The sequence below is a fragment of the Microbacterium sp. SORGH_AS_0454 genome (assembly GCF_031453395.1).
In the GTDB taxonomy this organism is placed as follows: domain Bacteria; phylum Actinomycetota; class Actinomycetes; order Actinomycetales; family Microbacteriaceae; genus Microbacterium.
On record NZ_JAVIYS010000001.1, the window covers coordinates 913,589 to 971,259 of the forward strand.

General features: G+C 71.3%; 46 protein-coding genes and 2 pseudogenes (2 of these 48 running past the window's edge). 19 read left to right on the top strand and 29 right to left on the bottom strand.

All coding sequences use genetic code 11. The features are described from left to right. The 3 genes in view from QE454_RS04215 to QE454_RS04225 are tightly spaced (at most 44 nt apart) and all read left to right on the top strand, a layout consistent with a single transcriptional unit that may run on beyond the window. Positions 1–138: the final stretch of a hypothetical protein gene (locus QE454_RS04215; RefSeq protein WP_307457805.1), read on the top strand. It extends 471 nt beyond the left edge of the window; 138 of the gene's 609 nt are visible here — the last part of the coding sequence; its start codon lies off the left edge, out of view; the stop codon is at positions 136–138. A gap of 44 nt (positions 139–182) precedes the next feature. Further along, a complete protein-coding gene (locus tag QE454_RS04220; RefSeq protein ID WP_309668536.1) occupies positions 183–1,154 on the top strand; it encodes a WxL protein peptidoglycan domain-containing protein in 972 nt (323 codons plus the stop codon). Then, positions 1,151–1,411, top strand: a complete 261-nt coding sequence (locus tag QE454_RS04225) for a hypothetical protein (protein ID WP_307457799.1) — start codon at positions 1,151–1,153, stop codon at positions 1,409–1,411. Before QE454_RS04220 ends, QE454_RS04225 begins: the two co-directional genes overlap by 4 nt. Here QE454_RS04225 and QE454_RS04230 read toward each other — a convergent pair. Next, entirely contained in the window at positions 1,359–2,336 is a 978-nt protein-coding gene (locus QE454_RS04230; RefSeq protein WP_307457796.1) for a DMT family transporter, read from the bottom strand. The genes QE454_RS04225 and QE454_RS04230 overlap by 53 nt on opposite strands. 71 nt (positions 2,337–2,407) lie before the next feature. Here QE454_RS04230 and QE454_RS04235 point away from each other — a divergent pair, with 71 nt between their 5' ends. Continuing rightward, positions 2,408–3,331: a LysR family transcriptional regulator gene (locus QE454_RS04235; protein ID WP_307457793.1), complete on the top strand. Its 924-nt coding sequence runs from the start codon at positions 2,408–2,410 to the stop codon at positions 3,329–3,331. Here the strand turns inward: QE454_RS04235 and tatA are convergent. Next, a complete protein-coding gene (tatA, locus tag QE454_RS04240; protein WP_307457789.1) occupies positions 3,244–3,504 on the bottom strand; it encodes a twin-arginine translocase TatA/TatE family subunit in 261 nt (86 codons plus the stop codon). The genes QE454_RS04235 and tatA overlap by 88 nt on opposite strands. Before the next feature lie 414 nt (positions 3,505–3,918). On the opposite strand from tatA, the gene QE454_RS04245 reads away from it, so the two are divergent. The 4 genes from QE454_RS04245 to QE454_RS04260 all read left to right on the top strand — a co-directional run bounded on the left by QE454_RS04245 (position 3,919) and on the right by QE454_RS04260 (position 11,265). Continuing rightward, a complete protein-coding gene (locus tag QE454_RS04245; RefSeq protein WP_307457786.1) occupies positions 3,919–7,452 on the top strand; it encodes a PQQ-dependent sugar dehydrogenase in 3,534 nt (1,177 codons plus the stop codon). A 134-nt stretch (positions 7,453–7,586) separates the two neighbouring features. Next, entirely contained in the window at positions 7,587–8,567 is a 981-nt protein-coding gene (locus tag QE454_RS04250) for a sugar phosphate isomerase/epimerase (RefSeq protein WP_307457783.1), read from the top strand. Between the two features lie 17 nt (positions 8,568–8,584). Continuing rightward, a complete protein-coding gene (locus QE454_RS04255; protein WP_210076143.1) occupies positions 8,585–9,856 on the top strand; it encodes a hypothetical protein in 1,272 nt (423 codons plus the stop codon). A 74-nt stretch (positions 9,857–9,930) separates the two neighbouring features. Beyond that, positions 9,931–11,265: a DUF916 domain-containing protein gene (locus tag QE454_RS04260; protein ID WP_307457777.1), complete on the top strand. Its 1,335-nt coding sequence runs from the start codon at positions 9,931–9,933 to the stop codon at positions 11,263–11,265. A gap of 952 nt (positions 11,266–12,217) precedes the next feature. Here the strand turns inward: QE454_RS04260 and QE454_RS04265 are convergent. From QE454_RS04265 to QE454_RS04275, 3 genes are all read right to left on the bottom strand, one after another. Continuing rightward, positions 12,218–13,399: an ROK family transcriptional regulator gene (locus QE454_RS04265; RefSeq protein WP_307457775.1), complete on the bottom strand. Its 1,182-nt coding sequence runs from the start codon at positions 13,397–13,399 to the stop codon at positions 12,218–12,220. Between the two features lie 100 nt (positions 13,400–13,499). Then, complete coding sequence (locus QE454_RS04270; protein ID WP_307457772.1) at positions 13,500–14,549, bottom strand: ABC transporter permease; 1,050 nt, start codon at positions 14,547–14,549, stop codon at positions 13,500–13,502. After that, the gene (locus tag QE454_RS04275; protein WP_210076136.1) at positions 14,546–16,021 is read right to left on the bottom strand and encodes a sugar ABC transporter ATP-binding protein; all 1,476 of its coding nucleotides are present in this window, start codon (positions 16,019–16,021) and stop codon (positions 14,546–14,548) included. Before QE454_RS04275 ends, QE454_RS04270 begins: the two co-directional genes overlap by 4 nt. A 299-nt stretch (positions 16,022–16,320) precedes the next feature. Here QE454_RS04275 and QE454_RS04280 point away from each other — a divergent pair, with 299 nt between their 5' ends. From QE454_RS04280 to QE454_RS04290, 3 genes and pseudogenes are all read left to right on the top strand, one after another. Further along, the gene (locus QE454_RS04280; RefSeq protein WP_210076134.1) at positions 16,321–17,370 is read left to right on the top strand and encodes a substrate-binding domain-containing protein; all 1,050 of its coding nucleotides are present in this window, start codon (positions 16,321–16,323) and stop codon (positions 17,368–17,370) included. 92 nt (positions 17,371–17,462) lie between these two features. Further along, entirely contained in the window at positions 17,463–18,653 is a 1,191-nt protein-coding gene (locus tag QE454_RS04285) for a Gfo/Idh/MocA family protein (protein ID WP_307461164.1), read from the top strand. A 38-nt stretch (positions 18,654–18,691) separates the two neighbouring features. Next, positions 18,692–19,697, top strand: a pseudogene (locus QE454_RS04290) (sugar phosphate isomerase/epimerase family protein). 288 nt (positions 19,698–19,985) lie between these two features. Here the strand turns inward: QE454_RS04290 and QE454_RS04295 are convergent. The 7 genes from QE454_RS04295 to QE454_RS04325 form a co-directional block, all read right to left on the bottom strand. Then, positions 19,986–21,368: a nucleotide pyrophosphatase/phosphodiesterase family protein gene (locus tag QE454_RS04295; RefSeq protein WP_307457766.1), complete on the bottom strand. Its 1,383-nt coding sequence runs from the start codon at positions 21,366–21,368 to the stop codon at positions 19,986–19,988. Beyond that, positions 21,365–22,528, bottom strand: a complete 1,164-nt coding sequence (gene eboE / locus QE454_RS04300) for a metabolite traffic protein EboE (protein ID WP_307457763.1) — start codon at positions 22,526–22,528, stop codon at positions 21,365–21,367. Before eboE ends, QE454_RS04295 begins: the two co-directional genes overlap by 4 nt. Before the next feature lie 2 nt (positions 22,529–22,530). Further along, a complete protein-coding gene (locus QE454_RS04305) occupies positions 22,531–23,421 on the bottom strand; it encodes a TatD family hydrolase (RefSeq protein ID WP_309668785.1) in 891 nt (296 codons plus the stop codon). Next, positions 23,418–24,929 carry an EboA domain-containing protein gene (locus QE454_RS04310; protein WP_307457756.1) on the bottom strand — a complete coding sequence of 504 codons (1,512 nt, stop codon included), beginning with the start codon at positions 24,927–24,929 and terminating at the stop codon, positions 23,418–23,420. Before QE454_RS04310 ends, QE454_RS04305 begins: the two co-directional genes overlap by 4 nt. Next, complete coding sequence (locus tag QE454_RS04315) at positions 24,926–25,792, bottom strand: SCO3242 family prenyltransferase (RefSeq protein WP_307457752.1); 867 nt, start codon at positions 25,790–25,792, stop codon at positions 24,926–24,928. Before QE454_RS04315 ends, QE454_RS04310 begins: the two co-directional genes overlap by 4 nt. Then, entirely contained in the window at positions 25,789–26,988 is a 1,200-nt protein-coding gene (locus QE454_RS04320) for an inositol-3-phosphate synthase (RefSeq protein WP_307457750.1), read from the bottom strand. The genes QE454_RS04315 and QE454_RS04320 overlap by 4 nt, the downstream gene beginning before the upstream one ends. Positions 26,989–27,303: 315 nt before the next feature. Next, positions 27,304–28,152: an alpha/beta fold hydrolase gene (locus QE454_RS04325; RefSeq protein WP_307457748.1), complete on the bottom strand. Its 849-nt coding sequence runs from the start codon at positions 28,150–28,152 to the stop codon at positions 27,304–27,306. An 88-nt stretch (positions 28,153–28,240) separates the two neighbouring features. Between QE454_RS04325 and QE454_RS04330 the strand changes: the two genes are divergently transcribed. From QE454_RS04330 to QE454_RS04350, 5 genes and pseudogenes are all read left to right on the top strand, one after another. Further along, positions 28,241–28,702 carry a MarR family winged helix-turn-helix transcriptional regulator gene (locus tag QE454_RS04330; RefSeq protein WP_210076118.1) on the top strand — a complete coding sequence of 154 codons (462 nt, stop codon included), beginning with the start codon at positions 28,241–28,243 and terminating at the stop codon, positions 28,700–28,702. Continuing rightward, positions 28,699–30,072 (top strand): MFS transporter, encoded by a 1,374-nt coding sequence (locus QE454_RS04335; RefSeq protein ID WP_307457746.1) that lies wholly within the window; start codon positions 28,699–28,701, stop codon positions 30,070–30,072. Before QE454_RS04330 ends, QE454_RS04335 begins: the two co-directional genes overlap by 4 nt. A 130-nt stretch (positions 30,073–30,202) precedes the next feature. Next, a pseudogene (locus QE454_RS04340) lies at positions 30,203–31,803 on the top strand (DHA2 family efflux MFS transporter permease subunit). Positions 31,804–31,934: 131 nt separating this feature from the next. Continuing rightward, on the top strand, positions 31,935–32,525 hold the full coding sequence (locus tag QE454_RS04345) for a hypothetical protein (protein ID WP_307457743.1): 591 nt from the start codon (positions 31,935–31,937) through the stop codon (positions 32,523–32,525). A 4-nt stretch (positions 32,526–32,529) separates the two neighbouring features. Beyond that, complete coding sequence (locus QE454_RS04350) at positions 32,530–33,525, top strand: hypothetical protein (RefSeq protein WP_307457741.1); 996 nt, start codon at positions 32,530–32,532, stop codon at positions 33,523–33,525. 700 nt (positions 33,526–34,225) lie between these two features. Here QE454_RS04350 and QE454_RS04355 read toward each other — a convergent pair. The 6 genes from QE454_RS04355 to QE454_RS04380 form a co-directional block, all read right to left on the bottom strand. Then, complete coding sequence (locus tag QE454_RS04355; protein WP_307457738.1) at positions 34,226–35,482, bottom strand: alpha-hydroxy acid oxidase; 1,257 nt, start codon at positions 35,480–35,482, stop codon at positions 34,226–34,228. A gap of 66 nt (positions 35,483–35,548) precedes the next feature. After that, positions 35,549–36,982: a rhamnulokinase family protein gene (locus tag QE454_RS04360; RefSeq protein WP_307457735.1), complete on the bottom strand. Its 1,434-nt coding sequence runs from the start codon at positions 36,980–36,982 to the stop codon at positions 35,549–35,551. Further along, entirely contained in the window at positions 36,979–39,027 is a 2,049-nt protein-coding gene (locus QE454_RS04365; protein WP_307457732.1) for a bifunctional aldolase/short-chain dehydrogenase, read from the bottom strand. Before QE454_RS04365 ends, QE454_RS04360 begins: the two co-directional genes overlap by 4 nt. Before the next feature lie 30 nt (positions 39,028–39,057). Further along, a complete protein-coding gene (locus QE454_RS04370) occupies positions 39,058–40,374 on the bottom strand; it encodes an MFS transporter (protein WP_210076104.1) in 1,317 nt (438 codons plus the stop codon). Between the two features lie 2 nt (positions 40,375–40,376). Further along, complete coding sequence (gene rhaI, locus QE454_RS04375) at positions 40,377–41,543, bottom strand: L-rhamnose isomerase (RefSeq protein ID WP_210076102.1); 1,167 nt, start codon at positions 41,541–41,543, stop codon at positions 40,377–40,379. Beyond that, complete coding sequence (locus QE454_RS04380; RefSeq protein ID WP_307457727.1) at positions 41,540–41,920, bottom strand: L-rhamnose mutarotase; 381 nt, start codon at positions 41,918–41,920, stop codon at positions 41,540–41,542. The genes rhaI and QE454_RS04380 overlap by 4 nt, the downstream gene beginning before the upstream one ends. 137 nt (positions 41,921–42,057) lie before the next feature. On the opposite strand from QE454_RS04380, the gene QE454_RS04385 reads away from it, so the two are divergent. Further along, positions 42,058–43,053: a LacI family DNA-binding transcriptional regulator gene (locus tag QE454_RS04385; protein WP_307457723.1), complete on the top strand. Its 996-nt coding sequence runs from the start codon at positions 42,058–42,060 to the stop codon at positions 43,051–43,053. 15 nt (positions 43,054–43,068) lie between these two features. Here QE454_RS04385 and QE454_RS04390 read toward each other — a convergent pair whose 3' ends face one another. Continuing rightward, a complete protein-coding gene (locus tag QE454_RS04390; protein WP_267788361.1) occupies positions 43,069–44,538 on the bottom strand; it encodes an MDR family MFS transporter in 1,470 nt (489 codons plus the stop codon). Between the two features lie 72 nt (positions 44,539–44,610). On the opposite strand from QE454_RS04390, the gene QE454_RS04395 reads away from it, so the two are divergent. Beyond that, positions 44,611–45,246, top strand: coding sequence for a TetR/AcrR family transcriptional regulator (locus tag QE454_RS04395; RefSeq protein WP_307457716.1), 636 nt, complete (start codon positions 44,611–44,613; stop codon positions 45,244–45,246). 134 nt (positions 45,247–45,380) lie between these two features. Here the strand turns inward: QE454_RS04395 and QE454_RS04400 are convergent, their stop codons facing one another. The 7 genes from QE454_RS04400 to QE454_RS04430 all read right to left on the bottom strand — a co-directional run bounded on the left by QE454_RS04400 (position 45,381) and on the right by QE454_RS04430 (position 53,387). Continuing rightward, complete coding sequence (locus QE454_RS04400; RefSeq protein WP_210076091.1) at positions 45,381–46,226, bottom strand: transglutaminase family protein; 846 nt, start codon at positions 46,224–46,226, stop codon at positions 45,381–45,383. Between the two features lie 46 nt (positions 46,227–46,272). Further along, positions 46,273–47,205, bottom strand: coding sequence for an alpha-E domain-containing protein (locus tag QE454_RS04405; RefSeq protein WP_115917012.1), 933 nt, complete (start codon positions 47,203–47,205; stop codon positions 46,273–46,275). Then, positions 47,199–48,926: a circularly permuted type 2 ATP-grasp protein gene (locus QE454_RS04410; protein ID WP_307457713.1), complete on the bottom strand. Its 1,728-nt coding sequence runs from the start codon at positions 48,924–48,926 to the stop codon at positions 47,199–47,201. The genes QE454_RS04405 and QE454_RS04410 overlap by 7 nt, the downstream gene beginning before the upstream one ends. 69 nt (positions 48,927–48,995) lie before the next feature. Further along, positions 48,996–50,177, bottom strand: coding sequence for a zinc-dependent alcohol dehydrogenase (locus QE454_RS04415; protein WP_307457710.1), 1,182 nt, complete (start codon positions 50,175–50,177; stop codon positions 48,996–48,998). A gap of 86 nt (positions 50,178–50,263) precedes the next feature. Beyond that, positions 50,264–50,974 carry a glycosyltransferase family 2 protein gene (locus QE454_RS04420; protein ID WP_307457707.1) on the bottom strand — a complete coding sequence of 237 codons (711 nt, stop codon included), beginning with the start codon at positions 50,972–50,974 and terminating at the stop codon, positions 50,264–50,266. Positions 50,975–50,979: 5 nt separating this feature from the next. Further along, the gene (locus QE454_RS04425; protein WP_307457703.1) at positions 50,980–52,347 is read right to left on the bottom strand and encodes a PIG-L family deacetylase; all 1,368 of its coding nucleotides are present in this window, start codon (positions 52,345–52,347) and stop codon (positions 50,980–50,982) included. Further along, on the bottom strand, positions 52,341–53,387 hold the full coding sequence (locus QE454_RS04430) for an acyl-CoA dehydrogenase (protein WP_307457700.1): 1,047 nt from the start codon (positions 53,385–53,387) through the stop codon (positions 52,341–52,343). Before QE454_RS04430 ends, QE454_RS04425 begins: the two co-directional genes overlap by 7 nt. A gap of 145 nt (positions 53,388–53,532) precedes the next feature. Here QE454_RS04430 and QE454_RS04435 point away from each other — a divergent pair, with 145 nt between their 5' ends. Then, the gene (locus QE454_RS04435) at positions 53,533–55,071 is read left to right on the top strand and encodes a molybdopterin-dependent oxidoreductase (protein ID WP_307457697.1); all 1,539 of its coding nucleotides are present in this window, start codon (positions 53,533–53,535) and stop codon (positions 55,069–55,071) included. 134 nt (positions 55,072–55,205) lie between these two features. On the opposite strand, the gene rocD is transcribed toward QE454_RS04435, so the two are convergent. The 3 genes from rocD to QE454_RS04450 all read right to left on the bottom strand — a co-directional run. Beyond that, complete coding sequence (gene rocD / locus QE454_RS04440) at positions 55,206–56,423, bottom strand: ornithine--oxo-acid transaminase (RefSeq protein WP_307457694.1); 1,218 nt, start codon at positions 56,421–56,423, stop codon at positions 55,206–55,208. Next, on the bottom strand, positions 56,420–57,304 hold the full coding sequence (gene ddaH, locus QE454_RS04445; protein WP_307457692.1) for a dimethylargininase: 885 nt from the start codon (positions 57,302–57,304) through the stop codon (positions 56,420–56,422). Before ddaH ends, rocD begins: the two co-directional genes overlap by 4 nt. 263 nt (positions 57,305–57,567) lie before the next feature. After that, a protein-coding gene (locus QE454_RS04450; RefSeq protein ID WP_307457689.1) for an alpha-N-arabinofuranosidase crosses the window boundary here: on the bottom strand, positions 57,568–57,671 show its end. The gene runs 1,411 nt beyond the window's last position; only the last 104 of its 1,515 coding nucleotides appear in the window; its start codon lies off the right edge, out of view; it ends in the stop codon at positions 57,568–57,570.

The following is a 57,671-nucleotide window of genomic DNA, read 5'->3' on the forward strand; positions in this document are numbered from 1 at the left end:
CTCGCCAACGCCGACAACTCCGCCGCCGCCACGGGTGGAGCGTACTCGGCCTCCGCCGGCCTCGTGCTGCAGACGCCGGCGACCGTCGCACCCGGCGCCTACTCGGCGACCATCACGCTGACCCTGCTCGAGGGGTGAGCGTCGCGATGAGGGCGGCGCTCTCACGCGGAGGGTCCGCCACGGTGGCCGGGCTCATCGTGGCCGCGGCCGCGATCGCCGCGGCGCCTCCCGTCCTGGCGGACGACACCGCCGACTCGGTCACCTGGTCGGTCACCCCGGCCTCGGCCGAGGGAGCGGACGGTCGACGGGTCATGCAGGTCGAGATCGATCCGGGCCAGCGCGTCACCGAGCATCTCGCCGTGAAGAACTTCAGCGAGAGCGAGGCGACCTTCGCCCTCGACGCGGCGGACGGCTACTACACCGAGACCGGGCGCTTCACGATGCTCCCGGCCGATCGCACCTCGGTCGATGCGGGCACCTGGATCACGATCGAACCGTCGGTCACGCTCGCTCCCCGCGAGACGCGCGTCATCTCGTTCGAGATCGCCGTGCCGCCCAACGCCACCCCGGGCGATCACGCGGCCGGGGTCTCGGCATCCGTTCGCTCCACCTCCGCGGGAGCGGACGGCACGAAAGTGGGAGTGGACAGCCGCGTCGGCTTCCGCGTCTCGACCCGGGTGACGGGCGAGCTCGCCCCCGCGGTGGGCGTCGGCGAGGTTCGCGCGGAGTACACGCCATCCTGGAACCTTTTCGCGCCGGGGTCGATCACCTACGCGTACACGGCGGAGAACACCGGGAACACCGCTCTCGCCGTGGCCGACGCGGTGGAGGCGACGACGACGGAACGCGGTGTGCTGCTGCCCGGCGAATCGCGGGACGTGCGAACCGAGCCCCAGCCCGCGTGGCCGCTGTTCCTGCTGACGAAGGGCGTGACGGTGGATGCCGCGGTGCCCGACTCGACGCTCGCCGCGACGCCCGTGACGCAGAGCGTCACCGTCTGGGCGGTGCCGTGGCTGCACCTCGCCGCCGCGGTCGGGCTCGCCCTCATCGTCGCAGCCGCCGCGTCCGGGCGTCGCCGTTCCCGCCGCCGTCTCGACGACCTCGTGGCGCGCGCCCGTGAAGAGGGTCGGCGCGAGGCGGTGGAGGTCTCATGAGCGACACGCTCTTGTTCCCCGCGGCCGTCGCCGACGACGGCGTCGGCATCACCGTCGAGATCACCCCCCTGCCGAGCGCCACCTGCACGGTCGACTGCTCCCCACCGCCCGGCGCGGGTCCCGGATCCCCCGGGGGCGGCCTGCCCCTGACCGGTGGCGAGATCGCATCGGTCCTCCTCGCGGTCGCACTGGTCGGAGCGGGTCTCACGGCGACGGTGTGGGCGCGGTGGCGCCGACCGAGACCCGAGCGGAGCTGATCGGCCCGACGACGGCACCACCCTTCGCCGCCTCGCGCGAGCGGCGGTGCCGTCGTTCGATCGCCTGTCCGGCGTAGGACGCGGCAATGATCAGCGCGGCACCGATCAGCCCGGGGGCGCCGACCGCCTCGCCGCCGATGGCGACGCCCACGGCGAGCGCCCACACGGGCTCGGTACCCATGAGGATGCTCGCGCGGGTCGCCGAGGTGCGCCGCACCGCCCACAGCTGCACCACGAAGGCGAACACCGAGCACAGCAGCCCGAGGAAGAGCACGTCGACCCATCCGGATGCCGAGAGCCCGGCGGCCGCACGCGGCAGGTCGGCACCGGCCACGGCCGACGAGGCGAGGGCGCACACGAGCAGCTGCACGAACACGACGGCGAGGGTGCTGTCGTGTCGGCCACGGGTGAGGTGCCCGCTGGCGGTGACGTGGACGGCGCGGACGACCGCCGCGGCGATGACCAGCACGTCGCCCAGGTTGGGCGCACGAAGGCCCCCTCCCGAGACGAGCAGGGCGACGCCGACCACCGCGGCGACCGCGGCGACGAAGTACGACCGCGGGAGCCACGAGCGTGCGGCGACGCTCTCGAGCACCGGGGTGAAGACGAGGGCGAGACTGATGAGGAGCCCGGCGTTGGTCGCCGAGGTCAGGTGCACGCCCGCGGTCTCGAGCCCGATGATCGCCGCCTGCGAGCACCCGAGCACAGCGGCGATCGCGAGACCTCGGCCGCGCGGCATCCGTTCGCGTCTCGCCAGACACAGGATGCCGAGGGCGATCGCGGCCACGAGAAAGCGAAGAGCCACGCCGGAGGCGACGCCGGTCTCGGACACCAACTCCTTCGCGGCGAGGAAGCTGGCGCCCCAGACCGCGGCGACCATGACGAGGAGGAGGTCGACGACGAGTTCGGGGACGCGGCGGGGCATGCCCCCACCGTGACGCGGGCGACGCGGAAGAACAATGGGCTCCTTCTTCACCGTGTCGTAAGTTCTTCCTTATGGATGTCGGTCATCTTCGCCTGCTGCGCGAGCTCCGAGACCGCGGAAGCGTGGCCGCCGTGGCGCAGCGCATGCACGTCTCGGCGTCGGCGGTGTCGCAGCAGCTGTCCGCGCTGCAGGCGCACGTGCCCGTTCCGCTGACCACCCGGCGCGGGCGCACCCTCGCCCTCACGCCCGCCGGAGAGGCCCTCGCCGCCGCCGGCGCGCGGGTCGACGAGGCTCTGGTCTCGGCACGGGAAGCCGTGGGCGCTTTCCTCGACGCCAGCGATCGCCCCGTGCGCGTCTCGGCCTTCCACAGCGCCGCGCTCGCGCTCTTCGGGCCCCTCTTGCGCGAACTCGACGGCACGCCGCCACTGCACCTCGCCGACGCCGATGTGGCGCACCGCGATTTTCCGGGGCTGACCGCCGACCACGATCTCGTCGTGGCGCACCGCCTCGCGCACGACGAGCCGTGGCCCGCGGACCGCGTGGTCACGGTGCCGTTGCTCGAAGAGCCGCTCGACATCGCCCTGCCGGCAGACCACCCGCTCGCCGGACGCGACGAGCTGCGTGCGGCCGACCTCGTCGCCGAGAGATGGGTGTCGGTGCACCCCGGATTCCCGCTCGCCGGCGTTCTCGACCATCTCGCCGCGCACGTGGGGCGTCCTCTCGACGTCGCCCACCGCATCAACGAGTTCTCGGTGACGGCCGAGGTCGTGCGCGCCGGCGCAGCGATCGCCGTCATGCCGCGCACCACGACAACACCCCTCGCCGTCGACGGGCTGGTGCTGCGACCGCTCGCCGACCTCGCCCTGGTGCGCCACGTGGACGCACTGGCGCGGCCCGACGCGCTCGCTTACGCCGGGGTGCGGCGTGTGCTGTCGGCGCTGCGCACCGTGTCGGCGAGGGCGTCGGGGGAAGCCTCGGGCGTCGAGGCCCCCTGACCGGAGGCGAGCGGCACCGCGTCGTCGTCCTTCATCGCCTTCAACTCGCCCTTGAACAGGCGGGCCGACCTGCCGACGCTCTGCGCCAGCGCCGGCAGCTTGGCAGCGCCGAACAACAGGACGATCACCGCGAGGACGATCAGCAAGTGCCATCCGGTCAGTCCATGAAGCATGGGGCCTCCTCGGCCGTGCCGGCCTCTTCGCCGACGAGTGGGGGCGGCGCGAGACGCACCGTGCGGCGATGGTAGCCCGCGACGAAAGCAAACCACAAGGCTCGCGTCAGGCGCTCTTTTGTTGTGTGCACATTACGCAACTTTTGATTGACCTATGGAAAAACATCCGTCAAGATGACGACGAGCGACGTCCCTCACAACCGGACACCTCATCCCCCCGAGGCTCGCCCCACGAACCGCCCGAGAGGCGGTGATCGGCGACCCCTCCCACTCGACGAAGAGTAAGGAGCAGACACGGCGCGTGGCCGACCGCCACCGCAGGAAGAGCCCGGGCCGCCACGATCAGTCGTTGAGACCGACTGTGTGGCGACCCGGTGAAAACAACTCGAACGCATTCACAGGAGCTGTTTCACGATGAACTCTACTTCTCGGCATCCGGTCGTCCGGTCCCGGTTGACGGCGGTCCTCGCGGCCGCCGCACTGGGCCTGGGCGCCATCGCCGCAGCACCCGTCCCGGCCTTCGCGCACGACGGGCACGACCACGGCACGACTGACCCCGGGGGCGATCACGGCGATCCCACCGACCCCGGCACCCCCGACCCCGGCGACACCGGCGAAGACGGCGGCGCTCTGGACTGGAGCAACTACGAGCGCGTGCTGCTCACGAAGGACGTGGGCGAGCCCATCGACCTCGCGGTCCTGCCCGACAAGCGCGTGCTGCACACCGCTCGCAACGGAGACGTGCGCCTGACCGATCCCGCGACGGGCGTCACACGCGTCACCAACACGCTCGACGTCTACGCCAACTCCGAGGACGGCCTGCAGACGGTCGCCCTCGACCCGAACTTCGCCGAGAACAACTGGGTGTACCTCGTGTACTCCCCGCGCGACGCGGACGGCGACGGCGTGGCCGACACCCCGGCGGGCAACTCCCCCAACACGCTCCCCGCGGGAGCCGACGAGTCGTACTGGGACCAGTGGGTCGGCGTGAACCGTCTCGCCCGCTTCCAGTGGAACGGAGACGCCCTCGACCTCGCGAGCGAGCAGGTCGTCCTCGACGTCGAGGTCCAGCGCGGGCAGTGCTGCCACGTCGGTGCCGACATCGGCTTCGACGGCGACGGCAACCTCTACCTGAGCACGGGCGACAACACCCCGGCATCCACCCCGGGCGCCAACGGCTTCGCGCCCAACAACGACGCCCCCGGCTACAACCCCGGTTTCGACTCTCGCCGCGGTGCCGGTAACACCAACGACCTGCGCGGCAAGATCCTGCGCATCCACGTCGAGGACGACGGCTCGTACACGATCCCCGAGGGCAACCTCTTCGCTCCCGGGACCGAACTCACCCGCCCCGAGATCTTCGTGATGGGCGTGCGCAACCCCTTCCGCATCGAGGTCGACGTCGAGACCAATTCGCTGTCGTGGGGCGACTACGGCCCCGACGCGACGAAGGCCGTCGCCCAGACCGCGGGCCGCGGCCCCATGGGCCTGGTGGAGTGGAACGCCATCAGCCTCGACGAGCCGCAGAACGCCGGCTGGCCGTACGTACACGCCGACAACCAGGCGTACAACGACTGGGACTTCGCCACGGCGACGCCGGGGGCGTTCTTCGACCCCGCCAACCTCAAGAACGAGTCGCGCTGGAACACCGGTCTCACCGACCTTCCTCCCGCGCAGCCCGCGACCCTCTGGTACGGCGACAACCCCGGCGACCAGCCGTGGGACGAACTGGTGAACTTCGGCGCGGGCAGCGGCCAGGGCCCGATGGGCGGACCCGTCTACCACTACGACGAGACGAACCCCTCGCCCACGAAGCTCCCCCAGCACTGGGACCGCAAGGCCTTCATGGGCGAGTTCTCGCAGGACTACATCGCCGCCTTCACGCTGGACTGGGACACCTTCGACGTCAGCGCGATCGAGGACTTCCTGCCCAACGCCGCGCTGAGCACCCTCGGCCAGCCGCCCCACGACAACCCCATGGACATGGAGATCGGGCCCGACGGCTCGATGTACGTGCTGGACTACGGTGACGGCTTCTTCCGCGCGAACCCCGATGCCGGTCTCTACCGCATCGACTACGTCGCCGGGAACAAGTCGCCCCAGGCGCGTTTCACCGCCACGCCCACCTCGTCGTCGCAGGCTCCCCTGACCGTCGAGTTCGACGCGTCGACCTCGACCGACCCCGACGCGGACACCCTCACCTACGAGTGGGACTTCGACGGCGACGGCACCTACGACGCCACCGGCGCGACCGCGTCGTACACGTACACCGAACTGGGCAACTACAGCGCCCGCCTGCGCGTGTCCGACCCGGGCGGACGCTTCGGCCTGACCTCGCGCACCATCTCGGTGGGCAACCAGGCGCCCGAGGTGACCGTGGCCTTCCCCGGCAACGGTGCGTTCTTCGACTGGGGTCAGGCGATCCCCTTCCAGGTCACGACGACGGATGCCGAGGACGGCGACGCCACGGAATGCTCGCGCGTGAGCTGGACCTACGGTCTCGGCCACGACGAGCACGCCCACCCCGAGGTCTCGGGCACGGGCTGCACGGGCGTCTTCCGCACCGACCCGAACTCGCCCGAGCACGGCCCCGGCGCCCTGCTGTACGGCGCGGTCGTGGTCACCTACACCGACGCGGGCGCCAACGGACTGCCGGCGGCCACGGGTGAGGCGACCGTTCGCCTGAACCCCAAGCTGCAGCAGGCCGAGCACGCGATCCGGCGCGAGGGCGTCACGGTCTACGCCGACGCCGACGCCTCGGGCGGCAACGCCGTCCGCGGCCTGGGAGCGGGCGACTACCTCGCCTACGACCCGGTGAACTTCGCCGGGATCGACGGTGCCGTGGTCCGCGCCAGCGGTGCGGGAGAAGTCCAGCTTCGTTGGGGAGCGGTCGACGCCGAGCCCTTCGCGACCGCGACCATCCCCGCGGGCAGCGGCTGGCAGGACGTCGAGGTCACCTTCGACGCCCCCGAGGGCTCCGGAGCGCTCTACGTCACCTCGGCCGACGAGCTCGCCGTCGACGCGCTGACCATGGTGGGCGACGGGGTCGGCGACGTCACGCCGCCGACGGTCGCACACACGCTGTCCCCCGCCACCCCGACGGGTGTCGGCGGCGTGTTCAACGAGCCGGTGCGCTTCGCGGTCCAGGCCGCGGACAACGGCACGCTCGCGAGCGTCGAGTACTCCCGCGACAACGGCGCGACCTGGATGACCCTCGCGGCGAACCAGCAGTACGGGGTGACGTTCGATCAGGACGGTGTCTACGACATCCGCTACCGGGCCACCGACACCGGCGGCAACGTCTCGGAGCTCGGTTCCGTGTCGTTCACGATCGACCTCGACGCTCCCAACGAGCCGACCGTCGACACCCGCACGCTCGTCTCGCTCGGCTCCCCGCGCGTCACCTACGGCGCCCCCGGCGACGCGACGGTGTCGGTGCGCGGAGAGGGCGGCGCCCCCACGGGCGAGGTCGTGCTCACCGTCGGCGAGACCGAACTCGGTCGCGCGACTCTGGACGCGGACGGCAACGCCGTCGTCGCCCTCCCGGCGGATCTCCCGGTCGGCACGCACACCCTGCGGGCCACCTACGGGGCCGACGAGACCTTCAAGGGATCGGCCGGCATCGGTCGTCTCACGGTCTCGCAGGCGAAGTCGACGACCTCGGTCGCCGTCTCGCCGACACCGGTCAAGCCCGCCGTGGCGGCCACCGCCACGGTCCAGGTGGCTTCGTCGACGGGCATCGTCCCGACCGGCGACGCCACGGTGACCATCCGCCGTAACAACGCGGTCGTCGCCACCCTCACCGGCACGCTCGGCGCAGACGGCACCGTCCAGGTGACCCTGCCCAAGCTCAGCGCGGAAGGCGCCTACCAGGTGCAGGCGTCGTACACCGGTTCGAGCGGGATCGCGAAGAGCAGCGGCAGCGCGAACCTGACCGTCAAGAAGTAACACCCGGGTGGGGGTCGCGCACCGCGGCCCCCACCACCCCCACGGTCGTCCCCGACCCCGGGGCGGACCCACCTCGAAGGAGAGTCATGAGTCACCACCACGACCACGCGCACCCCACGGTGTCGGATCGACCCATGAGCCGGCGTACCCTGCTCAAGGCCCTGGCGGCGTCGTCCGTCGCCGTCGGCATCGGCGCCGCCGCCATGCCCGCCGCCGCCTCGGCATCCACCGCTTTCGGCGCCCGCGCCGCGGCGGCCGCTCCCCCGGTCAGCGCCGGCAAGCGTCTCGTCCCCGTCAACCGCATCGGCATCCAGCTGTTCACCGTCCGCGACAAGGTCAGCTCGCTGGGCTTCCGCGCGGTGTTCGAGGAGCTGGCCCGCATCGGCTACTCGGAGATCGAGTTCGCGGGATACACGCAGGGAGGCGTCGGCGCCATCACCCCGCAGGAGATCCGTCAGCTGCTCGACGACAACGGCCTGCGCGCGACCGGCGCGCACGTCAACCTCACCCCGGCCAACATCGACCAGCAGCTCGAGATCGCGCACGTGCTGGGCATGCCGCACCTGGGGCAAGGCGGGCCGATCGCCGGCGGATACGGCGGCCCCCTCGCCAAGGATCCCTGGATGCAGGCCATCGGCACGTGGAACCAGATGGGCGAGAAGGGTCGCGCTGCGGGCATCAAGCTCTACCTGCACAACCACGCCCAGGAATGGGGTTTCACGACCGACACGAACGAGCGCATCTACGACCTGTACTGGGCGAACCTGAACCCCGAGACGGTGTTCTTCGAGATGGACGTCTACTGGGCGCACGTCGGAAAGCACCTGTACCCGGGGTTCGAGCCGATCGACTACATCAAGCGCGACCCCCGCCGCTTCCCGATCCTGCATCTCAAGGACGGCAAGCTCAACCCGAGCAGCGCCAACGGCTACGACATCGTCGAGTTCGGCGCCGGGAACATCGATTACACGGCGTTCCTGTCGCAGCTGCGCGACCGCGGCCAGCGCTTCGGCATGTTCGAACAGGACAACGCCTCCACGGTGCCGGTCAACCCCGGGGACTCGCTCGCCAACGCCGACCGCAGCTACGACAACATCGCAGCCCTGCGCGGCTGAGCGACGAGGAAGAACCGATGAACAGAATCACGAAACTGACCACCGTCGGCCTCCTCGTCATCGGGGGCAGCGTCGTCGCCGTGCCCGCGTACGCGGCCGACCTCACCTGCACCGACGACCTGGGCAGCCAGAGCGTCTCGGGCAACCTGATCGTCCCCGGCGGCGCGGACTGCGTCCTCGGCGGGGCGACCGTCGAGGGCGACATCGTCGTCGAGGCGGGCGGATGGCTGGATGCCACCTCGGTCACCGTCACGGGAGACGTCGTCGCCACCGACGCGTACGGCGTCTCGCTCGACGGCACGAGCGTGGCCGGCGACATCAGCGCGTACTCCGCCGACACCACCGTGGGATTCCTCTACGTCAACGACCTGAAGGTCGGGGGCTCGGTGGAAGCCGGCGGCATCGACGTGGAGGTCGTCGACAGCGCCATCTCGGGCTCGCTGCTCACGCAGCAGGCCACCTACGTCGACATCGTGCGCACCTCGGTGGGCGCTGACGTGTCGGTCGACGGCTCGGGCTGGGGCGTGTCGATGACCGGGGCCGTCGTCAAGGGCGACGTCACCGTGAGCGGCAGCTCGCGCGACGTGCTCATCGGCGCCACCGCCGACGGTGGTTCCGACGCGTTCGCCAACTCGATCGGCGGGGGCCTGTCCCTCACCGGGAACACCGCGAACCTGCGCGTGGCGAACACCACGGTGTTCGGCGCTCTCGCTCTCGACGGGAACTCCCCGGCGGCCGCGTTCGGTGCGGGCGTCCGTGCCGGCTCAACCACGGGCGACTACACGGGCGAGGCGCCGACCGCTCCTCCCACGGGCGACCAGTCGATCGCCGTGACCGTCCCCGACCAGGGTTCGGGCGAGCTCACCTGGTCGATCGAGGGCACCTCGCGCCTGGTCGACCTGGGAGTTGCGACCGAGAACCTCGACCACTACGCGGCATCCGGTGAGATCGTGCCGATCCGCGTGCAGGACACCCGGGCCGGCAACCCCGGGTGGTCGCTGACCGCACAGGTGTCGAACTTCACCGCCGGAGGCCAGGAGGTGTCGAGCAAGTACCTCGGCTGGACGCCCGAGGTCCTCGAGACGCAGGGCGGCGCCGTCGCCGGCGCTCCCGTGCCCTCCGGTTTCGACAGCGGCCAGGGCCTGTCGGTCGCGCGGACCCTCGCGCAGGCGAACGACGGCCACGAGCGCGGCTCCTCGCTCGTGGGCGCCGACCTGGATCTCAAGCTCCCGCTCGAGACCCCCCGCGGCACCTACACCGCGACCGTGACGCTGACCGCCCTCAGCTGATCCCCCATCCCGTCGGGGTCGCGCTCCTCGAGAGCGTGGCCCCGACGGGACCCCTCCACACGAAAGCCACGCCCATGTCCCAGGCGAAGACCTCCCCCCGTCCCCTCCGTACTCTCGTCTCGTTCCTCGCCGGCCTCGCGCTGTTGCTGGGCACCCCCGTCGCCGCCACCGCGGCCGCCGCTCCTTCCGCCGAGACCACGGTGACGTGGAGCGTCAAACCCGCCGACACCGCTCAGGGGCGCGACCGGCCCAACTACGCCTACGACCTCCTCCCGGGCGGCACCGTTGGCGATGCCCTGTACGTCGCCAATCGCAGCTCCCAGCCGATCACCCTGCGCGTCTACGCCGCCGACGGCTTCCTCACCGAAGACGGAGCCCTCGACATCCTCGCCGGAGGCGTGGAGTCCACCGACCTCGGCAGCTGGGTCTCGATCGACTCGTCCGAGCTCACGCTCGACAGCGGCGCGAGCGCCGAGGTCCCCTTCACCGTCGTCGTCCCGGCCGACGCGGCCCCCGGCGATTATGCGGCCGGCATCGTGGCATCCATGCTCGTGACGGCCGACAACGGCACCGTCACCGAACGCCGCCTGGGCTCGCGCGTGCACCTGCGCGTGCAGGGCGACCTCGCACCCGCGCTGGCCGTGGACGACGTCGTCGTCGACTACCACGGCACCGCGAACCCCGCCGAGACGGGATCCGCGACCGTCAGTTACACCCTCACCAACACCGGCAACACGCGGCTCGACCCCGACGTCGAGGTCGCCCTGGGCGGACCCTTCGGCTGGGCGGGCGTGACCGCGGCCGACGACGCCCCCGAACTACTCCCCGGCAGCTCGCTGCAGCGCACCGTCGAGGTTGCCGGAGTGGTCCCCCTCGTGCTGCTGTCGGCCGAGGTGACGGCCACCTCGCAGGTGGTCTCGCGGACGCTGGCCGGCGCCGAGCCCTCGACCCTCGACCCGCTCGTGTCGCAGGCCGCCGCCGCCACCGCCGCCGTGCCGTGGACCGCGCTCGCGATCCTCGCCGCGATCGCCCTGCTCGTGGCCTGGCGCATCGTCGCCGCGCGACGACGCAAGGCCGCTCACGCGCGCGAGATCGCCGCCGCGGTGGCCGCCGCGCGAGCGGATGCCGAGGGGGCGGACGCCGAGTCGGGTGGATCGGATGCCGGGTCGGGCGGATCGGATGCCGGGTCGGGCGGATCGGACGCCGGGTCGGGCGGATCGGACGCCGGGTCGGGCGGATCGGACGCCGGGTCGGGCGGATCGGACGCCGGGTCGAGTGGATCGGGTGCCGGGTCGGGTGGATCGGATGCCGGGCGAGAGCGGGTGCCCGCCGGGGCCGGCGCCGACCCTGGTACGCCGGACGCCGCCACATCCGCATCCACCACGCGCGCCTCGCGCCGCTCCCCCTGAGACCCGCTCGCGGCGTGGAGAGGGACACTCCGCGCCGCGAGCGACCGCCCGACATCTCCGGCAAACACGGTGAGCCCACCGGCGGAAAACATCACGACGCACCGGACACCCGGCATCCCAAACCGGCATGTCGAACAAACACTCCGCCGTTAGGTACGGACGCCCGGCCCGCAGGTCGTACCGGCCCCGGCGACCACACCGAGCCCACCGGCGGAAAACATCGCGGCGCGCCGGGCACCCGGCATCCCGAACCGGCATGTCGAACAAACACTCCGCCGTTGGGTGCGGGCGCCGGGCCCGCAGGTCGCGCCGGCCCACCCGGCGACCACTGAGACCGACGGCTCGCGGGTCACCCGACTCTCCCAGCCGACCGTGGAAGCCAAACCGACCCCAACGGCGGAAAGCGACGCGACGCGCCGGGTACCCGGCATCCCGAACCGGCGTGTCGAACAAACACTCCGCCGTGAGGTACGGGCGCCGGGACCGCAGGTTGTACCGGCCCCGGCGACCACGGCTAGCCCAACGGCGGAAACCATCACGACGCGCCGGGCACCCGGCATCCAAAACCGGCGTGTCGTGGGAGCACTCCGCCGTTAGGTACGGACGCCTGGCCCGCAGGTCGCCCCGGCCCCGGCGACCGCCGAGACCGACGGCTCGCGGGTCACCCGACTCTCCCAGACGGCTGCGGAGAGGAACACCGACCCCAACGGCGGAGAGCAACGCGGCGCGCCGGGTACCCGGCATCCCGAACCGGCGTGTCAAGCAAACACTCCGCCGTTAGGTACGGGCGCCGGGCCCGCAGGTTGTACCGGCCCTGGCGACCACGGTGAGCCCACCGGCGGAAAACATCACGACGCACCGGGCACCCGGCATCCCGAACCGGCATGTCGAGCCAACACTCCGCCGTCGGGTACGCGCGCCGAGCCCGGCCGCGACCCCCGCCCGCGGCGGGTCAGGCGCGCAGGAACGCGGCGTTCAGCGACTCGGGGGCGAGGGCGTGCTCGACGGCGAGCATGCTCGCGCCGATCACCGCGGCCTTCTCGGCGGCCACCGACTGCACGATCGACAGGTACTCGGTGGCCAGGGGCGTGGAGCGTGTGTAGACGACCTCGCGAACACCCGCGATGAGGTGCTCGCCGACGCGGGCCATGGAGCCGCCGATGGCGATGACCGAGGGGTTCATGAGGCTCACGCACGTGGTGAGCACCTCGCCGATGTCGCGGCCCGCCTGACGCACGGCCTGGATCGCGTCGATGTTGCCGCGCTTGACGAGGTCGACCACGTCGGAGCCGGTGTGGGCCTCGATCCCCTGCGCGCGCAGGGCACGGGCGATCGCGGGGCCGGATGCCAGGGCCTCGAGGCACCCGCGGTTGCCGCACTGGCACGGGATGTCGGCGCCGCGCGCGACCTGGACGTGGCCGATGTCGCCGGCGATGCCCTGGGCACCGCGCTGAAGGCGGCCGTCGGAGATGATGCCGGTGCCGATGCCGGTCGCCACCTTCACGAACATGAAGTGGTCGACGGCGGGCCAGGCGATGCTGCGCTCGCCCAGGGCCATGATGTTGACGTCGTTGTCGACGAGGACCGGGACGGGCATGTGCTGGTAGATCCAGCCGGGGATGTCGAAGCGGTCCCACCCGGGCATGATCGGCGGGTTCACCGGCTGGCCGGTGGAGTGCTCGACGGGGCCGGGGACGCCGATGCCCATGGCGGCGACGTCGGTGGTCGAGCGTCCGGATTCGGACAGCAGCGCCAGGGCGGTCTCGACGAGCCAGGTCAGCACGGGCTCGGGGCCCGTGGCGATGTCGATCTCGCCGGTGCGCTCGCTGAGCACCTTGCCGGTGAGATCGGCGATCGCGACCGTGGCGTGCGACGCGCCGAGGTCGACGGCCACGACGACCTTGGCGGCGGGGTTGATGGCGAACTGCGACGGGGGACGCCCGCCGGTGGACACGGCGTCGGCGACCGGGGTGATGAGGCCCATCCGCATGAGCTCGTCGACACGGACGGCGACCGTCGATCGGGCGAGCCCGGTCGACTTGGCCAGTTCCGCACGCGTACGCGGTACGCCGTCTCGCAGCAGCTGGAACAACTGGCTCACGCCGTTGACCGACTGCACCGAATCTGTCGTCATCCTCTTCACGCCCTCAGTACACCATTAGTAGCAATGCATTCCATCCACTTACGGACGGCGGCTACGCGAATCACGCAGCCGCCGTCGGCACAAGGGGTCGTCAGCCCCGCCCCGGCGGGCGGGAGAAGCGCTGCTGCAGGAGCACCGCGACCACGATGATGACACCTTTCGCCACCGCCTGGACGGAAGACGAGAGATTGTTCTGGATGAACACGTTGGACAGCGTCGCGAAGATGAGGACGCCGAACACCGTACCGGTGATCGTGCCCCGGCCGCCGACGAGCAGCGTGCCGCCCACGACGACCGCCGCGATGGCATCCAATTCGTAGAGCTGACCGTGCGTCGACGTGCCGGCCGTGGTGCGGCCGAGGATCATAACGGCCGCGATGCCGGCGCACAACCCCGTGATGGCGTAGAGCCACATCGTGTGGCGGCGCACGTCGATGCCGGCGAGGCGCGCGGCCTCGCGGTTGCCGCCGACGGCGACCGTGCGTCGACCGAACGTGGTGCGGTTGAGCAGCACCCAGCCCAGGGCCGCGACGATCGCGAAGATCCAGATGAGGATGTCGACGCCGAGGATGTCGGCGTTCATGAAGGTGATGAAGCCGCGGTCCTGCACGACGAGCGTGCGACGCTCGGCGAGGATCTCGGCGAGGCCCCGAGCGCCCACGAGCATGGCGAGGGTGGCCATGAAGGCCACGACGTTGCCGTAGGCGATGACGATGCCGTTGATCAGGCCCGCGCCCACGCCCACCGCGAGAGCGATGACGACCATGACGCTCCAGTGCAGGTTGTCGGCGAGATCCTGCACGGCGGCGAGGGTGGCCACGACCGAGGCCAGGCCCATGACCGAGCCGACCGACAGGTCGATGCCGCCGGCGATGATCACGAGGGTCATGCCGATGCTGATCACGCCGATGATCGAGGCCTGGCGGAGGATGACGAGCAGGTTGTCGACGCTCGTGAACGAACCGGGGGCGGTGATCGCGCCGACGACGACGATCACGAGCAGGGCGACGACGAGGCCGATGTTTCGACCGGCCGAACCGGAGAGGAAGCGGCGCCAGGCCGGCGCGGGAGCCGGGGCCGCGACGGCCCCGGCCTCTGTGGGGACCGTGCGTGCACGGGTCGGGGTGGTCGGCTCGCTCACGCGGCGGATCCTTTCATGACGAGATCGAGCACACCGTGCTCGTCGATCTGGTGGGAGGGGAGGGTGCGCAGAATCCGGCCGTCGGCGACGACGAGGACGACATCGGCGAGGCCGAGCACCTCTTCGATCTCGCTCGAGACGACGACGACGGCGTTGCCGGCGGCGGCGAGATCGCGGATGAGGGCGTAGATCTCGGCGCGAGCGCCGACGTCGACGCCGCGGGTGGGTTCATCGAGCAGCAGCACCTCGGTGCCGTGCACGAGCCAGCGGGCGAGCAGGATCTTCTGCTGGTTGCCGCCCGAGAGGGTTCGGGCGGGCCGATCGGGATCGGCGGGGCGCAGCTCGAAGGCGTCGATCTGCTCGCGCGCGACCTTGCGCGCCGCGCGGTCGTCGAGGAACCCGCCCTTGGCGAAGCGTTTCATCGAGGCGAGGGCGATGTTGACGAAGATCGGCTCGTCGAGCACGAGCCCCTGGCTCTTGCGCTCCTCGGGAGACAGCCCGATGCCCGCCCCGACGGCGGCGCGGACGGACCCGCGCGGCAGCACCTTCTCGCGCACGCGGACCGAGCCGGCGCTCGAGCGGCGGGCTCCGTAGACGGTCTCGAGGATCTCCGACCGGCCCGATCCGACGAGTCCCGCCAACCCCACGACCTCGCCGGCGCGCACCGAGAACGACACGTCGGAGAAGACCCCGTCGAGTCCGAGTCCCTGCACGTCGAGCACGACGGGTGCATCGGATGCCACGGGCACCCGCTCCGGGAAGACGTTCGCGACCTCGCGCCCGGTCATGAGCCGGATGAGTTCGGCCTTCGGGGTGTCGGCGGCGGAGAGGCCGACCGCGGTCGTACGGCCGTCCTTCAGAACGGTGATGCGGTCGCCGATCTCGCGGATCTCCTCGAGCCGGTGCGTGATGTAGACGACGGCGATGCCCGCCGCGGTGAGCTCCCGCACGACCGCGAAGAGGTTCTTGACCTCTTCGGTGTCGAGCACGGCGGAGGGCTCGTCCATGATGATCAGCTTGATGTCGTGCGACAGGGCGCGCGCCATGCTCACGATCTGCTTGTTCGCGGCGCTGAGCGAGCCGACCTCGGTGTTCGGCGAGAGGTTGGCGTGGCCGAGTCGGCGAAGGAGCTCTTTCGTCTGACGGGCCGCCTCGGCGCGCTGGGTGAAACCGCCGCGCGCGAGCTCGTGCCCGAGGAAGATGTTCTCGGCGATCGTCAGGCCGTCGACGACGTCGAGCTCCTGGTACATCGTGGCGATCCCGAGCTCGATGGCCGCGTCGGGATCGGCGATCTCGACGTTCTCGCCGAGCCAGACGATCTCACCCTCGTCGGGGCGGTGAACGCCCGCGAGCGTCTTGATGAGAGTCGACTTGCCCGCGCCGTTCTGGCCCAGCACGCAGTGCACCTCTCCGGCGACGATGTCGAGATCGACACCGCGCAGGGCGCGGACGCCGGCGAAGGACTTGGTCACGCCTCGGACGGTGAGTAATGACGACTGATGGTCAACTTTGATCACGCGGCGAACATAACACGCCGCCTCATCGTCGCGCGACCCGTGTTCCGACCGAAAGCAGGCGGCCGCCTCCCGCGCGCACGCGAGCGCTCTTCGGGCACAACGGCTCGCCAGTGGTACTTATGCGGATCAAAAAACAAAAGATGCTCGCCAGGACGACACTTCTGCTAGCGTGAGCCGCGTCAGAGTGGACCCCTCTTTCCGGAGTGACCCGGGGCCGCGATGACCCCAGCTGCATCACATTTCAAGGAGGAAACATGCGCTCACAGTGGAAGTCGCGTTCGCGACTCGTCCTGACCGGCATCGCCGTCATCGCCTCGGTCGGCCTGCTCGCCGGTTGCACCGGTTCGGGCGGCGACAACGAGGACATCGTCGGCCAGGGCACCACGACCGAGGAGAACGCCGCCGCCGGTGACACCGTCACCATCGGCTTCTCCGGCCCCGCCGCCGACCACGGTTGGCTCGGCGCCATCAACTCCGGCGCACTCGCCGCCGCCGAGAGCTTCCCCGACGTCGACCTGAAGGTCGCCGAGGGCACCAACGACGTCAACGCGCAGATCGCCGCCGTCGAGACCTTCATCAACGACGGCGTGGATGCCATCGTGCTGCTGCCCAGCGACGGCGCCGCCCTGACCGAGGTCGCGATCAAGGCGATGAACGCGGGCATCCCCGTCATCAACGTCGACCGCGAGTTCTCGAGCCCCTTCGCCGCCCGTTCGACGATCCTCGGCGACAACTACGGCATGGGCGTCAGCGCCGGCACCTACATCTGCTCGCAGCTCGAGGGCAACAGCAACGCCATCGTGGGCGAGATCGCGGGCATCGACTCGCTACCGCTCACGCAGGACCGCTCGGCGGGCTTCGCCGACGCCCTGTCGGACTGCGGCCTGAAGGTCGGCCCCCGCGTCGCCGCGGACTTCACCGTGCAGGGCGGCGAGGCCTCGACCTCGCAGCTGCTGTCGGCCAACCCCAAGATCGACGCCATCTGGAACCACGACGACGACCAGGGCATCGGCGTGCTCGCCGCCGTCACGGCGGCCGGTCGCGACGAGTTCATCATGGTCGGCGGTGCGGGCAGCCGCAACGCCATGGAGTCCATCCAGGCCGACGACAGCGTCCTCAAGGCGACGGTGATCTACCCGTCGACGCAGGCCGCCGACGGCATCGCGCTGGCACGCCTGATCGCCCAGGGCAAGACCGCGGGAGACCTCATCACCCCCAGCGTTCCCAACCGCATCGTGCTGGACGCCCCCGTGGTGACGAAGGACAACGTCGCGTCCTTCATCGACCTCTCGTTCCAGTCCTGACCCGGTCCGGGGCGCCCGCGTTCGTCGCGGGCGCCCCGTCCCTCGTCCCCCCACAGAAAGACGTCATCGTGACCCAGCCCCTTCGCATCGCCATGATCGGTGCGGGATTCATGGGCGCCGCGCATTCCCAGGGATGGCGCGTCGCCCCTCGTTTCTTCGACCTCCCCCTCGCCCCCGAGATGAGCGTGCTCGTCGGGCGCGACGCCGCCCGCACGGAAACGGCCGCCGACACCTGGGGATGGCGAGAGAGTGCGACCGATTGGCGCGAGGTCATCCACCGCTCCGACATCGACGTCGTCGACATCGTGACCCCCGGCGACTCGCACGCCGAGATCGCCATCGCCGCCCTCGCCGCCGGCAAGCACGTGCTGTGCGAGAAGCCCCTCGCCAACACCGTCGACGAAGCCCGCCGAATGGCCGAGGCCGCCGCGGCCGCCTCCGCCAGCGGCATCCGATCGATGGTCGGCTTCACCTACCGACGCCTGCCCGCCACGACCTTCGCCCGCGATCTCATCACCGCCGGCCGTCTCGGCGACATCCGCCAGGTGCGCGCCGAGTACCTGCAGGACTGGCTGAGCGACGCCGAGGCCCCGCTCACGTGGCGCCTGCAGAAGGACCGCGCCGGCTCCGGCGCCCTCGGCGACATCGGAGCTCACGCCGTCGACCTCACCGAGTTCATGACCGGGCAGCGCGTGGTCCGCGTCGCCGGCATCCTCGAGACGATCGTCGCCCAGCGTCCCGTCCTCGCTTCCGCGTCCGGGCTCTCCGGTTCCGCCGGCACCGAGCGCGGAGCCGTCACCGTCGACGATCTCGCTCTGTTCACCGGCCGTCTCGAGAGCGGCGCCCTCGCCTCGTTCGAGGCCTCGCGCTTCCGCCTGGGTCGCAAGAACGCTCTGCGCATCGAGATCTCCGGCTCCCTCGGCTCGCTGTCGTTCGACCTCGAGAGCCCCAACGAACTGCAGTTCTACGACGCGACGGCCTCCGCCGCCGAACAGGGCTTCCGCCGGATCCTCGTGACCGAGCCCGAGCACCCCTACGTCGCCGCGTGGTGGCCGACCGGCCACATGCTCGGCTACGAGCACGGGTTCTCGCACCAGGCGAAGGACTTCGTCGAGGCGGTCGCCGCGGGCACCGCACCCACCCCGTCCTTCGCGGACGGCCTGCACGTGCAGGAGGTGCTCGACGCCGTCGCGCGCAGCTCCGAGGGCGAGGGCGTGTGGACCGGGGTCGACGCCGATCTCGCCGCCGCCCCTGCCGCAGACCGCGCCTTCGCGGCATCCTGAACCCGATCCCGTACCCGCACCGACGAAAGGACGACGCGATGACGCGACCGATCACGCTCTTCACCGGCCAGTGGGCCGACCTGCCCTTCGAGGAGGTGGCCCGCCTCGCCGGAGAGTGGGGCTACGACGGCCTCGAGATCGCCTGCTGGGGAGACCACCTCGACCCCTGGCGCTGGGACGACGAGGCCTACGTGCAGGGCAGGCTCGACATCCTCGAACGCAACGGGCTGAAGGTCTGGACCATCTCGAACCACCTCAAAGGGGCAGGTCGTCTGCGACGATCCCATCGATCAGCGACACCGCGACATCGTGTCCGACCGGGTGTGGGGCGACGGCGACCCCGAGGGCGTGCGCCAGCGTGCCGCACAAGAGCTGAAGAACACCGCGCGCCTCGCCGCGAAGCTGGGCGTGAAGACGGTCACGGGCTTCACGGGATCGAGCATCTGGAAGTACGTCGCGATGTTCCCGCCCGCCACCGAGGAGATGGTGGATGCCGGTTACCAGGACTTCGCGGACCGCTGGAATCCGATCCTCGACGTGTTCGACGAGGTCGGCGTGCGCTTCGCCCACGAGGTACACCCCTCGGAGATCGCCTACGACTACTGGACGACGAAGCGCGCGCTCGAAGCCATCGGCCACCGCGCGGCGTTCGGGCTGAACTGGGACCCCTCGCACATGGTGTGGCAGGACATCGACCCGGTCGCGTTCCTGTGGGACTTCCAGGACAAGATCTTCCACGTGCACTGCAAGGACACCAAGAAGCGACTGGGCAACGGCCGCAACGGCCGACTGTCGTCGCATCTGCCGTGGGCCGACCCGCGCCGCGGCTGGGACTTCATCTCGACCGGCCACGGCGACGTGCCCTGGGAAGACGCGTTCCGCATGCTGAACGCGATCGGCTACGACGGTCCGCTGTCGGTCGAGTGGGAGGACGCGGGCATGGACCGCCTGGTCGGAGCGCCCGAGGCGCTCGGCTTCGTGCGGAAGCTGTCGTCGTACGAGCCGTCGGGGGCGGCGTTCGACGCGGCGTTCAGCCAGCGCTGATCCGGGGGGATCGGTCGGAAGCGAAACGAGGGGCCGGATGCCATGGCATCCGGCCCCTCCGCATGTGCGGGCCGTGACCTTCATCGAGGGCGGGGGCGGCCGGGTCGCGCGTCACCAGAACAGGGGGATGCCACCAGAACAGGCCACAACCGCTCAGAACGGCCTGTTCTCGGCGCATCCCCTGTTCTCGACGCACCGCCCGCGGCGCACCCTGCGCGAGACGCACCGCCCGCGGCGCAGGCAACGCCCGTGCCAGACGCCGAGCCTGCGTCCGACGCCGCCCCCGTGTCAGACGCCGAGGCCGCGCAGCACGAGGTCGCGCACGCCCGCGGCGGGCAGCGACTCGGCGTCGGGCAGCAGGCCGGCGTCGCTCGTGACGAGCATCGGCCCGTCGCGCCGCGACGACGACAGGCGCCCGTGCGTTCCGCGCACGCACGACGGGTCGAGCGGCACCGTGCTCATGGCGTAGCGCAGGCCCAGTTTCTTCTTCACCAGGTTCGCCCCGGCTTTGGCCTTCGCGAGCCGGTCGGCGGGGTCGAAGAACAGCTCGGCGGGGTCGTAGCCCGGCTTGCGGTGGATGTCGACGCCCCGCGCGTACTCGGGCGCACGCTCGTCGTCGAGCCAGAAGTAGTAGGTGAACCACGCCCCGGGCTCGGCCACCACGACCAGTTCGCCGGAGCGCTCGTGATCCAGGCCGTACCGCGCCTGCGCGTCGCGGTCGAGCACCTCGTCGACGCCCTCGAGCCCGCGCAGCAGCGCCGTGACGCGAGGGAGGTCGGCGGCATCCGGAACGTAGACGTGGGCCACCTGGTGGTCGGCGACGGCGAAGGCGCGCGAGGTCCACGGGTCGAGCTGTTCGCGGCCGTCCTGCACGTAGACCTCGAGCAGGCCCCCGCGGCGGAGGGCACGGTTGATGTCGACCGGACGGGATGCCTGCTCGATGCCGTACTCCGACACCGCGACGATCGTGTACCCGCGGTCGGCCGCGTCGTCGAGCAACGGGGTGATCGCGTCGTCGAGCTCGCGGGCCGCGTGGTCGGCCTGGGGGCCGTTCGGTCCGAAGCGCTGCAGGTCGTAGTCGAGGTGCGGCAGGTACGCCATCGCCAGGTCGGGCGCCGGGCCCCACCGCTCGGTGATCACGCCCCGGGTCGCTTCGGCCAGCCACGCGCTGCTCCGGATGGTCGCGGTCGGACCCCAGTACTGGAACAGCGGGAACTCCCCCAGCGCCCCGACGAGCTGGTCGTGCAGGGTGGCCGGTCGCACGTAGGCGTCGGGGCTCTTCCGCCCGTCGGCGTGGTAGATCGGGCGCGGCGTCACGGTGATGTCGGTCGTCGCTCCCATCGCGAACCACCAGCCGAGGTTCGCGGTCCTCAGCTCGGGGCGCGAGCGGCGGGCGGTCTCCCACACCTTCTCGCCCGCGACGAGCCTGTTGTGCTGGCGCCAGAGCAGGGGGTCGCCGAGACCGCGGAAGTACCAGCCGTTGCCCACGATCCCGTGCTCGCGGGGCATCGTGCCGGTGAGCATCGTCGATTGCACACTGCACGTGACGGCCGGGAGGATCGTGTCGAGTCCCAGGTGCCCGCCGGAGCGGCCCAGGGCGGAGAGCCGGGGCATCGCCGAGAGCGCGCGCGGGGTCAGCCCCACGATGTCCAGCAGCAGAACCTTGCTCACGCGCGGATCCTTTCGTCGATCGCGGATGCCGGGACCCCGGCGAGAGCGCGGGGAAGATGCGTGTGCGCCCAGCGCAGTTCGGCCGCGATCCCGCTGACGAGCGTTTCGGGCTGCAGTTCGCGGGGCAGCACCGACCAGGTGTAGGTCTCGACGTCGAGGTGGGCGTCACCGCCGCCGGGGGCCTCGAGGACAGCGTCGATCGCGGCGAGCAGCACCTCGGTCGTGGCGCGCAGCGGCCCTGCGGGCCGGGCGTGCAGGGGGATGTGGACGTGCACACGCCAGGGGCGGTCGGTCGGCCACGGCTCGGCGGCATCGAGCACCTCGGGCAGGTCGTCGGCCCGTCGCGTGCCCCCGGCCTCGCGCACCTGGTGCACGTAGCGCTCCTCGGCGAAGGGCCGCAACGCCTCGATCGTGCGCGGGTCGGCGGGGTCAGGCACCTCGAGGGCGACCGAGGCCTGCACCTTGACGATCCGGATGCCGGCGGCGGTGGCCGCGGCGACCGCTCCGGCGGGGTCGGCGAACGAGACGGCGAGGTGGCAGGTGTCGAGGCACAGCCCGAGGCGCCCCTCGTGCGTGAGGTGCGGGCGCGCGTCGAGCCACGCGATCACGTCGGCGACGTCGTCGAGGATGCAGCCGGGCTCGGGCTCGATCGCGACGCGCACGGTGCGGCCGGTCTCGCGTTCGAGGGCGGCGAGGCCCTCGACCAGCCGCTCCAGGTTGTCATCCGCGGCGCGGTCGGCCGCGGCATCCCACCCTGCTCTCCACCCGAGCGGGAGCGTCGAGATGCTCCCCTCGCCCCCGTCGGGGAGCAGGGCCGCGAGGGCGCGCGCGCAGTCCAGCGTGTACCGCAGCCGCTCGGGCGTGGTCCAGTCGGGGCGGTAGACCGCGAGCTTGACGACATCATCGTGGAAACCGCGGTACGGGAAGGCGTTCACGGTCCGCAGCTCCAGACCGTTGCGCTCGAGGGCGTCGGCGAGAACCGCCCGTGCCTGCGGATCGCCGGAGAGGACGGACGCCACCTCCACCGGCATCCACAGTCCGACGCCGAGGCGGTCGAGACCCGCCGCCCGCCGGATCGGGCCCGCGTGCTCGTCGAGCTGGCGGACGATGCCGTCGAGGTCTTCGGCGGGGTGGACGTTGGTGCAGTACGACAGCTCCACTCTCACACCCCCGGGCGCGACGCCGTGCCGCGCAGCACCGAGTTGCCCTCGAACAGATCGGGGCCCTGGCTCGCGGGGGCGAAGCCCTCGATCGGATCGGTGCTCACGCGGCCGCTCTGCGCGTAGAAGTCGCGGGGGTTGCGCCACAGGATCCGGTCGACGTCGTCGTCGCTGAAACCGGCGTCGAGCATCGCCAGGCCCGTCTTGGCGGTCTTGAGCGGGTCTGAGCGGCCCCAGTCCGCCGCGGAGTTGACGATGACGCGGTCGAGGCCGATGCGCTGCATGATCGCGACCACGCGTTGCTCGTCCATCTTCGTGTCGGGATAGATGGAGAAACCCATCCAGGCGCCGCTGTCGGCGACCGCGTCGACGCAGGTCTCGTTGAGGTGATCGACGAGCACGTGCTGCATCGGGATGCCGGACTCGGCGACCACGTCCAGCGTGCGCTGCGTGCCCACGGTCTTGTCGCGGTGCGGGGTGTGGACGAGAACGGGGAGCTCGAACTCGATGCCGAGGGCGAGGTGCTGGCGGAGGATCTCGTCCTCCTCGGGGGTCATCGAGTCGTACCCGGTCTCTCCCACCGCCACGACCCCGTCCTTGGCGAGGTAGGTCGGCAGCTCGGCCATCACCTCGCGGCAGCGCGCGTCGTTCGCCTCTTTCGGGTTCAACGCGATCGTGCAGTGGTGGCGGATGCCGAACTGCGCGGCGCGGAACCTCTCCCACCCGATCAGGGCGTCGAAGTAGTCGAGGAACGACCCCACGCTCGTGCGCGGCTGGCCCAGCCAGAACGCCGGTTCGACCAGCGCGCGCACGCCCGCCTCATACATGGCCTCGTAGTCGTCGGTGGTGCGCGCCGACATGTGGATGTGGGGGTCGAAGATGCCGCATGTCAGGCCCTTTCGCGAGCACGGAGGAGAGAGAGGTCGTCGGGCACGGGCCGGCCCGCGGCGCGGCGCTCGGTGGCGAAGCGCTCGGCCATCGCGGCGAGCTCGTCGTCGGCGCGGGCGCCGAGGCCCGAGACGACGGAGAGGGGGATGCCGAGGAACACGCACTTCAGCACGCCGTGACGCCACGCGTGGTCGTCGAGGTGCTCGGCGGCGAAGCGTCCGAGAGCGGCCGCGACCAGCCGCGTGTCGTTGGCGCGCAGGGCGTCGACGACCAGCTCGAGACCGGCCTCGCGCCAGGGGGCCGGGGGTGCCTCGATCGCGTCGAGCCCTCGCAGCACGCCCCGGCGCTCGGCGTCGTCGCCGCGGCGGTACAGCGCGAGCACCACGGCGGGGTCGGCCCCGCTGTCGGCCAGGGCCGCGACGATGGCCGCGCGGGCGGCGTCGTCGGCGCTCGGCGCGAAGGGCTCGGCGGAGGAGGGAGCGCGCCCCACCTCGCGGCCCGCCGAGGCGAACAGGCGCGGCGCACGAGTGGCATCCGTCCGCACCTGCTCGACCGCGCGGGTGGTCCAGGGGTGCGGTACCGGGGTCGCGGGGGCGCTCGACCCGGGAACGGAGGATGCCACGGGGGTGCCGGGTCCTCCCCCTGCGGGTTCTCCTCCTCCCGCGGGCCCCGCGGACGTCGTGCGCTCCGCCGCCGCCACCAACGCGGCCATGCTCGCGCGGGCCAGCTCGGGCGCTGCGTGCGCGTGCCGCGGCAGCTCGACCGCGACCACCCCGGTGTAGTCGATCTCGCGCAGCGCCGAGAGGGCGGCATCCAGGTCGAGCTCCCCCTCGCCGAAGGGCAGGTGCTCGTGCGCCGCGGGCAGCATGTCGTCGGCCTGCACGTTGCGCAGCAGGGCGCCCGCCGCGCGCAGGGCGCCGACCACTCCCTCGGGCTCGACGACCACGCAGTGGCCGAGATCGACGGTGAGGCCCAGGTTCTCGGGGTGGCCGAGGCGGGCGCGGAGCGCGAGGGCGTCGGCCACGGTCTCGATGAGCATGCCGGGCTCGGGCTCGAGGGCGAGGGCGACGCCGGAGTCGGCGGCGAACGCGGCGAGCTCGAGAAGACGCTCCTCGAGCAGGACGCGCGCCTGATCGACCGAGACGTCGTCGGGCACGACTCCGCTCCAGATCGACACGCAGTCGGCGCCCAGGATCGCGGCGATCTCGACGGCACGGCGCAGGAACGCCAGGCGCGGCCCGGCCTCACGGTCGACGAGGGTCGGGCGGTGCTTGCGCAGCGGGTCGAGCAGGTAGCGGGCTCCCGTCTCGACCACCACGCGCAGGCCGCGGCGGCGCAGGTCTGCGGCGAGCGCCTCGGTCTGCGCGCGCCAATCGGCGGCGAAGGGGTCGAGGTGCGGGTGGCCGAGGGTCAGCGCGACCGCGCCGTAGCCGTGGTGCTGCAGCACGTCGAGGGCGGCGGGCAGCGGGTGGTCGGTGAAGCCGTTGGTGCCGTAACCCCAGGTCCAGCTCATGTGATGTCTCCCCTCGATCGGCGGCGGCCGAGCCAGCGGCCGAGAGTCTCGACGCCCAGCAGGGCGGCGGTCGCCGGCGGCGAACCCGCACGGGCGGCGAGGGCCGACTGCAGGGGGACGACCGCGCGGATGCCGGAGCGGGTGGCGTCTCGCGCCTCGGCGGCTCCGGGACGACGGGCGACCGTCAGCTGCCCGGGGAGGACCGCGGCGAGGTAGCGCGCTCCCCCGAGCACGGTGGCGGGGTGGTTTCCCCCACCGAGCAGACCGGATGCCGCGACGACAACGCTCGCGGCCGCGGCGGCGCGACCGGTGATCACGGTCGACCCGTCGACCTCGCCCCGCGAGACCGCGGTGACGGCGACGGTGTGCGCGGCGACCGCGCCCGCGGGGACCAGCGCCGAGCGCCACCCCGGGCCCGCCGCGCCCATCATCACGTCGAGCCCCCGGCACGCGGCCATGACCACCGGGCCTGCCGCGGTGGGCTTGAACACGGTGTCGTACGCCCACAGCGCGCCGGCCAATGCGACCGAGACCAGGCCCGAGGCGCGACCCGCGGCGAACGCCGAGCCGACCCCCAGGGCGGTGAGGCACACGCCGACCGCGAGGGCGCGGCCACGGCTGATCCGCCCCGAGGGGATGGGGCGTTCCGGGCGTTCGCGCGCGTCGAGATCGGCATCCGCCCAGTCGTTCACCGCCATGCCGGCGCTGTACAGGCAGACCGACGAGACCGCGAGGGCACCGACGCGCAGGGGTCGGTCCGCGCCCGGCCCGCGCGCGCTCAGCGCACCGACGAGGGCATCGCCGAGGACGGTGAGCGAGGCGGGGGCGCGGACGAGGTCGAGGTAGTCCGCGACCCGGGTCACGGTGCGGCGACCCGAGCTGCCGCGACGGCGGCGGCGGTCTCGTGCACCCACGAGACGAAGTGGGCGGTCTGCTCGCCGAAACCGTGGACGTCGCTGCCCCACGGGTCCTTGAAGAAACAGCCGAGGGCGGTGACGACACCGGCATGACCGGCGCGGGTCGCGAGCGAGAGGGCGCGGACGAGGTCGATGACCAGGGGCGCCGCCAGAGCCGAGTCGTACGCGCTCCAGGTGGTCTGCAGCGTCACGCGGCTGCCGAGGAAGCCTGTTGCGCTGACGTGGTCCCACGCCGTCTTGACGTCGCCGAGGTCGGGCACGTTGTCGATGTGCAGGGGGGTCACGACGTCGTCGCCGACGAGGGCGTGCAGACCGCGGTTCTTCGACACGAGCTTGGAGCGCACCGCCTCGGGGTCGGCCAGGGTCGCCCCGTCGCCTCCGCCGAGCAGGTTCGTGCCGGCCCAGGACTGCACGCGGAACCCGCGGGCCGTGAACATCGGGGCCAGCACGGTGCGCAGCAGCGTCTCTCCGGTCTTGCCGTCCTGACCCGCGTAGGCGATGCCCGCCCGTTCGGCGCGGTCGCGCAGGACGGGAAGGTTGAGCGATGCCGAGGGAGTGAAGGCCGCGTACGCGGCTCCGGCCGCGATCGCGGCGAGGGCGGCGCGCGAGCTGGGCGGCAGCACCCGCACGCCCGGCGTCGTGAGGGCGGCCTGCAGCAGCTCGTCGTCTTCGAATCCCGGGTGGTAGGGCGGCAGGGGCTCGGTGGACGAGACGTCGATGACGACGACCTCGCGCAGGTCGTACCGCTCGCGGAAGTCGACGATGTCGGCCGCCAGCAAGTCGATCTCCTCCTGCTGGGTCGCGGTCATCGCGGGGACGGTGCGGAGGTTCCGATCGGTCTCGCGCAGGCGTTCGGCGACCGCGTCGACGAGGGCCGCGGGGAACATGCCGCCCGCGGCGAGCTGGCGCGCCCGCTCCTCGAGCGGGGTGGTCGAGATGTCGTGGCCGCCGACGACGATGTCAGCGATCGCGGGGAACTCGTCGACGCGCACCGCGTCGGTCTCGGTCGTGAGGCCCACGGGGGTTGCGACCCCCGCGGCGAGGGCGTGGATGCCGAGGGTCGCCGTCGTGGCGAGCGAGCCTCGTGCGCCGATGAACCAGGCGCCGACGTCGGCGGTGTGTCGGGTGTCCGAAGTGTTCACGTGAGGGTCCGTTCTTCATTGAGGGACGTCGATTGCCGGGCACGCGCGACGGCGCGACTCCGCGGGTGGGAGCTGTGAGGGTGGGGCGCTCCGGTGGGGGATGGAGGGCGGCCCGGGGGTGGTCGGGGGGACTCGTCGTCGAGGTGTCCTGGTCTGTTCGACAGTAGTGAGGCTTTTGCAGAAAGGCAACCAAAAGTTGTCAGATAGGGGCGCAATATCCGAAGCCGGCTCGACGCCGGATGCTCTTCCGCCCCGCGTAGCGGTTGCACGCAGACCTCACGCCCGCGCATCGAGAAGCGGCACACGCCGCTCGGGTCAGCGGCGCCGCGGCATCCGCTCGTCGAGCCACGCCAGCAGATCCGCCCGCACCTCGGCCTGGCACCGCTCGGCGAAGATCTCGTGACGGGCACCCGGGTACACGAGGGTCGTGACATCCGTCAGTCCGGAGCGACGCGTGTAGGCGTCCGCCAGTCTGTGCACGCTGCGCGGCCCGCCGACGGTGTCGTCGCGACCGACCATGAGCAGCAGGGGCACGTCGCGTTCGAGGCCGCGTCGCGGCCGCCCGAGGAGCTTCGCCGTCTCGAGGGGACCGAAGAGCCGCGCGAGCGGCGTGGAGGTCGTGAGCGGGTCGGCGACGAAGTCTCGACCCACCTGCTCATCGCTCGACAGCCACTGCATGCCCGAGCCCCGCAGGTGCTTCCACGGGGCGTTCAGATCCCCCGCGTTGAGCGAACCGGGGACCCGCAGGGCCGAGCCGGTCATCACCACGGCATCGAAGGCCTCGGGATGCCGATCCAGCAGCATCTGCGCGAGGAACGAACCCCACGAGTGTCCGAGCAGCACGAGAGGCAGGTCGGGGTGCTCCGCGCGGATGCGCTGCGTGAGGGTCCACACCGCGTCGCGGGCGGCTCCGAGTCCGCCGGGCCCGAGGCGTCCGAGCTTGCGGCGGTCACCGCTCCATTGCCGCAGCCCCGTGCGCCCGTGACCGCGGTGATCGTCGGCATAGACCGTGTAGCCCGCGTCGACGAGCGCCTCGATCAGGGCGCCGTAGCGCCCCGCGTGCTCCCCCACACCGTGCAGCAGCTGCACCACCGCCCGGGGCTCGGCCGCTTCGTAGACGTCGTAGACGATCGAGATGCCATAGGCGTCGACGAACTCGGGCATGGGGGGAGTCTAGGGCGGCGGACGCGGGGAGAACGGGGTCCGCCCGTTCCTTTAGCAAAGCTAATGAGATAATCTGACTTCTAGGAACATGAATGATCGCGTCGACGAATCCCCCCTTCCCGACTTGAGTTCTGACCACAGCGCAGCGGCGTCCGAGCTGCGCATGGCCACGTTCCGGCTCGCCCGGCGCCTTCGGGCGCAGCGGGCCGTCGACACCATGAGCGACGGGCAGTTCGCCGTCCTCGCCGCGTTGACGGTGCACGGGGCGCACACGCTCGGCCAGCTGGCCGACCGCGAGCGCGTCACCGCCCCGTCGATGAACCGCACGGTGTCGCTGCTGGAGGACGCGGGATATCTGACCCGCATTCCCGATGAGGTCGACCGACGCCGCGTGAGCATCGACCTGACCGATCTCGGCCGCCGCATCGTCGATGAGACGGTCCGGCGACGAGACGCCTTCGTCGAAGAGGCTCTCGCCGAGCTCTCCCCCGAAGAAAGACAGGCGCTGGCCCGCGCCACGACGATCATGAGGAAGGTGGCCGACAGATGAGCACATCGATGTTCCGGTCGCTGTCGATCTTCAACTACCGCGTCTGGTTCATCGGAGCCCTCGTCTCGAACGTCGGCGCATGGATGCAGTCCACGGCCCAGAACTGGGTCGTGCTGACACAGCTCACGGACAACGACGCCGCCGCCATGGGCATCACCATGGCCCTGCAGTTCGCTCCCCCGCTGCTCCTGGTGAGCGTCACCGGGTGGGTCGCCGACCGGTTCGACCGCCGCAAGCTCATCATGTGCACGCAGAGCGCTCTTCTGCTGCTGGCGGTGTCACTCGGGATCCTGCTGCTGAGCGGGGCGATGACCCTGCCGTTGATGTTCTGCTTCGCACTGGCCCTGGGTGTCGTCACGGCCTTCGACAACCCGGCGCGGCAGGCCTTCGTCTCCGACCTGGTCTCACAGGAGAACGCCTCGAACGCCGTCGCCCTCAATGCGGCGTCGTTCAACATGGCCCGCCTCATCGGTCCCGCCGCCGCCGGCATCATGATCGTGCTCGTCGGCACCGGCTGGGTCTTCCTCGTCAATGCGTTCACCTTCCTGGCGATGCTCGGCGCCCTCTTGCTCATGCGCCCGCACGAGCTCGTCGCCCGTCACCGCCGCGGCGGTCCCGCTCGCCTGGCCGACGGCTTCCGCTACGTCGCACGGCGACCCGACCTCGTGGTCATCTTCGTGATGGTGTTCCTCCTCGGCGCCTTCGGTATGAACTTCCCGATCTTCGCCTCGACGATGGCCCTCGAGTTCGGTCGCGGCGCCGACGGCTTCGGCCTCCTGAGCTCCTTCGTCGCGATCGGCTCCCTCGCCGGCGCCCTCCTCGCCGCACGACGAGAGCGCGCCCGGATGCGGGTGGTGATCGTCGGTTCCGGCGGCTTCGCCGTGGCATCCGCCCTCTCGGTCTTCGCACCCAGCTACGGCGCCTACGCGGCCACGCTCGTGCTGACCGGCTTCTGCGTCGTCACGACCCTGACCACCGCGAACGGCTACGTGCAGACCACGACCGACCCCCTCCTGCGTGGCCGCGTGCTGGCGCTGTACATGGCGATCCTCCTCGGGGGCACCCCCGTGGGCGCCCCGATCGTCGGCGCGGTCGCGGCGCAGTTCGGTCCTCGCGTGGCCATCGCGCTGGCGGCGATCGTGGCGGTCGTCGCGTGCGCCATCGGCGCGACCTGGACCGCGATGTCGGGCCGTCTGCACCGACACGAGACCAAGCGCTTCCGCCTCACGCTCGACGAGACGCGGCCCATCGCGACCGTCGCGGCCGAGCCCGAGGACTTCAGCGACGAGGTCGCCGGCACGACGCCGATTCCGCTTCCGCCGGGCGAGCGTTCGCCGCGTGCGACGCCGCGTCCACGCCACGGCGGCTGAGGCCCTCGCCCCAGCGCGCCGCCGCCCCGCCGCCACGTGGCCCCGCCGGCCCGCCACCCCGCCGCGGGGGCGATCGTCGCCGCTCGCGCAAGCCCTCCCGCTCCTCGGTATAGCTAGATAAGCTAGCTACATGAACCACACACAGGCAGGGCGCCGCTGGGCGGGGCTCGTCTTCATCAGCATCGCCGTGTCGCTGATCATCGTCGACTCGACGATCGTCAACGTCGCCGTGCCTCGATCGTCGACGAGCTGAAGATCTCCTCGACCGAGGTGCAATGGGTCCAAGAGGCCTACACCCTCGTCTTCGCCTCGTTCCTGCTCGTGTTCGGCAGCCTCGCCGATCGCTTCGGGCGACGGCGGCTGATGCTGCTCGGCGTCGTGATCTTCGCGGGGGCATCGATCGCCGCATCCCTCGCGCCCACCGGCGGCCTGCTGATCCTCTCGCGACTGATCCAGGGCGTGGGCGGCGCGATGATCCTGCCCACGACCCTGTCGATCATCAACGCCACCTTCCGCGGGCGCGAGCGCGGCATCGCCTTCGCGGTGTGGGGCTCGACCATCGGCGGCATGGCCGCGGTGGGCCCCCTCCTGGGCGGGTGGCTGACCACGTCGTTCTCCTGGCGGTGGGCCTTCGGCATCAACATCCCCCTCGGCGTCGTCATCGTGATCGGCGTCGCCCTGACCGTCGCGGAATCCCGAAGCGAGAAGGCCCAGCGCATCGACGGCGTCGGCGCCCTGCTCTCGGTGCTCACGATGGCCCCGCTCGTCTTCGGACTCATCGAGGGCCGCACGTACGGGTGGTGGACGCTCGATCAGACGCCCTCGGTGGGCAGCTGGACCTGGCCACTCTCGCTCTCCCCCATCCCGATCGCCTTCGCGGTGGCCCTGATCTCTCTGGTCGCCTTCATCGCGTGGGGCCTGCGGCGCCAGCGTCGGGGACTCTCGACCCTGCTGGCCTTCGACCTGTTCCGGATCACGTCCTTCCGCAACGGCAACATCGCCGCGGCCGTCGTGTCTCTGGGAGAGTTCGGCATCATCCTGGCGCTGCCCCTCTGGCTGCAGTTCGTCGTCGGCTTCGATGCACTGCAGACCGGCCTGCTCCTGCTGTCCTTGGCCGTCGGCTCGTTCGTGGCGAGCGGGTTCGCGGGTGCTCTCAGTGGCAGGATCGCGCCCGTCTGGGTGGTGCGCGGAGGGCTTCTCGCCGAGATCGTGGGCGTCGCGGGCGTTGCCTTCACCATCGGACCGGATGCCGGCTGGGGGCCGCTCGTGCCCTTCCTCTTCGTCTACGGACTCGGTGTGGGCCTGGCCACGGCACAGCTCACGGGCGTCGTCCTGGCCGACGTCCCTCCCTCGGCGAGCGGACAGGCCTCGGGTACGCAGTCGACCTCGCGCCAGCTGGGGGCAGCGCTCGGTGTCGCGATCCTCGGCACGGTGCTCTTCTCGACCACGGCGGGGGTGCTGGCATCCACCCTCGACGAGCGAGGGATCCCCGCGGCCCAGCGCGACCAGGTGGTTTCGGAGGTGGTCGACAGCGCCGGCGCCGCGATCGCGGGCCTGGGCGCCTCACCGGAGACGCAGGATCTCGCGATCAACGCCCGCGCGGCGTTCAGCGACGGAACCCGAGCGGCGGCCTTCGCCGCGGCCGCCTTCCTGACCCTGGGGCTCGCCTCGACCGTCACGCTCGGCGCGGGTGCGCGGCGGCGCGACGACGGCGACGTGCGAACCGAGTAGTCCATTCAGAAGAATGGATGCCATATCCCCGTGGGGCCTGTCAAGCCCGTGGGCTCGCGGGTTCACCACGCGGCGGCTCCTTTATCGTGCCGGTGTCTAATTCGCTTACTGATCTTGTGGGGAGATTCATCATGCCGAAATTCACACGCCGTTCCTCTCGCATCGCCACCGCGATCGCCCTTCCCGCGGCATTCGTCGCGGCGGGCCTGCTGGTGTCGACGAGTTCGTACGCCGCCTTCTCCGACACCACCTCCAACGGGCAGAACAGCTGGCGGGCGGGGACCGTCCAGCTCGACGACGACGACGCGGGCCGCGCACTGTTCACCGCCGGCAACGCCAAGCCGGGAGATGGGGGGACGAACTGCATCGCGGTCACCTCGACCGGCACCCTCGCCTCGCAGGTTCGCCTCTACGCCGCGGATGTCTCGGGAACCGCGGGCCTGGCCGATCACCTCGTCTTGCGCGTGGAGCAGGGCACGGGCGGAGGCTCCGGCACCTGCGACGGTTTCGCCTCGCAGCGCACGGTGTTCGATGGCCGTCTCTCCGGCTTCACCGGAACGTTCTCGTCGTACGGCTCGGGGGTCACCGCGTGGAGCCCGACCGGGGGCGGGAGCGAGACGCGCACCTTCCGCATCACGTGGAAGCTCGCCGACGACGCACCCAACGCCGTGCAGGGCGGAAACGCCTCGGCCTCGTTCGTCTGGGAAGCCCAGAACAGCTGAGTCCGTGCGCTCTGGTCGCATCATTCCCATCGCGGGGGTGGCGGCGGCGCGAGCGGTCGTGGCGCTGGTACTGGCGCTGGCGTTCTGGGCGGCGGCACCCGTCGCCCTGGGGTGGCTGCCGACCACCGTGATGACGGCGTCGATGACGCCGGCGATCGAGGTGGGCGACATCGTCGTGTCACGACCCGTTCCGCGGGAGGCCCTCCTTCCCGGTCGTGTTGTGCTGGCGACAGACCCCGACTGGGCCGACCGGTTGCGTCTGCACCGCATCGCCGAGCTCGGCGCCGACGGCGACCTCGTCACGAAGGGCGACGCCAACCCCGACGCCGACTCGACCCCGCTGCACCCCGATGCCGTCCTCGGCGTCGGGGTGCTGCGGGTGCCCGGGATCGGCATGCCGATCGTGTGGTTGCGCACCGGCGAGGTCCTCCCGCTCGCGGGCGTCGTGGCGGCATTCACCCTCTGCCTCGCGGTCGCGTTGCGCCGCGGGGTCGACGACGATCCCGACGACCCGTCCCCGCCGCCCGAGGACACCCCTCCGACCCGTCGAGCTCTGCGCGCGCCACCCACCAGGTCTCGCCTGTTCCGACGCGGCTTCGGTTTCGCGGTCGCCGTCGCGACAGCGGGGGTGTCCGTGAGCACCCCGGCCTCCGCGTCGTTCAGCGACGAGTCCGCGGCATCCGGAACCGTCACCGCGGGCCGCGTCGCCGGTCCGGAAACGCTCGGCTGCTACAACGACGGCGGAGCGGTGGTGACCTGGACCTACGACGGGTGGGAACCCCGCAGCTTCGACCTGCTGGTCGACGGACGCGTCGTGATCGCCGACATCCCCCCGCGGTTCCGGGCCGCCCGCGTGCCGGACGACGGTTCGTACTCGCTGTTGCGCACCGACCGGGTCACCGTGCGCACGAACGTGGGCGAACGGTGGTCGGCCGAGTCGGGTGAGAGCGTGCCCGTGGGAGGCGTGCTGCTCGGGTTCGGCCGGCCGTTCTGTCGGTGATCGGACGCCGCCCGCACGCGGCGCGCACGGCCTCCGTGATCCGCACATCCTCAGTCGAACTCGCCCCGAACGACCAGAAGATGTGCGAATCGCGGAGACTCGCGCGGCTCGACCCCGGCCGCGACGCCACCGCACCCTCAGCGAACCGCGGAGACTCGCGCATCTCGACCCCGGCCGCGACGCCACCGCACCCTCAGCGAACCGGGGAGACTCACGCATCTCGACCCCGGCCGCGACGCCAGCGCACCCTCAGCGATCCGCACATCCTCAGCCGAACTCGCCCCCAACGACCAGAGGATGCGCGAATCGCGGAGCTCCGCGCGGCTCGACCCCGGCCACGACACCGGCACACCCTCAGCGATCCGCCCAACCTCAGCCGAACTCGCCCCCAACGACCAGAAGATGTGCGAATCGCGGAGACTCGCGCATCTCGACCCCGGCCGCGACGCCAGCGCACCCTCAGCGAACCGCGGAGACTCGCGCATCTCGACCCCGGCCGCGACGCCGGCGCACCCTCAGCGATCCGCCCAACCTCAGCCGAACTCGCCCCGAACGACCAGAGGATGCGAGAATCGCGGAGCTCCGCGCGGCTCGACCCCGGCCACGACACCGGCACACCCTCAGCGATCCGCCCAACCTCAGCCGCATCCATGCCGAACCGCCGGAGGATGCGCGAATCATCGAGGTCGCGCCCCCGGCGTCACACCCGCGCGTCGACCACCTGGTCGGCTACCGGCACCAGCCGCGTCAGCTGGGTGACGTGACGCGGCTCGAGCTCGGCGAGGGACGAGACCCCGAGCAGGGTCATCGTGCGCTCGATCTCGCTGCGCAGGATCGCGATCGTGCGGTCGACGCCCTGGCGCCCGCCCGCCATGAGGCCGTAGAGGTAGGCCCGGCCGATGAGGGTGAACTTCGCCCCCAGAGCGACGGATGCCACGATGTCGGCCCCGTTCATGATGCCGGTGTCGACCATGATCGTCGCGTCCTTGCCCACCTCGCGCACGACCTGCGGCAACAGGTGGAAGGGGATGGGGGCGCGGTCGAGCTGGCGCCCGCCGTGGTTCGACAGCACGATGCCGTCGACGCCGAGGTCGACCAGGCGCGCGGCATCCTGGACGTTCTGCACGCCCTTGACCACGAGTTTCCCGGGCCACATCCCGCGGATGACGTCGAGGTCGTCGTAGCTGATCGTGGGGTCCATCGCCGCGTTCAGCAGCTCGCCGACGGTGCCCCCGGTCGTGCTGAGCGATGCGAACTCGAGCTTGGGCGTGGTGAGGAAGTCGATCCACCACCAGGGCCGCGGGATCGCGTTGACGATGGTGCCGACGGTCAGCTGCGGCGGGATCGAGAAGCCGTTGCGCTTGTCGCGCAGACGGGCGCCGGCGATGGGGGTGTCGACGGTGAACTGCAGGGTGTCGAAGCCCGCCGCGGCGGCTCGCTCGACGAGGCCGTACGAGATGCTGCGGTCTTTCATGACGTAGAGCTGGAACCAGTTGCGGCCGACGGGGTTGGCCGCCTTGACGTCCTCGATCGAGGTCGTCCCCAGGGTCGAGAGCGTGAACGGGATGCCGGCGGCGGCCGCCGCGGAGGCTCCCGCCGTCTCACCCTCGGTCTGCATCAGACGCGTGAAGCCGGTGGGCGCGATACCGAACGGGAGCGCAGAGGGACCGCCGAGGATCTCGCACGAGGTGTCGACGTCGGCGGCGGGGCGGAGGATGTCGGGGTGGAACTCCACGTCCTCGAAGGCGCGCCGCGCGCGGTCGAGCGACAGCTCACCCTCGGCCGCACCGTCGGTGTAGTCGAAAGCGGCCTTGGGGGTGCGACGCTGGGCGATCGCGCGCAGGTCCGCGATCGTCAGCGCCGCGTCGAGACGGCGCTTTCGCGCGTCGAGCTCGGGCTTCTTGAACTGCATGAGCTCGAGGAGCTCGCCGACCTTCGGCAGCTGACGCTGAACCATGGGGGATCTCTCTTTCGTGTGGTCTGACCACATCGTATGCCCGCTCGGGCGGGTCGGGAAGGGGTTTCAGGATCGTGGGGAGAAGCGCTTGGGAGGGTAGGCCGCCGATACGCGGGCCCGCAGGTCTTCGAGAGAGGCGTCGGCGCCGAAGCACCCCCGCGCGCGGGCCTGCACCAGAACATTGCCGAGCGCGGTCGCTTCGACGGGCCCCGCGAGCACGGGAAGGCCCGAACGGTCGGCCGTCGCCTGGCACAGCAGGGTGTTGAGCGCCCCGCCGCCCACGAGGTGCACGACGTCGATCTCGCGCTCGGCGAGCCCCTCGGCCGTGCGCAGGGTCGTCGCGAACGCCTCGGCGATGCTCTCGACGATGATTCGCGCGAACATCGGGCGGCCCGAGCGCCCCGGGGCGGCACCGCCGAGCAGGGCCGCGATCCGCGCGGGCATGTCGCCGGGGGCGGCGAGCGAGGGGTCGTCGGCATCGAACAGGCGCGCGGGTGCCGCGACCGACGCCGCGGCCGCGAGCAGTTGTCCGAGGTCGACGGGTGCGCCGTCGGCCTCGGACCACGCCCGCACGGTCTCGCTGAGCAACCACAGGCCCGTGACGTTGCGCAGGAAGCGGATGCGCCCGTCGACACCGCCCTCGTTGGTGAAGTTCGCCGCGCGCGCGGCATCCGTCACGATCGGCGCCTCGAGCTCCAGACCCACCAGGCCCCACGTGCCGCACGAGATGTAGGCCGCGTGCGGCGACGACATCGGTACCGCCACCACGGCCGAGGCGGTGTCGTGCGAGCCGACGGCCACGACCGGCAGGCCCCCGAGATCCTCGGGCGCGTTCCCGATCGTCTCTCCGGGGTCCACGAGCGGGGGCAGGACGGATGCGGGGGTGCCGAGCGCCTCGGCGAGCGCGGCGTCCCACTCCCCCGTGTGCACGTCGAGCAACCCGGTCGTCGAGGCGTTCGTGCGCTCGGCGACCCGCTTGCCGGTGAGACGCTCCGCGAACAGGTCGGGAATGAGCAGGCTCGACTCCGCCGTAGCGAGCTGCGGATCGGCGGCGTACTGGTACAGCGTGTTGAAGGGCAGGAACTGCAGCCCGTTCCGGCGGTACAGCTGCTCGAACGGAACGGCCGCGTGCACGGCATCCACTCCGCGCGCGGTGCGGTCGTCACGGTAGTGGAACGGCTCGGCGACGAGCTCGCCGTCGCGCAGCAGTCCGTAGTCGACGGCCCACGAGTCGATGCCCACGCTCTCGATCGAGGGCTCGCGGCGCAGCGCCTCGGCGAGACCCGCGCGCACGTGGCGCCACAGGGCCTCGATGTCCCAGTGCCACCCGTCCTCGCGTTCGACGGGCCCGTTGGGGAAGCGGGCGACCTGCTCGAGCTCGAGCACCGCGTCGCCGACCCGACCGATCATCACGCGACCGCTGGTGGCGCCCAGGTCCACGGCCGCCACGGCACGGACGGCTCCGATCGGCGCGGCCCCGACCGGCTCGGCGCTGCTCATCGCAGGAAAGCCGCGGCGACGCCCGAATCGACGGGGATGTGCAGGCCCGTCGTGCGCGAGAGCTCTGGGCCCGTGAGCACATACACCGCGTCGGCGACGTTCTCGGGCACGACCTCGCGCTTGAGGATCGTGCGGTTGGCGTAGAACTGGCCGAGGTCCTTCTCTTCGACGCCGTAGGTCGCGGCGCGGTTGGCGCCCCAGCCGGCGGCGAAGATGCCCGAGCCGCGCACGACCCCGTCGGGGTTGATGCCGTTCACGCGCACACCGTGCTCGCCGAGCTCGACCGCGAGCAGTCGCACCTGGTGCGCCTGGTCGGCCTTGGTCGCCGAGTACGCGATGTTGTTGGGCCCGGCGAAGACGGAGTTCTTCGACGAGATGTAGATGACGTCTCCGCCCATGCGCTGCTCGATGAGCGCCTTCGCGGCGGCCTTCGAGACGAGGAAGGAGCCCTTCGCCATGACGTCGTGCTGCAGGTCCCAGTCCTTCTCGGTGGTCTCGAGCAGGGGCTTGGACAGCGAGAGTCCGGCGTTGTTGACGACGAGGTCGATGCCGCCGAAAGCGAGCACGGTCTCGTCGATCGCGGCCTGCACGCCCTCGGCATCCGCCACGTTCGCGGCGACCCCGATCGCGACGTCGGTCGACCCGAGCTCGGCGGCGACCGCCCGGGCCTTGTCGAGGTCGAGGTCGGCGACGACGACGCACGCGCCCTCGGCGGCGAGGCGCGTGGCGATGGCCTTTCCGATTCCGGATGCCGCGCCCGTGACGAACGCGATGCGCCCCTGGTGCGTCTTCGGCTTCGGCATCCGCTGAAGCTTGGCCTCTTCGAGCGCCCAGTACTCGATGCGGAACTTCTCGGCATCCGAGATCGGAGAATACGTCGACAGGGCCTCGGCTCCGCGCATGACGTTGATCGCGTTGACGTAGAACTCCCCCGCCACGCGCGCGGTCTGCTTGTTCGCGCCGTACGAGAACATGCCGACGCCCGGCACGAGCACGATGAGCGGGTCGGCGCCGCGGATCGCGGGGCTGTCGGCGTCGGCGTGCGCGTCGTAGTACGCCTGGTAGTCCGCGCGGTAGGCGACGTGCAGTTCCTTCAGCCGGGCGATCGCGTCGTCGACCGCGGCGTCGGCCGGCAGGTCGAGGATGAGCGGCTTGACCTTGGTGCGCAAGAAGTGATCGGGGCAGCTCGTGCCGAGCTCGGCCAGAGCCGGAGCCTTCTCGGATGCCAAGAAGTCGAGCACGACGTCGGCGTCGGTGAAGTGGCCGACCATCGGCTTGTCGGTCGAGGCGAGGCCGCGAATGGTCGGGGCGAGGGCCGCCGCCTTCGCGCGGCGCTCCGACGCGGGCAGGGCGGAGAATCCTTCGCGCACGCCGCCGAAGGGCTCGGCGGCGCCGTGCTCGTCGATGTACGCCTGCGCCGTGTCGATGATCCACAGGCTGTTCCGCTCGGCCTCTTCCGAGGTGTCTCCCCACGCGGTGATGCCGTGGCCGCCGAGGATCGTGCCGATCGCCCGCGGGTTCTTCTCCTTGATCGCGGCGATGTCCAGGCCCAGCTGGAACCCGGGGCGACGCCACGGCACCCACACGACCGCGTCGCCGAAGATCTTCTGCGTCAGAGCCTCGCCGTCGGCGGCCGTCGCGATCGCGATGCCCGCGTCGGGGTGCAGGTGGTCGACGTGCGGGGCATCGACCAGTGCGTGCATGGCGGTGTCGATCGAGGGCGCTGCTCCTCCCTTGCCGTGCAGGCAGTAGTCGAAGGCCGCGACCATCTCGTCTTCGCGGTCGATGCCGGGATAGACGTCGACGAGCGCGCGAACGCGGTCGAGGCGCAGCACGGCGAGCCCTTTCTCGGTGAGGGTGCCGAGGTCACCCCCGGAGCCCTTCACCCACAGCAGCTCCACCGGCTGACCGGTGACGGGGTCGGTGTCGGTGCCCTTGGCGGAGGTGTTGCCGCCGGCGTAGTTGGTGACCTTGGGGTCGGAGCCGAGGCGGTTGCTGCGCGCGACGAGGGCGGCGGCGGTGTCGGCGGAGGGGGAACTGGTCATGGGGAAGCCCTTCGATCGGACGGGAGCGGATCAGAGATTCGGCGGGACGGGCGTCGACAGCGGCACGCCGGTGCCGTACCGCTCGTGCTCGATCTCATCGAGCGACTTGCCCTCGGTCTTCGGCGCCCACACGGTGCCGATGACGAGCGCCGCAACGAGCAGCGCGAGGATGATGAGCCCGAGCACGGCCAGCCCGGTCTGGGCCAGCAGGATCGGGAACACCAGGCTCAGCAGTCCGACCATCACGCGAGCGAGCATGAACAGCACGCCCTGCGCGCTCGCCCGGTAGCGGGTCGCGAACAGTTCGGCGGTCCACAGGCCGTAGAAGGCCTGCGCGCCGAGTCCGGCCGACACACCCCACGCCACCGCGAAGAACAGCAGCGAGCCCAGTCCGGGCGGGGCGTAGATCAGCACGGCCCACGCGACGACGCCGAGGGCGGCTCCGCCGAAGTACAGCCAGCGCCGGCTCACGCGATCGCCGTAGCGCATGAATCCGAAGTACGTCGCGGCCGCGGTGAGGGTCCACACCAGCACCTGCAGGAGGTTCTGCTGCACCGGGTCGTGCAGGCCCGAGGCGTCGTAGACCCGGGGCTGGAAGATGCCCGCCTGCCCGGCGACGGTGTTCCACAGGCCGTAGACGCCGAGGAGGAACAGCAGCGCCGTCCAGTTCTTCCGCTCGCGCAGGAGCCCCGCCAGACCGCTGAAGAACGAGATGCGCTCGCCGGCGTTGGTCGCCGCCTCCCGCTGTTGCTTCCACCGGCGCGACTCGGGCAAGCCCCGCCGCACCCACCAGGTGACGGCGGCGATGACGAACAGGTGCAGGAAGATCAGGCGCGAGCCCCACAGCCCGAGGGGGGCCACCACGACGGCGAGGAGGAAGCCGACGGCCGGTCCGATCGACCACGCCAGCTGGGCGGTTCCGACATGGGCCGCGCGGTGCTCGCTGGGCGCCTCCTCGGCGATGTAGGTCCAGGATGCCGGCACCCCGGCGCCCACGGCGATACCCATGAGGATGACTCCGGCCAGCAGCACGCCGACGTTGCCCGAGAAGGCGACGAGAAGGGCGCCGACCATGAACACGATGAGGTCGTAGGTGTAGATGAACTTGCGGCCGAGACGGTCGCAGAGGGGGCCGCCGATGGCGGCTCCGATCGCCGAGCCGAAGGCGTTGGCCGAAAGGGCCGCGATGACGCCGACGACGCCGTCGCTGAAGCCGAAAGACTCCTGCCAGAGCGTGAGGCTCGTGGCGAGGGCGATGATCGCGCCCGCCTCGATGTAGTTCGACATCGCCACGGCGATCGTGGCTTTCCAGGCCGAGAGCGGCCGCTTGGTGGTGGTCGTGGTCATGATCAGGCTCCCCATCCGGCCTGGGTGCCGCCGACACGGTCGGCGGCGATGCGGGTCTGGTAGTCGGAGGCGGCATACGCCGCCATCGGGTCGGCGGGAAGGCCCCGCGCGGTGCGCCATTCGGCCAGGGCCGGGCGCACGTCGGTCGCGAAGGCGTCCATCATCACGGCGTTGGCGCCGAGCACGTCGTTCGCCTGCTGCGCGGATGAGAGTGCGTCACGATCCAGCAGCAGGGCGCGGGCCGTCATCTCCTGCACGTTGAGCACCGAGCGGATCTGCCCGGGGATCTTGTCCTCGATGTTGTGGCACTGGTCGAGCATGAACGCGACCTCGGGGTTGTTCAGGCCGCCACCGCGCACGACCTCGACGAGGATGCGGAACAGCTGGAACGGATCGGCCGCGCCGACGATGAGGTCGTCGTCGGCGTAGAAGCGGGAGTTGAAGTCGAACGAGCCGAGCTTTCCGAGCCGCAGCAGCTGCATCACGATGAACTCGATGTTCGTTCCGGGTGCGTGGTGTCCCGTATCCAGGCACACCATCGCCTTGTCGCCGAGCGACGCCACCTGCACGTAGGAGGTCCCCCAGTCGGGAACATCGGTGTGGTAGAACGACGGCTCGAAGAACTTGTACTCCAGCACGAGACGCTGGTCGTCGCCGAGGCGGGCGTAGATCTGCCGCAGGGAGTCGTTCAGGCGGTCCTGGCGGTCGCGCATGTCGTTCTGACCCGGGTAGTTCGACCCCTCGGCGAGCCAGATCTTCAGGTCGCGCGAGCCCGTGGCATCCATCACGTCGATGCAGGCGAGGTGGTGCTCGATGGCCTTGCGGCGGATCCGCTCGTCGTGGTGGGTGAGGGCGCCGAATTTGTAGTCCTCGTCCTGGAACGTGTTCGAGTTGATCGTGCCGAGGCGCACCCCGAGGTCCTCGGCGTGCCGACGCAGGGCGTCGAAGTCGTCGACGAGATCCCACGGGATGTGGAGGGCGACCGAGGGGGCGAGGCCGGTGAGGCGGTTGACCTCGGCGGCGTCGGCGATCTTCTCGAAGGGGTCGCGCGGGGTGCCGGCGGTCGGGAACACGCGAAAGCGCGTGCCGGAGTTGCCGAAGGCCCACGAGGGCAGCTCGATCGCCTGCTTCTCGAGGGTCGCGAGGACATCGGGTGACAGCGTCGTCATGACGGGATGCTTTCGTTCGGGGCGGATGCCGAGGATCCGGCGTCCGCGAGCTGGTCGGCGAGGTGGAAGACCTCGACGAGGGGGGTGGCCGCCTGGTCGGGGCGGCCGTCGAGGTCGGCGAAGAAGGGGGCCATCTCGGCTTCCCAGGCCGCGGCGATCGGGGAGGCGGCGAGGTACTGCTGCGCGGCGGCGTCGTCGTCGGTCTCGTAGTAGCCGAACAGCGTGCCGGTGGCGCGGTCGAGGAACAGCGAGTAGTTGCGGCGTCCGGCCGCGGCGATCTCGGCGAGCATCTCGGCGCTCACCGGGCTGTGCCGGGAGACGTACGCGTCGGCGAGCTCGGCTCGGACGCGCAGCGTGAAAGCAACGCGGGCTGTCATGTCACTCCTTCGTGGTCGTCCACGGATCGGAGGGGGCTGACGGTGCCCGACGATTCGATGTTGAATCGTTCCAATCGGTGAATCGTTTCAGAGAGTAACCTGGACGCCACACGTTCGTCAACAACCGGGAAGAAACGATGACGCCGAGCATCAAAGACGTCGCCGCCGCCGCCGGCGTCTCGGTGGGCACGGTCTCGAACGTGCTCAACCGCCCCGAGAAGGTGTCCGCCGCGACCGTCGAGCGCGTCCACGAGGCCATCGACGACCTCGGATTCGTGCGCAACGACGCTGCCCGCCAGCTTCGGGCCGGAAACAGCCGCTCGATCGGTCTGATCGTCCTCGACAGCGCGAACCCCTTCTTCGCCGAAGTCGCCCGCGGCGCCGAAGACCGCGCCGCGGAGCACGGCATGACGGTGCTGCTCGGCAACGGCGGCCATGACGGTGCCCGCGAGAGCGCCTACCTCGATCTCTTCCGTGAGCAGCGCGTACGCGGCGTGCTGCTCACGCCCAGCGATCTCGCCTCGCCCACCCTGGCCGCCGCCGGCATCCCCCTCGTGCTCGTCGACGGCGAGCTGCCCGACGCACGCATCGCCGCCGTCTCCGTCGACGACGTCGAGGGCGGCTATCTCGCCGTACGCCACCTGTTGTCACGCGGTCGACGCCGCATCGCCTTTGTGGGCGGGCCGGCCTCCGTCCGCCAGGTCGCCGACCGCCTCGCCGGCGCGCGCCGCGCGCTCGACGAGGTACCGGACGCCACCCTCGAGGTGCTGGCGACGCCGGCACTGACGGTCCTGGCCGGTCGCGCGGTGGGCGAGCGGATCGCCGCCCGCCCGGCGGAGGACCGACCGGATGCCGCCTTCTGCGCCAACGACCTGCTCGCCGTCGGAGTGCTGCAGGGCGCCACGATCCTCGGGTCGGTCCGCGTGCCGGACGATCTCGCCCTCATCGGCTACGACGACATCGACTTCGCCCAGGCGACGGTCGTCCCGCTGTCCTCCATCCGGCAGCCCGCTCACGCGATCGGGGTGACGGCGGTCGACCTGCTCCTCGAGAGCATCGGCGACCCGACCGCCGCGCCACGGACCGTGCGCTACCGCCCCGAGCTCATCGCCCGCGCCTCGACGGGCTCCTGACGCACCGCCCGCCCGTCAGTGCGCGGGCGTCGCCTCGGCGCCCTCGACCTGCTTCGGCGTCCGCACGAACACCGCGAGCACGATCACCGCCAGCGACAGGCACGCCGCGACGAAGAAGGCGGTGTGGATGCCGGAGGCCGTGGCATCCACGACACCAGTGCCCTGCGCCGCCGACGCCGCCGCGCCCACCGTCATGAGGGTCACGAACACCGCCGTACCGGCCGCCCCCGCGAGCTGCTGGACGGTCGACACGATCGCCGAGCCGTGCGGGTAGAGGTGGCGAGGGAGCGAACCGAGGGCCGAGGTCATGAGCGGGGTGAACATGAACGCCAGCCCCAGGCTCAGCACGCAGTGCACGGCGATGACGAACCCGATCGACGTGTCCACCGACAGGGTCGCGAAGCCCCACAGGGCCACGCTCGCGACGATCGCCCCCGGAAGAACGAGCGGCCGGGCACCGAAGCGGTCGAAGAGGTTGCCGACGAGCGGCGCCATGAGCCCCATCAGCAGACCACCCGGCAGCAGCATGAGACCGGCCGACAAGGTGCCGAGACCCAGCACGTTCTGGACGTACAGCGGCAGCAGGATCAGCACCCCGAAGAGCACCGTCATCGCGACCACCACGAGAACGACCGCGATGGTGAATGTCGAGTGGCGGAACACCGCGAGGTTCAGCAGCACGCGGTCGGTCGCACCCAGACGCAGCTGGCGCACGACGAAGCCGGCCAGCGCCACCGCGCCGACCACGAGCGGGACCCAGATCGGCACGAGCGCGTGTCCGCCGGCCGCCTCGCCGATGCTCGAGAGGCCGAAGATGATGCCGCCGAAGGCGAGGGCCGAGAGCACCACCGAGAGCACGTCGAGGCTCACGCGACGCGTCTCGGTGAGGTTCTTGACCCAGCGGGCGCCGAGCGCGATCGCCACGAGGGCGATCGGCACCATCACGATGAACATCGCGCGCCAGGGGAAGACCGAAAGGATCAGCCCCGAGACCGTCGGGCCGACGGCGGGTGCGACCGAGATCACGATCGAGATGAGGCCCATCATGCGTCCGCGGCGGTTCGCGGGCACCACGTTGAGCACCGTCGTGAACAGCAGCGGGATCATGATCGCCGTACCGGACGCCTGCACGATGCGTCCGATCAGCAGCACGCCGAAGCCGGGGGCCGAGGCTGCGATGACGGTTCCGAGAGTGAACAGACCCATCGCGGTGAAGAACAGGGTGCGCAGGGGGAAGCGCTGGATGAGGAAGCCCGTGGCCGGGATGACCACGGCCATCGTGAGCAGGAACGCCGTGGTGAGCCACTGGGCGGTGGCCGCGGTGATGTCGAGCTCGCGCATGAGTTCGGGAAGCGCGACGCCCATGATCGTCTCGTTGAGGATCACGACGAAGGCGGCGACCACCAGCAGGGCGATGACCGCACCCGGGCGGGCGGCGGTCCTTCCGGGTGGCGCGGCGGTGGGGACGGTTCCGGTGGCGACCATGAGAGACCAATCTGAGCAGTTCGAGACAAGTTGGCAGTTACTGCCAATAAGACATGGACTACTGTAGCCGATATGGAGACCGCAGCGGCACCCGCCGGCGAGGGATTACGAGAGCGTCGTCGACGCGAGACCACCCTCGAGATCTGCCAAGCGGCCCTGGACCTCTTCGAGCAGAAGGGGGTCGCCCGCACCACGGTCGACGAGATCGCCGCTCGAGCGGGAGTGTCGGCGCGCACGTTCTTCCGCCTGGCGGGCACGAAAGAAGACGCCGTCTTCATCGACGACGAGCGTTTCGTCTCCGCCCTCGCCGAGGTCGGAGACGACGGCGACGACATCGGCACCCTCACCCGCGCTCTCCGAGACGTCTTCGCCCTCGAACTGGCGCGCCTGCACGCGGACGCGCGAGCGCGAGAGAGGTTTCTCCGCGTGCGCCGGCTGATCGGTCACGAGCCCTCGCTGCTGGGCGCCGCCATCCGCCGCGAGACGACCTCGTCCGACCGCTTCATCCCCGAGATCGCCGCACGCGTGGGCCTGAGCGAGCTCCCCGTGCGGGCCGCCGTCGGTCTCGCGGCGCTCGAGATGCGAACCGCGCTCGACGAGTGGGCCCGCCGCGCCGACCGCGGCGAGACGGCGGACCTGCTCGCCGTGCACCGCGACGTCCAGCGGTTGCTCGGCGCCGCGGCATCCGCGGTCGGCCCGCAGGATTGACCCGCGGCATCCCGTTCCGCCGTGCCGCGCCGTCCCGCGGACGTCGTGGTCGACACGCCCGTTCGGGATGCCGGCTCCCGGCGTGTCGAGCACGGACTCCGCACGATGGCCCGCGTCCAAACGTGCCGGGGACCTCAGGTCTCGCGTGTGATCGTGACCTTGACCTTGAGGTTGCTCTTGCCGGGGCCGGCGTACACGCCGCGGAGCGGGGGCACGTCGTTGTAGTCGCGGCCGCGACCCACCAGCACGTGCCGGTCGCCGATCTCGATGTTGTTCGTCGGGTCGAAGCCCTGCCAGTCGCCGGCGAACCATTCGACCCACGCGTGCGACTCCCCCGTCACCGCTTCGCCCACCTCGGCGGAGGGCTTCGGGTGCAGGTAGCCCGACACGTAGCGGGCCGGGATGCCGACCTCGCGCAGGGCCCCGATCGCGATGTGGGCGATGTCCTGACAGACGCCTTTTCGCGCCTCCCACGCGTCGACCGCCGTCGAATGCACGCCCGTGACGCCCTGCATGTAGTCGATGGCGTTGCCGATCGCCTCGGCGATCGCGTGCGCCGCGGGGCCGGGCCGGTCGTGCTGCGCGGCGATCGAGCGGGCGAGCTCCGCCACCTCGGGGTGCGGGGTCGTGCGACGGGTCTGCGTCAACTGCTCGACGGTCGTGATCGAGCGGGCGGCCTCGGAGGCCAGCTGCTCCCACGTGATGTCGGCGTGTTCGATGGGACGCGGACGCACCTCGACGAGGGAGCGCGCGGTGATCGTGAGCGCCCCGTGCGGAGACAGCACGTCGAACGCCGCCACCCGCGTGCCGAAGTAGTCGACGTACTGGTTGACCGAGGTCGACGGCTCGATGTCGAGCGACGAGCTCAGCACGAACTGGCTGTCGGTCGAGTGCGGCAGCATGCGCGCCTCGTTGTACGAGGCGACGACGTCGCCCGGGTAGACGAACCCGGTCTGGTGTTCGATGCGCAGACGTTTCATCGACGGCTCCCCGAGGTCGTCATCCGGGCAGTGACCACGGCATCCGTCATGAGATCTCTCCGATCCAGCTCGGCTCGGCCTGCGTCGGGAAGAACCGCGAGCGGATCGCCTCCGACGCCTCCCGGGTCACCGTCTGCACGCGCTGCATGTGCTCGGGCAGCTCCGCCAGGATGTCGCTGACGGGGCGGTACTCGAGGTCGTTGCGGATCTGGCCGAGAGCCCGGAGCACCGTGTTGGAGTGACCGACGCGGTCGGCGCGCGGGTCGATGGCGCTCATGCAGTCCTCGGCACGCTGGATCGAGTAGATGATCGAGCGCGGGAAGAGCCGGTCGAGCAGGAGGAACTCCGCCGCGTTGCGGGCGCTCGGCATGCCGCGATACGTGCGCAGGTACGCCTCGTACGCGCCGCACGAGCGGAGGATCGTCGTCCACGACGGGCCCGAGACCTCGGTGAGCGAGCGCGTTGCCAGCAGGCGCGCGGTCATGTCGGTGCGCTCGATGCTGCGCCCGAGGGTGAAGAACTGCCAGGCCTCGTCGCGGTTCGTCGAGGAGTCGACGATGCCGATCGCGAGGGCCGCGCGCTCGCGCACCCACTGGAAGAACTCGTGCACCTTGTCGGTCTGCAGGCGCCGGGGCATCCGGGCGTTCGTGGTGTTGAGGATCTCCCACAGCTCGGTCGAGACGATCTCGCGCGCGCGCCGGGCGTTCTCGCGCGCCGCGGTGAGCGAATAGGCGATGCTCGACGGGTTCATGCGGTCGACCGCGAGACGGGCGAGGACGTCGTCGCGACGTACGGAGTCGACGTTCTCGGGCCAGGCGGAACCCATGACGCTCAACAGCGAACGGCACGCGGTGTCCTCATCGATCCACGGGTCCTCGAGCAGCAGCTGCAGGTGCACGTCGAGGATGCGGGCGGTTCCGTCGCTGCGCTCGATGTAGCGCCCGATCCAGAACAGCGATTCGGCGATGCGACTCAGCATCCGGGCACCTCCTGCGACTGCTGCTGCTGCTCGGCCTGCGGACCGTGCTGCACGGCGGCATCCTGCTGCTGCTGCTCCTGCTGCTCCTTGCCGGAGGTCGAGCCGGGCCGCGGGTCGCGCGGCGACGTCGAGGGGGCGGGCTGACCGTCGTAGACGATCGGGATCGCCTCGGTCACCGCGGCCTGGTCGGCGACGAGTCCCGAGACGCCGTTGCCCTGCCCGTACTCCACGTGGGAGGGGGCCGAGCCGCCGACGACCCAGGTGTCCTTCGAGCCGCCGCCCTGGCTGGAGTTCACCACCAACTGCCCCTCGGGGAGGGCGACGCGGGTGAGACCCCCGGGCAGCACCCAGATGTCGTCGCCGTCGTTGACCGCGAAGGGGCGCAGGTCGGCGTGGCGAGGGCGCATGCCGTCTTCGACCAGGGTCGGGATGGTCGAGAGCATGACGACGGGTTGGGCGATCCACCCGCGCGGGTCTGCCAGAAGCCGCTTGCGCAGGGCGTCGAGCTCGGCGGGCGAGGCGTCGGGCCCCACGACCAGGCCCTTTCCGCCCGAACCGTCGACGGGCTTCACGACCAGCTCGGGAAGACGGTCGAGCACCTCTTCGAGAGCGCCCGGGTCTTCCAGCCGCCAGGTGTCGACGTTCTTGAGGATCGGCTCCTCGGCGAGGTAGTACCGGATGAGGTCGGGAACATACGTGTAGAGCAGCTTGTCGTCGGCGACGCCGTTGCCCACCGCGTTGGCGATCGTGACGTTTCCCAGACGCGCGGCGAGCATGAGCCCGGGGGCGCCGAGCATCGAGTCGGCGCGGAACTGCAGCGGGTCGAGGAAGTCGTCGTCGACGCGGCGGTAGATGACGTCGACGCGCTGGGGCCCGCGGGTCGTGCGCATGAACACCTTGCCGCCGATGCACAGCAGGTCGCGCCCCTCGACGAGCTCGACGCCCATGAGGCGCGCGAGCAGCGTGTGCTCGAAGTACGCCGAGTTGTAGACACCCGGGGTGAGCACGACGATGTTCGGGTCGTCGATCCCGGGCGGGGCCGAGGCGCGGAGGGCGGCGAGCAGCTTGTTCGGGTAGTCGCCGACGGGGCGGACCCGCATCGAGACGAACAGCTCGGGCAGCGTCTGCGCCATGACGCGGCGGTTCGAGATGACGTACGAGACGCCGGAGGGCACGCGCACATTGTCTTCGAGCACGCGCATCTCGCCGTGCTCGTCGCGGATCAGGTCGATGCCCGACACCTGGATGCGCACGCCGTTGGCGCTGCGGATACCCGCGGCCTGACGATAGAAGTACTGCGACGACGAGATGAGACCCGCGGGCAGGATGCCGTCGCGTACGCAGTGCTGATTGCCGTAGGCGTCGTCGAGGAACGCCTCGAGAGCCTTGACGCGCTGCTTCACGCCGGCCTCGATGCGCGACCACTCGTCGTACGCGATGACCCGGGGCACGGCATCCAGCGGGAAAGGGCGTTCCTCGCCCGCGAAGTCGAACGTCACGCCCTGCGCGAGGTACGAGCTGGCGAGCGACTCGGTGCGCCCGCGCAGCTCTTCCTGCGTCATCTGCGCGAGCGTCTGGTACAGCTCCCGGTACACCTCGCGCGAGGGGGCGGCATCTCCGGGACTCGCCGGAACGCCGAACATCTCGTCGAACGCCGGGATGCCGGAAGCGGTCTTGCGCGGCGCCAGCGTGGAGCCGTAACCGTCGAACAGGTCACCCATGCGTCGACTCTACTCAGCGCCGTGTTGCGCACACGTTTCCCACCCGCGCGCGCGGCGCCGCCGAAAGGCTCAGATGCCGGGGCGCAGGACCACCTTGATGCAGCCGTCCTCCTTCTTCTGGAACGTCTCGTACAGGCCCGGGGCATCTTCGAGCGGGGCGTGGTGCGTCACCAGGTCCATCACGCCGAGCGGGTCGGCGGGGTCTTCGACCAGCGGCAGCAGGTCGTCGATCCAGCGCTTGACGTTGCACTGCCCCATCCGCATGGCGATCTGCTTGTCGAACATCGTCTTCATCGGCAGCACGTCCGCCTCACCGGCGTACACGCCGCTCAACGAAACGGTGCCGCCGCGGCGCACGAGGTCGATCGAGGCGTAGACCGCGGCGAGGCGGTCGAGCCCGGCCTTGTCCATGACCTTCTGCGCGAGGGCATCGGGGAGCAGCCCCACGGCGTTCTGCGCCAGCCTGATGCCGCCGTTTCCGTGGGCCTCCATGCCCACGGCATCCACCACGGCATCCGCCCCGCGACCCTCGGTGAGATCGATCAGTTCGTCGACCACCGTGTCGGTCAGGTCGTAGGTCAGGATGCCGTGGCGCTCGGCCATCGCGCGGCGCTCGGGTTCGGGCTCGATCGCGAGCACGCGGTAGCCCAGGTGCACGCCGATACGGGCGGCGAACTGCCCCACCGGGCCGAGGCCCATGACCGCGAGCGTGCCGCCCTCGGGGACGTTCGCGTACTGCACTCCCTGCCAGGCGGTCGGCACGATGTCGCTGAGGAAGAGGTAGCGGTCGTCGGGCAGGTCGTCGCCGACGCGGATGTGGTTGTAGTCGGCCAGCGGCACGCGGAGGTACTCCGCCTGACCGCCGGGCACCTGGCCGTAGAGCTTCGTGTAGCCGAAGAGCGCCGCGCCGCTGCCGTACTCGCGCACCTGCGTCGTCTCGCACTGCGACTGCAGGCCGCGGCGGCACATGAAGCAGTGGCCGCACGAGATGTTGAAGGGAACGACGACGCGGTCGCCGACGGCCAGGTTCGTCACGGCCGAGCCCACCTCGACGACGACGCCCATCGGCTCGTGGCCGAGCACGTCGCCTCTGTCGATGAACGGGCCGAAGAGTTCGTAGAGGTGCAGGTCGGAGCCGCAGATCGCGGTCGAGGTGATCTTCACGATCGCATCGGTCGGCTCGAGGATCTCGGGGTCGGGGACCTCCTCGACGCTCACGTTGCGCTTGCCCTGCCAGGTCAGTGCCTTCATGGTGGTGCCTCTCGTTCCGGGGGACGATCAGTCTGCGGCGCGCGTGCGCGACGGCCGAGGTGGTTGACGAGCCCCCGCCCGATGCGTCAGGCGCCGGGGGCCGCCAGGGGTGGCGCATCGACCCAGGCGTGCACTCGCGCGAGGAACGCCGCGTAGCCGGCGGGCGTGCGCCCCGTGAATCGGCCGGAGGTCTCGACCTCGTGCGCATCGCTCGCCCGCTCCCGCGCGCCGAGGGCCCGAGCCGCGCCGACGAGGGCCACGTCCTCGTGCTCGATGAGATCCGGGATGCCGCCCGCCCGGGCGTACGTGCTCGCCCGCACGCCGAGGTTGGCCCCGTGGACGTTCCCGGGCGGTGCGCCCCGATGGTGCGTGGCACGCCAGTACGCGGCGTGGCGGGCGCTGAGGTCGGCGAAGTCGGGGCGGACGGTTCCGAGCACGAGGTCGACCCCGGCCTCGGCGAGGTCGAGCTGGTGCGAGATCCAGTTCGGGGGCACGACGGTGTCGGCATCGGTCATGGCGATCCACGTGTCGGCCGGACTCGCGGAGAGCGCCCCGAGCGCATGAGCGACACCGACCCGCCGCGCGGTGCCCACGCGGCGAGCGCCGATCTCGACCGCCTCGACCGGCCAGCGCCGCACCTGCGCGGCGGTGGTGTCGGTGCACGCATCGAGCACGACGACGACCGCGACATCCAGGTCGGGCGTGCGCTCCTTCGCGTGAGAGACGGCCCGGTCGACCGCTGCCAGGCAGCGCCCGATCAGGGCCTCCTCGTCGTGCGCCGGGATCACCACGGCCACCGCCCTCACGGGACGAGTCCGGACTCGGCCGCCACCGATCGCACGCCCGGGTGCGCGTACACCTCGAGCACGAAGTCCTCCTCGTCGTGCCGCGCGAGGCGCACGAGGTCGCCCCGGGCGGCGAGCGCGTCGTGCACCTGGTCGCCGCTGAGCGGATACTCGGCGACCGGATGCCGCCAGTGGCAGGCGACCAGGTGGCCGTCGACGCTCAGCGAGGCGGCGGCCGCCGTGAGCCCCCGATCGAGGTCGACTCCCGCCCAGTAGTACGCCACCTCCGACAGCACGACCAGGTCGAACTCGCCCTCCGGCCACGCGCCGGGAAGCGTCGCGAGGCGCAGCTCGACGTTGTCGTGCCCCGCCAGACGCGTCCGTGCGCGTTCCAGGGCCGCGGGGGCGAGATCGACGGCGAGCACCCGATCGCTCCGGTCGGTCAGCTGGGCGGTCAGCGCTCCGGTCGAGCACCCCGCCTCGAGGGTCGAACGGTAGCGGCGCCGCGGGAGGGCGGAGAGGAGCACGGCGCGTTTGCGCTCCTCGTACCACCGCGAGTCGAAGCCCCAGGGGTCGTCGTGGCGGGCGTACATGTCGTCGAAGTACTCCCGGCCGACACTGGCCGCCGGGGCGGCGGGGCGCTCCGGAACGATGAAGAACTCGGCGTCGCGCTCGGCGTGCGCGCGCATTCCGGCGTGGATCATCGCCTCGTCCCCCGGTGCTCGCGACAGCGGCTCGAGCTGACTGCGGTGCGCGTCGAGGGCGCGGGTCTTGGCCTCGCGCGCGCGGAGCTCGAGCACGAGACGTTCGACGCGGTCCCACGGCACGTCGTCAGGGCCGCCCCAGTGCCAGAGCCAGATCGGGAAGGCCCGCGAGCGCACCCCGCGGGCGGCGCAGACCTGCTCGACGATCTCGCCGACGACCCGGTGGTCGCGGTGCCCGTCTCCCCGCCACGGCGACAGCACCAGCACGCGCCGACCGGCCGCGGCGTCGAGCGTTTCGCGCAGCGCCGCGGAGACGGCATCCCGATACTCCTCCGTCCCGCCGTCCGGCAGGCCGAGGAAGATCGGTTCACCGACCAGCCCCACGATGCGCGCCGCCTCGTAGAGCTCGCGGCGGCGCATCAGCGCGAGGGTCGCGGGCCCGTGGGTGGGCGAATCGGGGTGAGAGCCCTCGCCGTCGGTCACGACGAGAAGATCGACCGGGATGCCGCGGGCCGCCGCGGTCGCGAGCAGACCCGCGGCTCCGAGGCTCTCGTCGTCGGGGTGCGCGGCCACCACGATCAGATGGTCGACGTCGAGATCGAGCGGGGGCAGGTCTCGGCGAAGAGCCTCGGCCCAGACGCTCTCGTCGGTGCCGGGATCGCGATGGTCGAAGCTCACCATGCGACCGCTCCCGTCGCGACCTCGGCGCCTATTCGCGCGACGTCGCGCTCCCCGTGGTGCTGACGCAGGTAGACCTGCAGGTCGTCGACGCGCCGCGCGTGCGCCTCGTCGGCGACGAGCGGCAACGGTCCCAGCGCGTGCGCGGCCTGGACGAGGGTCGTCTCCACGGCGTCGGCGACCACGGTGCGCGCGCGGGCGGCACGCAGACCGGCGGATGCCGCACCCCCGGCCTCGAAGGCCGCCGCCGTCTCGCGCAAGACGGTGCGGGCGGCCCAGAGCGCCGTATCGGCACGGCCGAGATGCACGCGGGAGAGCTGGTCGGCGCGGTCGACGGCTGCGGCCGCGCGCAGCGCGTCACGCAGCGGCAGGGCCCCGCCCCACCAGCACGCCGCGACCCCCACCCCGCCGTGCGCGAAGCCGGGCCGACGCAGGTACCAGCCGGGCTCGCCCACGGGGACGGCGACCGCTTCGTCGAGGTCGATCGGCGCGCTGACGACCCGGTCGAGTCCGCGGGCGTGCCAGGGGCCGGTCCGCGCGGTGACGCCCGGGTCGCGCAGGTCGAGGGCGAAGAGCTGTCGCCGTTCGTCGTCGACCCACGCGGTCACGAGCGCGCGATCGAGGTGGGCGGCGAGCGAGCACCACGGCTTGGTCCCGTGCAGTGTCCAGGTACCGGCGGAGCGCCGCGCCTCCACGCGCATGCCGGACCCCTCCGCCGCGAAGACCCCCCACGACCCGCCGGGCTCGAGGTCGACGTCGATCCCCTCGCGGGCGGCCTCGTCGAGGATCGCGAGGGCGTCGAGGTGGGGCTCGAGCACGCGCGCGGCGGCCACGTCGCGCGCCGAGACCGAGGCCAGCAGCTCCCAGGTCGCGCCGAGAGAGCGCGGCGGGATGACGGTCGTCGCCCAGGCCAGGGTCGCGGCGATGTCGCGGCCGGGCACGTCGACGGCATCCATGCCCGCCAGCGCCTCACGGACATCGTCGAGGTCGGGGGCGTCGTCGGACAGGAGAAGAGGGGATGCCGAATGGTCGCGGTGCTTCACCGCGTCAGTGTGGGCATCGCGGAGACTTTCGGATAGAAGCTTGACAGCGCCCTCCGTCTGCGACCCCGTGCGGCGACGGGTGCCGGTTGCCTGTGAATATCGCACGCGCGGCGCCCGGGTGCCCGGGGCTCCCTAGGCTCCCCTCGTGACCCCCGCATCTTCCCGCCGCCGCGATCTCGCGGCGATCGTCGCCTCGATCGCCGCCACCGTGTTCGGCGCCGGCCTCGGCGAGCTCGCCGCGGCGATCGTCTCGCCCACCGCGAGCCCGTTCGCCGTCATCGGCGGGGGCATGATCGACCTCGCCCCGGCCTGGGCGAAAGACCTGGCCATCGACCTGTTCGGTACGGGCGACAAGGCGGCCCTGCTCCTGGGGATCGCGGTGCTGCTGCTGATCGTCGCCGGCGTCGCCGGAGTTCTCGAACGGCGCAAGGCCCCGTGGGGGCGGGTCGTCCTCGTGGCGCTCGGCGTGATCGGCGCGATCGTCTCGATGACGCGGGCGGATGCCGGGACACTGTCGCCCCTCCCGTCGCTGGTCGCGGGAGCCGCCGCCGCCCTGGTGGCCGGGCTGCTGGTCGCCCGGCTCCGGCGACGGTCAACGAAGGCCCCGACCGACGACGGCGTCTCGCGGCGCAGCGTCCTCGCGCTCTCGGGGGTGGCCGTCATGGCGGGAGCCCTCGCCGCCGTCGGATCCGTCGCGGTGAGCGGGGGCGCGCGCGCCGTCAGCGCGGTGCGCTCCGCTCTGCGCCTGCCCTCGCCCGCGACGACCACGCCCGTCCCGGCCGGAGCCGACCTCGGCATCGACGGGCTCGGGCCGATCATCACTCCCGCGTCGGACTTCTACCGCATCGACACCGCCCTCGTCGTTCCGCAGGTGGACCCCGCGACCTGGACCCTGCGCGTGCACGGCATGGTCGAGCAAGAGGTCGTGCTGCGGTGGGACGACCTCGTCGCCCTCCCCCAGAAAGAGACCGTCGCGACCCTCGCGTGCGTGTCGAACGAGGTGGGCGGGTCTCTCATCGGCAACGCCCGCTGGCTCGGCGTCCCCCTTCGCGACATCCTCGAGCGGGCGAAGCCGACGGCCGAGGCCGACATGGTGCTCTCGCACTCGGTCGACGGGTTCACGGCATCCACTCCGCTCGAAGCCCTCACCGACGACCGCGACGCCCTGCTGGCCATCGGCATGAACGGCGAACCCCTGCCGATCGAGCACGGCTTCCCCGTGCGGATGGTCGTGCCGGGTCTTTACGGCTACGTGTCGGCGACGAAGTGGGTCAGCGAGCTCGAGGTCACCCGCTACGACCGCGCCGAGGGGTACTGGACCTCGCGCGGCTGGTCGGAACGCGGACCCGTCAAGCTGCAGTCGCGCATCGACGTGCCACGGTCGGGCGCTCGGTTGGGTGCGGGCGACACCGTCATCGCGGGCGTCGCCTGGCAGACGCACGTGGGCGTCTCGGGCGTCGAGGTGCAGATCGACGACGGCCCGTGGCAGGCGGCGACCCTGGCGACCGCGATCTCGGCCGACACCTGGGTGCAGTGGAGCCTGCCGTGGAACGCCACGAGCGGATCGCACACGATCCGGTGCCGGGCGATCTCGACCAACGGTCAGACGCAGACGAGCGACGTGGCCGCCCCCGCCCCCGACGGCGCGACAGGCTGGGACGAGCGCACGGTCTCGGTGGCCTGAGACGCGAAGAGGCGCGACGCCCGTCCGCGGCGCGACGGCCCGTGTCCCACTTCGTGCAGAAGATCCGCACGGGATCCGCACGAAGTGGGACACGCACGCCTCGGCGCGGGCGCGGGCGCGGGGCCGTTCGGCGCTCAGACCGACAGCACGTGCCGAACCTGCTCGACGGCCCAGTCCAGCTCGGTCGCGCGGATGGTCAGCGGCGGCGCGATGCGGATCGTCTGACCGTGCGTGTCCTTGACGAGCACGCCACGCGTCAGCAGCTTCTCGGCCACCTCGCGCCCGGTGCCGTACGCGGGGTCGATGTCGACGCCGGCCCACAGGCCCGCGATGCGAACGGTCGTGACGCCGTTTCCGACCAGCGACTGCAGCGACGCCTCGAGGTGCGCCCCCAGTGCCTTCGCCCGGGTCTGGAATTCTCCGGATGCCAGCATCTCGACGACCCGCAGGCCCACGGCCGCGGCCAGCGGGTTGCCGCCGAAGGTCGAGCCGTGCTCACCGGCGCGGATGACGCCGAGCACGTCCTCGTTCGCGACGACGGCCGACAGGGGCAGGATGCCGCCGCCGAGCGCCTTGCCGAGCAGATAGACGTCGGGCACGACGCCCTCGCGATCGCACGCGAACGTCTCGCCCACTCGTCCCAGACCCGACTGGATCTCATCGGCGATGAAGAGCACGTTGTTCTCGGTGCAGATCTCGCGGACCCGCTGCAGGAACCCCTCGGGCGGGAGCACCACACCGGCCTCGCCCTGGATGGGCTCGAGCAGGACGGCCGCGGTGTTCTCGTCGATCGCGGCGGCGATGGCATCCGCGTCTCCATAGGGCACGTGCACGAAGCCCGGCGCATAGGGACCGAAGTCGTCGTGCGCCGTGGGGTCGTCGCTGAAGCCGACGATCGTGGTGGTGCGGCCGTGGAAGTTGCCGTTCGCGACGATGATGGTCGCGGCGTCTGCAGCGATGCCCTTGGTGCGGTAGCCCCAGGCGCGCGCGAGCTTGATCCCGGTCTCGACGGCCTCGGCGCCGGTGTTCATCGGCAGCACGAGATCCTTGCCGCAGAGCTGCGCGAGCGCGGCGGCGAAGGGACCGAGACGGTCGTTGTGGTACGCGCGACTGGTGAGAGTCAGGCGCTCGAGCTGCTCTCGGGCGGCGGCGAGGATCGCCGGGTGTCCGTGGCCGAAGTTGAGCGCCGAGTATGCCGACAGCAGATCGAGGTACCGCTTGCCCTCGATGTCGGTGACCCAGACGCCCTCGGCGCGCGAGACCACGACGGGCAGCGGGTGGTAGTTGTGGGCGAGGTGCGCGCCCTCTTCGGCGATCAGACGAGCGCCGAGGTTGTCGACGGTGGTGCTCATCGCGAACCGCCGCGCAGCTCCAGCGTGCAGCACTTGATGCCGCCGCCGCCGAGCAGCAGCTCGGAGAGATCGACCTTCACGGGGGTGTACCCGCGCTCGCGCAGCTGCGCCTCGAAGCCCACGGCGCGGGGGGAGATGATGACGTTCTTGCCGTCGCTGGCGGAGTTCAGCCCGAACACCGCACCGTCGCTGTCGGACACGCGGATGGCATCCGGGTAGCGCTCGCGCAGGATCGCCTGGCTCCGATCGTCGAACGCGTTGGGGAGGTAGGCGATGTTCGCCTTCTCGACGCCGCCGGGGCCCTCCACGGGATCGAGCACGGCGATCGCGGTGTCGAGGTGGTAGAACCGCGGGTCGGTCAGCGTCAGCGACACGACCTCGCGCGAGAAGACCTCGCCCACCTCGCGGTGACTGTCGCCGGTGGAACGGAACCCCGTGCCGGCGAGGATCGTGTCGCCCACGAGCAGGAAGTCGCCCTCGCCCTCGTTGACCTCGACCGGCTCGGCGACCTCGAAGCCGTTCGCGGCGAACCAGTCGATGAACGCGGGGGCCTCGGCCGCGCGCTCACGGAAGCGGAACTTGGGACCGTACGCGACCCCGTCGATCACGAAGCCGCCGTTGGCCGTGTAGACCATGTCGGGCAGTCCCTCGAGCGGGTCGATCAGCTCGATCTCGTGCCCGAGCTGCGTGTAGGTGTCGTAGAGCGACTGCCACTGGCGCATGGCGAGGTTCGTGTCGGTGGGGCGCGAGGGCTCCATCCACGGGTTGATGCTGTAGCTCACCGTGAAGTGCTCGGGGCGGCACATGAGGTACCGACGGTGCTGCTGCACGCGCTCGCCGGGCGTGACCTCGGCGGGGGTGGCGACGGGGGTAGCGGACATCTCTGCTCCTCGGAGGAAAGGTGCGGCGGACGCTGTCCTGGGGCTCGGTGGCCCTTCGAACCCACGCGGCACCCATCAACTGCATGTGGCGCCGTGCGGGGAAAGGTCGGTCCGAGCACGCCGGTGTCATTCTCGCACGCGCGTGCGCGGGGAGGCGAGCGGCGCGGCGCGGCGGTCCGCCCTGCCGCCGGTGGTCCCATGAGAAAGCCCGGGCGTCGCGCCTTGCGCACGCGAAGAGGGTCGTCCCGCGAGACCCGCGTCCCTCAGCCCGTGCGCCGCAGCGACAGCGCGATCCACGCGACGGGCGGGAGGGACACCGACAGGATGCCGTTCACCAGTCGCGTCTCGACCGCCCGCGGCCGCACCC

Coding starts and splice junctions, on each gene's coding strand:
- QE454_RS04225 (WP_307457799.1), top strand. CDS start 1,151: ATGAGCGACACGCTCTTGTTCCCCGCGGCCGTCGCCGACGACGGCGTC.
- QE454_RS04230 (WP_307457796.1), bottom strand. CDS start 2,336: ATGCCCCGCCGCGTCCCCGAACTCGTCGTCGACCTCCTCCTCGTCATG.
- QE454_RS04235 (WP_307457793.1), top strand. CDS start 2,408: ATGGATGTCGGTCATCTTCGCCTGCTGCGCGAGCTCCGAGACCGCGGA.
- tatA (WP_307457789.1), bottom strand. CDS start 3,504: ATGCTTCATGGACTGACCGGATGGCACTTGCTGATCGTCCTCGCGGTG.
- QE454_RS04245 (WP_307457786.1), top strand. CDS start 3,919: ATGAACTCTACTTCTCGGCATCCGGTCGTCCGGTCCCGGTTGACGGCG.
- QE454_RS04250 (WP_307457783.1), top strand. CDS start 7,587: ATGAGCCGGCGTACCCTGCTCAAGGCCCTGGCGGCGTCGTCCGTCGCC.
- QE454_RS04255 (WP_210076143.1), top strand. CDS start 8,585: ATGAACAGAATCACGAAACTGACCACCGTCGGCCTCCTCGTCATCGGG.
- QE454_RS04260 (WP_307457777.1), top strand. CDS start 9,931: ATGTCCCAGGCGAAGACCTCCCCCCGTCCCCTCCGTACTCTCGTCTCG.
- QE454_RS04265 (WP_307457775.1), bottom strand. CDS start 13,399: ATGACGACAGATTCGGTGCAGTCGGTCAACGGCGTGAGCCAGTTGTTC.
- QE454_RS04280 (WP_210076134.1), top strand. CDS start 16,321: ATGCGCTCACAGTGGAAGTCGCGTTCGCGACTCGTCCTGACCGGCATC.
- QE454_RS04285 (WP_307461164.1), top strand. CDS start 17,463: ATGATCGGTGCGGGATTCATGGGCGCCGCGCATTCCCAGGGATGGCGC.
- QE454_RS04310 (WP_307457756.1), bottom strand. CDS start 24,929: ATGAGCTGGACCTGGGGTTACGGCACCAACGGCTTCACCGACCACCCG.
- QE454_RS04325 (WP_307457748.1), bottom strand. CDS start 28,152: ATGCCCGAGTTCGTCGACGCCTATGGCATCTCGATCGTCTACGACGTC.
- QE454_RS04330 (WP_210076118.1), top strand. CDS start 28,241: ATGAATGATCGCGTCGACGAATCCCCCCTTCCCGACTTGAGTTCTGAC.
- QE454_RS04335 (WP_307457746.1), top strand. CDS start 28,699: ATGAGCACATCGATGTTCCGGTCGCTGTCGATCTTCAACTACCGCGTC.
- QE454_RS04345 (WP_307457743.1), top strand. CDS start 31,935: ATGCCGAAATTCACACGCCGTTCCTCTCGCATCGCCACCGCGATCGCC.
- QE454_RS04355 (WP_307457738.1), bottom strand. CDS start 35,482: ATGGTTCAGCGTCAGCTGCCGAAGGTCGGCGAGCTCCTCGAGCTCATG.
- QE454_RS04360 (WP_307457735.1), bottom strand. CDS start 36,982: ATGAGCAGCGCCGAGCCGGTCGGGGCCGCGCCGATCGGAGCCGTCCGT.
- QE454_RS04365 (WP_307457732.1), bottom strand. CDS start 39,027: ATGACCAGTTCCCCCTCCGCCGACACCGCCGCCGCCCTCGTCGCGCGC.
- QE454_RS04370 (WP_210076104.1), bottom strand. CDS start 40,374: ATGACCACGACCACCACCAAGCGGCCGCTCTCGGCCTGGAAAGCCACG.
- rhaI (WP_210076102.1), bottom strand. CDS start 41,543: ATGACGACGCTGTCACCCGATGTCCTCGCGACCCTCGAGAAGCAGGCG.
- QE454_RS04380 (WP_307457727.1), bottom strand. CDS start 41,920: ATGACAGCCCGCGTTGCTTTCACGCTGCGCGTCCGAGCCGAGCTCGCC.
- QE454_RS04385 (WP_307457723.1), top strand. CDS start 42,058: ATGACGCCGAGCATCAAAGACGTCGCCGCCGCCGCCGGCGTCTCGGTG.
- QE454_RS04390 (WP_267788361.1), bottom strand. CDS start 44,538: ATGGTCGCCACCGGAACCGTCCCCACCGCCGCGCCACCCGGAAGGACC.
- QE454_RS04395 (WP_307457716.1), top strand. CDS start 44,611: ATGGAGACCGCAGCGGCACCCGCCGGCGAGGGATTACGAGAGCGTCGT.
- QE454_RS04400 (WP_210076091.1), bottom strand. CDS start 46,226: ATGAAACGTCTGCGCATCGAACACCAGACCGGGTTCGTCTACCCGGGC.
- QE454_RS04405 (WP_115917012.1), bottom strand. CDS start 47,205: ATGCTGAGTCGCATCGCCGAATCGCTGTTCTGGATCGGGCGCTACATC.
- QE454_RS04410 (WP_307457713.1), bottom strand. CDS start 48,926: ATGGGTGACCTGTTCGACGGTTACGGCTCCACGCTGGCGCCGCGCAAG.
- QE454_RS04415 (WP_307457710.1), bottom strand. CDS start 50,177: ATGAAGGCACTGACCTGGCAGGGCAAGCGCAACGTGAGCGTCGAGGAG.
- QE454_RS04425 (WP_307457703.1), bottom strand. CDS start 52,347: ATGGTGAGCTTCGACCATCGCGATCCCGGCACCGACGAGAGCGTCTGG.
- rocD (WP_307457694.1), bottom strand. CDS start 56,423: ATGAGCACCACCGTCGACAACCTCGGCGCTCGTCTGATCGCCGAAGAG.
- ddaH (WP_307457692.1), bottom strand. CDS start 57,304: ATGTCCGCTACCCCCGTCGCCACCCCCGCCGAGGTCACGCCCGGCGAG.